This window comes from Arcicella gelida (assembly GCF_034931025.1).
Classification (GTDB): Bacteria; Bacteroidota; Bacteroidia; order Cytophagales; family Spirosomataceae; genus Arcicella; species Arcicella gelida.
Window position 1 is genome coordinate 115344 of sequence record NZ_JAYGIL010000009.1, and the last position, 57671, is coordinate 173014.

Consider the following 57671-nt stretch of genomic DNA (forward strand, 5'->3'; position numbering starts at 1 on the left):
TAAGAAAAAATCAAAGGTTACAAGTAACCTAACTTGTAGCCTTTTTTGTATCATCGTTTATCAAAGAGCTTCTTCATTAATAATTCCTTACCTTTGTCAATAAAAAAATACAATTTTGGCAACATTCAAACAATTAGGCGTATCAGAGCATTTCATCCAAGCATTGACTGAACTGAATATCAATAAGCCTTCTGAAATACAGGAAAAAGCTATTCCTTACTTATTAAAAAATCAAAACGATTTTATTGGACAAGCACAAACAGGAACAGGTAAAACTGCTGCTTTCGGTTTACCGCTTTTGATGAAAGTAAATCCTAAATCAAAAGAAGTTCAAGCGTTAATCTTAGCCCCAACTCGTGAACTTTGTCAACAAATAGCCAAGCATTTGTTCAAATTGACAAAGTATGCACCAGAAAAAATATTTGTAGAAGCAGTTTATGGAGGCGAAAAAATAGATATTCAATTAAGAGCTTTATCGAAACCAACTCAGATTATTGTAGCCACACCGGGCAGACTCATTGATTTATTGGCTAGAAAAGCTGTGAATTTGAGTGCTGTTAAAACCTTGATTTTGGATGAAGCCGACGAAATGTTGAGCATGGGTTTTAAAGATGAGTTAGATAATATTCTCAGACAAACGCCTCATGATGCTTCAAAATGGTTGTTTTCGGCTACTTTACCAACTGCTTTGCAGAAATTGGTGGATACTTATATGTCTAAAAACACACATACCGTTCAAGTAAGTAAAAGCGAAGTGGTGAATAATTTAATTGAACATCAGTTTTTTGTGTGTGAGGAAAAAGAAAAGTTTGATTTTGTAATGCAATTTTTGAAAACGATGGGTGCTTCTACAGGAATTATATTTTGCAGAACAAAAGCGGCTGTTCAAACATTGACCAAACAACTTATTAGTAAAAATATAGCAGTAGATGCTATTCATGGAGATTTACAGCAAAGTGAAAGAGATAAAGTAATGCGTGCTTTCAAGAATCACAAATTGAAAATATTGGTCGCTACGGATATTTCTGCAAGAGGTATTGATGTGGACGATTTGGCTTATGTAATTCACTACCAATTGCCAGACCAACCCGAATATTATACCCACAGAAGTGGTAGAACTGCCAGAGCTGGAAAAAGAGGTATTTCAATCTGTTTTGTAAGTCAGAATGAAGTAAAAAGGATTTCAGAGTTTTCTAAATTATTAAATATTTCATTTAGAAAATTATAAGATTATTACATAAAGGAGTACAATAAATGATACTTTTTTCGCTTATTAATTATAAGTAATTATTTGATTTTTAGTGTTTTGTATGCCCGTTTTGCATATTAAAACCTTTTTCGTTTTTAACAATATCATCATGTCATTTCAAACATTAAATTTAATTGAGCCTATCCAAAAAGCATTAGTTGAGGAAGGTTACAGTAATCCAACACCTATTCAAGCCCAAGCGATTCCAACAATACTTCAAGGAAAAGATTTGCTAGGAGTAGCCCAAACAGGTACAGGCAAAACGGCTGCTTTTGCTATTCCAACGATTCAATTGTTGTGTCAAAACCCTGTTCAACATCGTGGGAAAAGAAGTATTAAAGCCTTAATCGTTACGCCAACTCGTGAATTGGCGATTCAAATAGACGAAAGTTTTAAAGCTTATGGACGATTTACTGGACTAAAACATACTGTTATTTTTGGTGGAGTAAAACAAGGACGTCAAACAGATGTTTTACAAGATGGCGTAGATATTTTGGTTGCCACACCGGGTAGATTGTTAGATTTAATCAATCAGCGATTTATTTCATTAAAAGATATTCAAATCTTTATTTTGGATGAAGCCGACCGTATGTTAGATATGGGTTTTGTGCATGACATCAAGAAAATTCTTACTTTTCTTCCTGCCAAACGTCAGTCTTTGTTTTTCTCGGCAACGATGCCTCCTGAAATTCAGAAATTAGCGGATAATATTTTATACAAACCTGTTAAAGTAGAAGTAACACCAGTTTCGTCAACCGCTGATACAATCAAACAAGCAGTATATTTTGTAGAAAAAGACCAAAAAAACGCTTTATTGATGGATATTTTGAAAGATAAATCTATCGAAACCGTTTTAGTATTTACTCGTACTAAACACGGGGCTGATAAAGTGGTGAAAGTTTTGGCGAAAAATGACATCAAAGCTGAGGCAATTCATGGAAATAAAGCACAGAATGCTCGTCAGCGAGCTTTAGATAATTTCAAGAGTAAAACAACTAGAGTATTGGTCGCTACTGACATTGCCGCTAGAGGAATTGATGTGGATAATTTAGCTTATGTAATCAATTTCGATATTCCGAATATTCCTGAAACTTACGTGCATAGAATTGGTCGTACAGGTAGAGCAGGAGCAAACGGAACGGCATTTTCTTTCTGTGATTCGGAGGAGAAGAATTATTTAAGAGATATTCAAAAATTGATTGCCAAGAATATTCCTGTAATTGAAGACCATGCCTTTAAAAACAGTAATTCTGTGGCACCAACACCAATTCAAGCAAAACCACAGTCTTCACAAAAAGTACAACCAAAATCAGGTGAGGTAAGTAACAAAAGTAAAAAGGTGTGGTTCAAGAAAAAGACAGAAGCAAGATAGATGAGTGATGAATATCATCCATTGTAAAATGACTAATATCATTTTAGTATTGAATCGTAATTTTTGGACTTCCATTCGCTAAAATTTGTTGAATTTAGTATTTAGCTTTATTTTTATGGGATTTATCCAAAAAACATGGAAATAGTACAAAAAATTACAGGACTTTATTAAGTAAAAATTGTTTATTTCTAATAAATTGTTGTACTATGAAAAAACATTGAGTTCCTTTGTATTAGATTTAGACCCAAAATTTAATTTTTTGTGGTCGTCAATGAAATCGGAATACTCATAAAGTTATACCAAGTTCATTGTCAGGAGATTACGTTGACATTTACAAGAAAAGACCAAAATAACCCAAATGTTTATAAACGCTATAGCAAGTTATTTGCCCGAACAAATTATTACCAATGCTTATTTTGAAGAATTAAATGGATTAACTGACGACTGGATTACCGAACGTACTGGCATTCGCCAACGTCGTAAAGCTTCAGCCGAAGAGAATACACACACAATGGCGATAGCCGCTGTTGATAAAATTAAAGAAAGCTTACCTTATGATATTTCAGAAGTTGATTTAATTGTTGGTGCAACTTATACACCTTATGACAGTATTTTTACATTAGCTCATGCAATTCAACATCATATTAATGTTAGCGAAATACCAGTAGTTACTATTTCATCTGCTTGTTCATCTTTGTTAAATGCCATTGAAATTGTTCAAGGATATTTTGCCCTAGGTAAAGCCACCAAAGCGTTGGTAGTTGCGTCAGAACATAATACAGCTTATAATAACGAAGAAGATACTAAAGCTGGACACCTTTGGGGAGATGGTTCTGTGGTAGTTTCTATTTCTAAAGAAAGTACAGGCGAAGGAAACTGGGAGATTAAAGATTTATTAACTGGCGGTGCCGCCAATGTAGGTAAAGCATCTGAAAGTGTAACGTTGAAGTTAAACGAAAAAGGACTAGTTATGCCTTTTGGTAGAGATGTATTTATCAATGCTTGTACTTATATGCCAAAGGCAAGCTTACAAATATTAGAAAGAAACAATCTTAGCATTAATGATGTAGCCTATATTGCACCACATCAGGCAAACCTTAGAATTTCTAAGAATGTAGCTGGTACTTTAGGTGTTTCAGAAGATATTATGCTTTCTAATATTCAGTACTTAGGTAATACAGGTTGTGCTGGTTGTGCCATTGTGTTGGATGAACATAAAACAGAATTTAAAAAAGGAGAAAATATCATTGTAACAGTATTCGGTGGTGGATATTCTTATGGAGCAATGTTGATTACGATTTAGCTTTCTGTTGAATAATCCTAAAAGAAAACCTCATGTTTAGTTTATCTAAACTTGAGGTTTTTTTATAATCTAAAAATTATTTTAATAAGTTTTTAAGTTTATTTTAATAAGTTTTTAAGTATTCGCAATACTTGATAGATTGTTGGCGTTTTATTGTAAACTAAAACCTTTACAAGCAATGAAAACTTACCAATTCTCTCTTTCTGTCATTGTAATTTATGCAATGCTTATGTTTACTAGTTGTTCTGAACAAAAAGTTGAAACGACTGACTCAACAGAAATGTCTGATTCTTTAGCAGTTAATGGTCCTACAACTAGCTTGGAACCCTTTGAAAAAAGGAAATTTATTAAAACTGCTGATTTGAGGTTTAAAGTAAAAAATGTACAAGATGCCACCAACAAGATTGAAGACATTATAGAAAAGTATAATGGTTTTGTGACGGAGGCAGAACTCTTAACGAATGTAATTAAAACCAATGAAGTGGAAATAAGTGAAGATTCTATTTTGCACAACAAAGCATACGAAGTTACAAACCAAATTACGATGAGAATCCCGAATCAATACTTTGATAAAGTACTGAGGGAAATACAACCAGTAATGACATTTGTAGAGCGTAAAAGAATTGCTGCGGATGATGTGAGTTTTTCATTAATCGCAAGCGATTTACGGAAAAAACGCTTCTCAAAATTTGAAAATCGTTTTGAAAAAGAGATAAATGAGAAGGGTAAAAAATTAGTAGAAACTACAGCGTCAGAAGAGAAATTACTGGATTATCAAACCCAAGCCGATAATAACAAAGTACAAACAATGAGTTTGAACGACCAAGTAAATTACAGTACACTCACTGTTGAATTGTATCAACCTGTTACTAATACTGTAGAAATGCTTCCTAATATGGAAAACCCTTTTGCTTATCAACCTAATCTCTTTCTTAGAATCTGGCAAAGTGTGCGAACAGGATGGTTTCTTTTTGAAGAAGTATTAATATTTGTTACAAAACTTTGGATGTTTATGTTGCTCGCTTTGGGCGGATATTGGCTTTACAAAGTGTATTTCAAAACTTCAAAAGTTTAAGATAAAAAAGCCTTCTCGGAATTTCCAAGAAGGCTTTTTTATCTTAAACAAGAAAACAGTAAACTACAAAGTAATTCTATAACCTACTCTTTTGTAATTAGCATTTGGGCTAATATCTGTTCCGTTTCCTTCTAAAACAAAAACTACAGTAGCTGTTTGATTAGCCTGTGCAGGTGCTTTTAGGATATTTACTTTTAATTCACCAAAGCTAGATTTTGCTGGAATTGTAATGGTAGTAGCACCTGCTAAATCGTAGTGAGTACCCGCAATTGCAGTAGTTTCAGTTGGATCAACCGAAAATTTGATTACTGATTCTGTCTCACGTTGTGCACCCACTAAGTTAATTCTTAATGTTTTTGTTTGCACAGCATTAGTAGAAGCTAATAAAGGAAATGTTTTTCCTAAAGCTGGAGAACCCACGACAGCGTCTTGAAATTCTACAAGTGTTAGTTTGTCGAAAACTGGTTTATTTTCATCAAAACATGAAAATAAAGAAGTCATGACAAGTAAAAGCAATGATATATTGATTATTCTTTTCATCTGAAATTTCTTTAAATATTGAAAATATTAGTATCCGACGTTTTGTTTCAAGTTAGAATTCGCTTGAATTTCACGATTTGGGATAAATGATAAAATACGGAAATCTGTATAAGCAAGATTTTGAGCTGGGGCATCTTTGATAATATCTTGTCCACGACGTTTCAAATCAAAGAAACGATGTCCTTCAAATGCTAATTCGATACGTCTTTGATTGGCAATTTCATTAATTAAAGCTTGTCCAGTTAAACCTGTTTTTGCCTCTAAACCAGCACGAGTACGAATTGTGTTCACATCAGCTAATGCTTCAGTTTCTTTTCCAGAAAGTGCATAAGCTTCGGCACGGTTCAAATACATTTCAGAAATACGAATTACAGGGATGTTATCTAAGTTAACAACACCATTTCTTCCAAAGAATTTAGTACATTCAATTTCAGCCGTTCCTCTACCAGCCGTTCCTCTTTCGTATAAATTGCGTCTTACATCACCTGGCTCAAAAGTGGCTAATAAAGCAGCGGTTGGAACTAAGTCACCGAAACCACCAGTAGTAGCAGTATTTCCTAATTGTACCAAAGTTGTATAAGTTGTTTGTAATGAAAGGTTAACACCAATGTTTTCATTCGTTTGATATACAATTTCAAACATCGATTCTGGGTGATTTGCTACACGCCAAGCACCAACATAAGCATCCTTTGTTTGGAATTTACCAATACCCGAAGCCAATGCAGCATTTGCATATTTGATAGCATTTTCATAATCACCACGATACAAGGCTACTCTTGAGAAAAGAGCATTAGCAGCACCTTTGTTAGCATAAGCTGTTGAAAGTGTTACTGTAGATAATTTAGCTACTGCGTTTGTCAAATCTGAATAAATGAAATCATATGTTTCTGCAATCGTTGCACGAGGTAATCTTTCAATTTGTGCAAGATCTAAAACACCTTTTTTATGAAGAGGTACAGTTCCTCTATCAGATTGTGTAACTACTACTTTTGGTTCGTAACCATAACAACGAGCTAGTTCAAAGTAAAGTAAAGCTCTTAACATAGAAGCTTGTCCTTCAAAAGAATCTCTAGTAGCTACCGGAACAGCTGTAGCTTTAGGAAGTGCTTCTAAAATCAAGTTTAATTGATTGATAGCATTGTATGCTCTTTCCCAAATTTGGAAGTGTGCGTTGGTAGCTTGGTTTTGGTATTCAGCCACTAAACGACCAGACTTATTGGTAGCACGTCCATTATCTGCCAGTGCTTCTGGAATAGCAATCAAATCACGACCATAAAGGAATGTTGATTGCAAGACATCATATACACCATTAACGGCAGCACGAATAGCATCTTCGCTAGTAAGGGCTGTAGCAGAATCAATTGATTGACGTGGTTGTACGTCCAAAAGATCACTACATGAACTTGCAGTGAGTACTAGACCAAGTGCAAGGGGTTTAAATATATTTTTTAATTTCATTTGATTTTCTCTTTAAATGTTTCTAAAAACGTTTATTTTCTAAACTTAGAACCCTAATCTAACACCCGCAGTTACAACACGTGGTTGTGGAACAATACCACTGTTACCACTTCCTAAGTTTGTCCATTCTGCATCAAAGCCAGACCATTTAGTCCAAGTATATAAGTTATACGCTTGTAAGTAAACTCTAGCAGACGCTAACCCAAATTTACTTAAAGCTGTTTTAGGAATATTATACCCTAATGAAATAGTTTTTAAGCGAATATAAGAAGCATCTTCATATACTCTTGACCCAAGATTGGTAGTAATACTCGAACCAAGTACTTCAGTGTTATTATTGAATGGTCTTGGTGTACTTGTTATCTGTCCTGGGGTTGTCCAACGGCTTTCATAAACTGAACGTAAAGTATTGAATGCACGTCCACCGTTTTCAAACATAAATGCAGATTGGTTGTTGTATGCTGTACGACCATATTCATAAGTAAATAATACATTTAAGTCAAATCCTTTATAAGAGAAGTCATTGGTAAAACCACCATATAAATTTGGAATTTGACTACCGATAATTTTTGAATATGAATCAACATTACCAGCGATACGATAAATGATGTTACCAGCATTATCATACCACATTGCACGACCAGTTGCTGGATTTACCCCTGCATATTCTGCTACATAAATAGAGTTCAAAGGATGGCCGATTTTAATTTGCTCATCTACTGTACGACCTGGCAAAGTCGTTAAAGTATCATAAAGTGTTGTGATTTTGTTATCAATTTTGGTGATGTTAAAATCAGTTGTCCATCTAAAACCTCCTTTATCAATATTTGTAGTTTTGATACTAAATTCAAGACCTTTATTCTGCATACCACCCAAGTTGTTAGATATAGTACCAAAACCACTAGTTTGAGGAACAGGTTGGTCTAACAATAAATCGCTACTTGTACGCACAAAGTATTCAATTGAACCTTGAACACGACTGTTAAAGAAACCATAGTCTAATGCAAAGTTGGTAGTCGTGTTTTTTTCCCATCTCAAAGAAGCATTACTCAAACTTGCTGGAGAAATACCTGAAAGTCCGTTATAATTAGCACCACCACCATATAAACCTCTTGAATCAAAGTTTCCGATTTGGTCGTTACCTAAAGTACCATAACTAGCTCTTAGTTTCAATTGGGAGATAGAAGGATTGTTTTTCAAGAAATCTTCTCCAGAAATATCCCAACCAGCTGAAACACCTGGGAAGAAACCGTACTGGTTTTCAGCACCGAATCTTGAAGAACCGTCATAACGAGCAGTAAGTCCTAAGAAATACTTATTTTTGAAGTCATAGCTAAAACGAGTGAAAACACCTGCCTTCTTGAAACCAGTCCAAGAACTAAATATTGAAATAGGATTTGCTGCCGAAGATTGAGTCGTAAACTGTGGAGTAGGAATACCTTCAGCAGTTGTTTGATAGTTTTCTTGAGTATTTTGGCGATATTCAACCCCAGCTAAAGCACTGATTTTGTGGTCAGTTTTAATCGCTTTGTCATACATGAAAGTAGCATTCGTCAAGAAGTTGATTAACTCAAATTGTTGGGCAGAAATACGACCTTTTACGTTGAAAGCATCAGCAGTACGAGGGTCTTGGAAGTTATAACCGTTGATTGTACGGTAATCCAAACTAGCGTAAGGTCTGAAAGATAAGCCTTCAATAATTTTGAAAGTTAAACCTAATGAACTGATAACTTGGTTTGTTCTTGAATTAATTTTATTCAAATCACTTACCATCAGAACGTTTTGATTCAAAATACCAGCTAGACCACCTTCAGCAGGAGTACCAAAATAAGAACCATCGTCATTGTAGATACGGTTCATTGGTAAAATTAATGGAGAAGAGAATGAAGGAGAACCCAAGAAACTACCACCATTTGGTCCACCGAAAGTACCTCTTTGAATAAATGAACTCAAGTTGATTGCAGCATCAACATTTAAACGAGAACTTACTTTGTTGTTGATTTTAGCACTAAAGTTTCCTCCTTTGTAATCTACGTTTCTAACGTTTGCATCAGATTGATTATATGCACCTGATAAATAGAAAGTAGTTTTCTCGTTACCACCATTCATTGAGAAATTATAATTGTTAGTAGTACCGCTTTGATAAGCCTCTTTTTGCCAATCATAAGTAGGCAATGCCGCAATTTCAGCATCTGTCAATGTACCACTTAATCTTACCCCCGTCAAAGCACCTGATCTTGCAGTCGCCTCATTTCCAGTTTGGTTGAACAAAGCTTCTCTTCTTAATTGAATCCACTCTTGTGTATTTAATACATCTAAATATTTGGTTGGTTCAACATAACCAGTGTTATAATCTAAAGAGATGTTTGTTTTTCCTGCTTTCCCTTTTTTAGTAGTAACTAACACAACACCGTTTGCCGCCGCAGCACCATAAATAGCAGCAGAAGCAGCATCTTTCAGGATTTCGATGTTTTCAATATCGTTAGGGTTTAGGTACGATAATGGGTTTGTTGAAGCAAAAGCAGAGTTACTTGAAGTGTTAAGTTGTACTCCATCAACTACATACAAAGGGTCATTTCCTCCTTTGATAGAGCCTACTCCACGTACACGTACTTGTACTTGACCACCCGGCACACCGTTAGAACCTGAAATCTGAACCCCAGCCGCACGACCTTGTAAAGCACGGTCAAAAGTTTGTACAGGAATGTTAGCAATGTCCGAACCTTTAACAGATGCTTGAGAACCTGTTAATGTACGACGTGCCTGACCACCTCCATAACCAACGACAACAACTTCTTCAAGGTCTGAAATCTCAGAAACTAAAGAAACGTTAACAATTGATTTTGAACCCGCAGGAACTTCAGTTTTTTTAAAGCCCACAAACGAGAATACCAATGTTGATGAACTAGAAGCATTGATTTTGTAAGAACCATCAGAAGCGGTAACTGTACCTTTGGTTGAACCTTTTACTCCAACACTTACTCCAGGAAGTGCTGAGCCGTCTTCGGAAGATGTAACTTTCCCTGTGATAGTTCTGTCTTGAGCAGCTACTCGAAATACGAGCGCAAGCAAAAACACAAAACTAAATAGTAGTTTTTTGTTCATTTGATTTTAGTTTGAATTGATGATTTAAAATATTATGCAAAAATAACAGGAATTTAATTGCTGATGCAAATTTTATTTGTTGAAACACTAATTAATAGCGCAACAATTGCATGTAAGCAGTATTTTCTTAGGTGAAACTAGAAAATTGAAGATGAAAATTTGGGAAATTTTACAAATTGCATTTTGACACAAGATTCGATTCCCATCTTTTATGTAACTATTTCATGATAAAAATGTTTGAATGAAATAGTTGGAAAATTTGCCAGTGTTGAGCATTATCTATCATAAATGTTATCAAATACAATATTTAATAGGGTATAAATCTTCAAAGTGATTATAAAAATTTGGGAGATGACGATTAAAATGTTAGCTTTAAATCATCATCATTTCATCTTAAATCAAACTTTTCATGAAAAAGATTATTCTGCCTGTGGCATTGTTGATGTTTTCTCTTTCCACTTCATTTGGGCAAAACACTTCTCTATTAAAATCTAAAATCGCACAGAAAGCTGAAGGTCTTGAAGCAAAAGTGGTAGCTTGGCGAAGAGATTTTCACCAAAATCCAGAACTAGGTAACCGTGAATTTAAAACAGCTGAAAAAGTAGCTGCTCATTTACGTGTGTTAGGAATTGAAGTAAAAACGAGTGTAGGGAAAACGGGCGTTGTTGGTATTTTGAAAGGTGGAAAACCTGGTCCAGTAGTTGCTTTACGTGCTGATATGGATGGACTTCCAGTGAAAGAACGGGTAAATATTCCTTTTGCTTCTAAAGCAACGGGCGAGTACAACGGACAACCTGTAAGTATTATGCACGCCTGCGGACACGATACACACGTGGCAATTCTGATGGGTACTGCTGAAATTTTAGCTTCCATGAAAAGTGAATTAAAAGGAACGGTAAAATTTATTTTTCAACCTGCTGAAGAAGGAGCGCCAGAAGGAGAAGAGGGTGGAGCAGCTTTAATGATTAAAGAAGGCGTTCTTGAAAATCCGAAAGTGGATGCCATTTTTGGTTTGCATATTAATGCTCAAACGGAAATTGGCAAAATAAAATACCGTCCGGGTGGTACAATGGCGAGTTCCGATTGGTTTAAAATCAAAATCAAAGGTAAGCAATCGCATGGAGCTTATCCTTGGTCAAGTATCGACCCAATTGTTACGGCTTCACAAGTAATTATGGGTTTGCAGACCATTGTGAGTAGAAATGCCCCTGTAACAGAATCGGCTGCGGTTGTTACTGTTGGACAAATTAATGGTGGTGTAAGAAGTAACATTATTCCAGAAGAAGTAAATATGAATGGAACAATTCGTGCTTTGGATACTGGTGTGCAAGATATGATTCATGCTAGAATCTCTCAAATTGCTACCAATATTGCTGAAAGTGCAGGGGCAACAGCAGAAGTAAGTATTACTAGAATGTGTCCTGTTACTTATAATGACATTCCTTTGACGGAAAAAATGGTTCCTACTTTAGAAGGAGTAGCAGGTAAGGAAAATGTTTCAATCACAGCAGCCGTAACAGGAGCAGAAGATTTTGCATTCTATCAGCAAAAAGTACCGGGAGTTTTCTTCTTCTTGGGTGGAGCTCCCAAAGGTAAACCCATTTCAGAAACAGCACCACACCACACTCCTGACTTTTATATCGACGAAGGTGGTTTTGTATTGGGTATGAAATCAATGGCAAGCTTGGTAGTTGATTATATGGAAATGAATACTGTTAAGAGTAGTGTGGGAAAATAATTTTGATGTCGGATGTCGGGTTTCAAATGTCGGATTTATAAAATCTATTTGCAGAAAGCTGACATCCGAAATCTGACATCCACAATCCCAAATTATGTTGAAGCATTTACTTTCTGAACCAATTTATAAACCACAGCAGGTAAATAGCGTTTTAGATATACACCCATTACTTCGTACCAACCTCCGATATATACTTCTTTTTTATTCGATTTTACAGCTTTTACAATCCTTTCTGCACAGCGTTCGGCAGTCATACCTCGGCTTTGGTTTTTATCCATTTTTCCGTGAATATTTCCTTTACCATCTAAGGCATTTAGTGAAATAGAAGTATTGATATAACCCGGACAAATGACAGTTACTTGTATATTTTCTTGCCAAACTTCTGCTCGTAATGAATCAAAAAAAGCAATCAAAGCATGTTTTGCGGCACAGTAACCACTTCTTAAAGGTGTTCCGATTTTTCCAGCTACGCTACTAATCGCTACAAAATGTCCTGTTTTTCTTTCGCTAAAATGGGGAAGAATTGCCTGTGTAAATGCCACAGTACTAAAAAAATCCAGTTCCATAATGTCTCGATAAACCTTAAAATCTGTGTCTTTTACCAATGAACGTTGCGTAATACCAGCATTCTGAACTACCACATCAATTTGATCGAAGTGTTCCAAAACTGTTTTTACCTTTTCTGGAAAAACATCAAAATTCAACATATCCATTGGTAAAACCAGTACTTTTTCGGGACTTAATCCTGTGGCATCAGCCACTCTTTGTAATTCCTTTTCACGCCTTGCCGAAAGTACCAGTTTTGCTCCTTCTTTAGCAAATTGATAAGCCAGTGCTTCGCCAATTCCCGACGAAGCTCCTGTAATCCAGACTATTTTGCTTTGGAAATTATTCATGGTAAAGCATTAAGCTTTTAATAATCAATCTCTACTCCTCTATGCCTAAATTAGATTAGTCAAATTTTAAAAGTTAAAAATACTCCTCATTCCGCATTCAAAACTCTAAACTCACTCATTAATTTCCATCAAATTCAACATAAAAGCATACTCCAAAGCGACATCATGGAAACGTTTGAATCTGCCCGATGCTCCGCCGTGACCAGCTTCCATATCTGTATGGAAAAGTAAAAGATTATTATTGGTTTTCAAGGCACGCAATTTGGCTACCCATTTAGCAGGTTCAAAATACTGTACTTGCGAATCGTGCAAACCTGTGGTGACTAACATATTCGGATAGTCTTTGGCTTCAACATTATCGACAGGCGAGTACGATTTCATGTATTCGTAATATTCTTTTTGTTTCGGATTTCCCCATTCTTCCCATTCTCCTGTGGTCAAAGGAATACTTTCGTCGAGCATCGTTGTTACCACATCTACAAATGGTACTGCCGCCAAAATACCTTTGTACAAATCTGGTCGCATATTGGTTACTGTACCCATCAATAAGCCACCTGCCGAACCACCATTGGCGAAAAGTGTATCTTTTGAAGTCCATTTTTCTTGAATCAAGTATTCTGAAACATCAATAAAATCATGGAAAGTATTCAACTTTTTTAGCAATTTACCATCTTCGTACCATTGTCTGCCCATTTCTTGTCCGCCACGAATATGGGCAATCGCAAAAGCAAAACCACGATTTAATAAACTTAATCTTGCTGCTGAAAAGTATGGGTCAATCGAATAACCATAAGAACCATAAGCATATTGAAGTAATGGTTGCGAGCCATCTTTTTTGAAACCTTTTTTGTAAACAATTGAAATCGGTACTTTTACGCCATCACGAGCGGTAGCAAAAAGGCGTTCGCTGATATAATCTTCTTTGTTGAATTCGCCCAAAACTGTTTGCTCTTTCATAAGCGTTTTGTCTTGCCTATCCATATTATAATCAAATACTGAACTTGGCGTAGAAAGTGAAGTATAAGAGTAACGAAGAATGTTGGTATCAAAATCAGGATTTGAAGATACGCCAGTATCATAAGCCGTTTCGTCAAACTGAATATAATGTTCCGCTTTTGTACTTTGATTAATAATGCGGATGTGCATCAAAGCCTTACTTCTTTCTTGCAACACCAAATGGTTTTTAAAAACCTCCATGCCATCCAAATAAGTATCCTCACGATGTGGAATTACTTCTTTCCATTTTGTCATGTCAGTACTTTCGGCTTCATTTACTTCCATCAATTTAAAATTGGTAGCATCTTGAGCGTTGGTTCTGATATAAAATTTATCCTCAAAATGTTCGATGGCATATTCCAAACCTTCTTCACGTGGATAAAAAGGAGTAAATTCACCAGTAGGATTTGAAGCTTCCAACAAACGATATTCTGTAGAAACGCCATTTTGTTCAGACACTGAAATGATGTATTTTTTAGACTTCATCCTGCCCAAACCCATATAAAATTGTGGGTCTTCTTCTGTATAAACTAATACATCTTCAGCAGTATCTGTACCGATTACATGGCGAAATACTTTTGATGCCAACAAAGTTTGTTGGTCACGCACCATGTAGAAAATCGTTTTATTATCAGTCGCCCAAGCGTAAGCACCGCCTTCTGTATTCTCAATTTCGTCGGGTAGAATTTCACCAGTACTGAGGTTGATGAATTTCAAAGTATAATTTCTTCGACTGACTGTATCTACTCCATAAGCCAAAATCTGTTCATTGTCGGAAACCTCATAGCCCCCAATGCTAAAATAAGCATGATTTTTTGCCATTTCGTTTCCATCCAACATAATCTCTTCTTCGGCTTCCAAAGTACCTTTTTTACGACAGTACAAAGGATATTCTCCTCCTTCAATATACCTTGAATAGTAATAATAATTACCATCTTTTACTGGAACAGACTCATCGTTTTCTTTGATTCTGCCTTTCATTTCATGGAAAAGAGCTTCCTGCAAAGCCTTTGTTGGTGCCATTACGGCATCTGTGTAAGCATTTTCAGCTTCGAGATATTGTATTACTTCTGGATTTTCAGGGTCGTTTAACCAATAATAATTATCTTGACGAGTATCGCCGTGGAGTGTCATTGGATGTGGCTTTATCGCCGCCACGGGAGCTTGCATAACATCTGGGTTCATACTATTCATTTGATAAGGGCATTAGATTGTCTTTTGGAAGGCTATATCAATCTTCAAAGTTAAGTTTTTCAAAGAGAAAAGCATTTTAAAAACCTGCATTTTGCCTTTTTAATTCAATATTAGGGTTTTTTCTGATGGATTACCGCCACAAAACAGGACGATAATTTAGTATATTGTGGCTATATTTTCGTCGTGTACCATTTTGTTGGACATCCTAAAACAGACAAACGATAATGAAAAAAATATTTTATCTAATTGCTATCTTCATAAACTTTATTAGTTGTATCAATGCACAGGACAACAAAAGAATGGCTAACATAAATTCTATATTCGATAAAATGGAACTTCAGGGTGTGGACACTAGAAAGCCTTTACTGTTCGGTTACTTTTTTTATGACAAGGATAAATCAAAACTTGAAAGTCTAAAAAATGAATTACTTAATGACAACTACCAATTAGTAAGACTTGAAATGAGTGAAAAGAATGAGTTTGCTTTACACGTTGAAAAAGTAGAAATTCATACAAGATCTTCACTTTTGGAGAGAGAAAATCAACTTGAAAAACTTTCCAAGAAATTCAAAGTTGAAACTTATGATGGTTGGGACGTTGGCAATGCAGATTCAACAATACCATTGATTTCAAAAAGTGACTTTGAAAAATCGCTTGAAACTAAAACAGACGAAGAACTTTACAAATTAGCAAGCGAACTTTATGATAATGAAACTAACGACAAAGCAATCATTGCATTTAATAAGTGCATAGAAAAAAATATCAAACTTGATACTTCAAACTATAAACTTGGAGTAAGCTATATTGGACTTGGTCAGATAAAAATAGGAGTTACAAAACTTGAACAAGCAGTAAGACTTAATCCAAATTATTTTAAGGCTTGCTTTAATCTTGGAGCAATCTATTATGACAATCAACAGTATCAAAAGTCCGTTTACTATTACCAAAAAGCAGCAAAAATAAATCCTAAAGACGACAAAGTATTATATGGTATTGCTGCATCTCAATTTGTTTTAGGACAATTCAAAGACTCTGAAACAAATTGTAAAATGGCTTTGAAACTTAACCCCAATAATACAAATGCAAGTTCACTTCTGGACGACATGAATAAAAAGAAATAATCAAACTGCTCTTAGGCTCTCCTAAGACCTAAAACAAAGAAGAGCGTCCCACTCGAATTTTATTAGAAAGGATGTCTTGCCTTTTAGTAAATCCCAAATACTTTCTAAACACACATTCCAATTATTTTTGAAAGAGATGTTTTCCTCCCGTGACTGGTCTCCCGAACTTAAATGGTCGAGAGACCAGTCACAGAATGAGCAACCCGACTGAGAGATTAAGCAACCCGATTTAGGGATTTTGCATCCCGACTGAGAAATTAAGCATCCCGACTAAGGGGTTTCGCAACTTGTCCGAGATATTAAGCTTCTTGATTTAGGGATTTTGCAACTTGTCCGAGATATTAAGCTTCTTGATTTAGGGATTTTGTAACTTGTCAGAGAGATTAAGCTTCCTGACTGAGGGATTTTGCAACTTATCCGAGAGATTAAGCTTCCTGATTTAGGGATTTTGTAATCCGTCCGAGAAATGTTCAATTCCCATTCTTCTAACTCGTTTGCTACCAGTCAGGGAATGAATAGTGATTCAAATATTTTCAACATAAATCCGAAATTTATAGTTGATAATAAAAACATTTAAAAGCTATCCACGAAATTTGTAGGAACGCATAAAAACTCTAACATGAAAAATATCGCATATATATTATTGGCTGTGGCAGGTTTGATGCTCTTGGCGGTTTTGGTTTGGGCTTTTACAAGTCTTGTAGATTTTGGGTTGAATGAAAAAACAATTATGATGCTTCTTTTTGGAGGAATCGCTGGGGTTGGTCTAATCAGCAGAGTAATTTATGTGGCAAAAGATTCTTTCGGCAAAGAAAAGAAAGCAAAAAATAGTAGAAAATAATGAACAGAGAAGTACTTGTGAAGGCTGCCAACTTTTGTGCTTATCAAGAACGCACGCAGCAAGAAGTACGAAAAAGACTTGTTGAATTGGAAGTTGAAGGCGATGAGGCGGAGGAGATGATTGTTTGGTTAATTGAGAATAATTACCTCAACGAAGAACGTTTTGCTAGAATTTTTGCAGGCAGTAAATTCCGTCAGAAACGTTGGGGAAGGTTAAAAATTCGTCAAGAATTAAAAATGCGTGGCGTGTCGGAATACTGTTTAAAAGCAGGAATGAGTGAAATTGACGACGAAGATTATCTCCAAACGTTAACAGAGCTTCTTGAAAAAAAAGCGAAAGAAATTAAAGAAAGTAATCCATTAAAACGCAAACAAAAACTATTAAGTTATGCCCTTAGCAAAGGTTTTGAATCGGATTTGGTGTTTGATTTGATCAAGGTGTTTGATTAGTATTTATTAATACCATATAAACGATTTCATAGTTTCCTAATATTTAAGGATATTGCATCAATTAAAATTATACATACAAATATTTTAAATCTATAGTTTACATGAGTAATAGTTCAAAGAAGAAAGTAGATGTAAGCGTATGCTTATATGGTAAGCCTTATCACACGATTTTAGCTATTAAAAGTTTGCTCAAATACAGTAGAGAGCACATCAATAAAATCTATGTTACGGTAGAAAAGAATCAACCACAAAAGGATTCTAATGGAATGTACCTATTGAAGCAAGTGCTAAAAGATGAGCCAATCGTATATTTCAAACCTAAGTATTTTTATAATTTGGGAGAGCTAGATTTTGAAAGAACTCGCAATGATGCAAAGTATCGCTACCAAATCCCTTATCAATATGCTTTTGAACAATCAGATCAAGAATATGTATTAGTGATTCATAACGATTGCCTTTTTCATGACGATACTGTGGGTAAAATGTTAGAGACTTTTGCAAAAGGATCTGAGAAATTGGCTGGAACAGGAGCGATTGGTCAATGTTGGGTATGTCCAGCTGCTTTTGAGAACAAGTGCAAGTCTAGTACTTTTGACCAATACAAACCTACAAAGAGTGAATTAATTGAAATGATGAATCGTCATGATATTCCAAGAAGGGAAGTAACAATGCGGTTAATCAATGAAGGTAAAATTCATCCACTTCCAGAATGTCGTTTAAATGAACATGCCGCTCTAATTAGCACATCCATTTATCGTGAAAGCTCATTGCCAAAAGGTAATAATGTTACGTTCGCCGCAGGCTGGGGCGGAAATGATTGGGGTACAGTTTGGTTTCATCAGATGGTAAATCAAGGTTATATTTTTAAACATCATAGGTTGGAAGATTTTGCAACACATTCGCCTTTTAACTCATTAGGGAATGGCATCAGTGCGTATTCTAACTCAGATATTTATTGGAATTCAGAAGATTTAGCCAAAAAACATTTGTTAGAAAATTATAATATTTCTTTAGTGCCGAAGACTAAAACAAAAGTACTTTCAGCCATTAATACTGTTAAAGTGAGTACAAAAAGAGTATTGGTGAAGACGATTAATGGTTTTAGGAGGTGAATTAGTAGTAAAGCAGTTAAATAAAGTAAATATGGATTGGTTTATTTATTAGAAAAAGTCTATTATAATAAATTACTATCTTTGTTAAAATAACTTTAACTAAACAGCCATGTTAAAAAGTTTAAAGATAAAAAACTTTAAGAATATCAAAAACCTTGAAATAGTAAAACTCTCAAAAGTTAACTTAATCACGGGCAAAAATAATACTAGTAAGACTTCATTGCTTGAAGCTGTATTGTTATTGGCTTCAGATATGGATTTTAATTGGATTTATAGTTTAATAAGAGAAAGAGGTGAGTTATATTACACTGATAACAATAACAGTAGTATTCCTTCAAAATCAATTAATAATCTTTTATCACTGAAGTCCCTTTTTCACTCAAGATTGATAGATTTTGAAGGTGGAAACCCTATATTCATAAGTAGTGACAAAGATTTTGTTGGACTTGATTTTATTCATTTTATTGAAGAGACAGATAAAATCGATGATAATGGAAGGACAGTTGTTAGAAGTCGAACAAGAACAAGAGTAAATAATTTATTAGATTTTCCTGATAGCTTTATAGGATTGGAAGTAAAAACTTCAACCAATACAATCATAGTTCCAGAGGATAGGTATTCAAGATTTTCTCAATTTACATCCTCTCAGTTAAAAAAGAATATTCAGTTTGTGAAGCCAACTTTTCAAGATAACGAAAACAATGGTATTCTTTGGGATAAAATAGCCTTAACTGAAAAGGAGGATTTTGTAATTGAGGCTTTACAAATAATAGATAAAAATATAGAGAAAATAGCTTTTATCAAAGATGAAAATAATAGAAATAGTAGAGAAGAAAGACGTGTAACAGCAAAAGTTAGAGGAACTACTGATAGAATTCCATTGAAAAGCATGGGCGATGGAATAAATAGAGTTTTGTCAATAATATTAGGATTAGTAAATGCAGATAAAGGGTATTTCTTTGTAGATGAATTTGAAAATGGTTTACACTATTCTGTACAACAAGATTTATGGAAAATTATTTTTGAATTAGCTAATAAGTTAGATATACAGGTATTTGTTACTACTCATAGTGAAGATTGTATTAAAGCTTTTTCAGAAATAGTTAATCTCACTAAGTATAATAAACAAGGACAATTATTTCGCTTAGATAGAAAAAATGATGAAATACGAGTTGTTTCATACGAAAGTGATGAGCTTAAAATAGCATCTGAAAATGATATAGAAACACGTTAGCCTATGAAGAATAAAGAAAAATATAATCAAAAACTTTTGGTTGAAGGTAAAGATGATACGCATGTTATTTGGGCATTATGTGAAAATTTTGATGTTTACCAAAATTTTGATGTAGTTGATTGCGAGGGTATCAGTAACCTTTTCAATATAATACCTGTACGATTAAAGCAATCAGAATTAAAGTCTTTAGCGATAATTATTGATGCTGACTTGAATATTGAAGAAAGATGGAAAGAATTAAGGAATATTTTCGAGAATAGTCATTATACTCTTCCTTCAGTTCTTCCTGCAAGTGGCTTGATACATGAAGAAAATGATAGAAAAATAGGTGTTTGGTTAATGCCTAATAATGATATTAAGGGAATGTTAGAAGATTTTGTAAAGTTTTTAATTCCTGAAAACAATAACTTAAAAGAAATTACGGAAAGAACCTTAAACGAATTAGAAAAAAATCAGTACAATCTTTACAATAAAGACCTTCATAGAACGAAAGCATTTATTCATACATGGCTTGCATGGCAAGAAACACCTGGAACTCCGATGGGTTTAGCTATTACTAAAAAATATCTTTCGACAGAAGATAGTGAAATCTGTATTCGATTTATAGAGTGGTTGAAAATGACATTTAAAGATGATTAATAAGTATTATATTTCATTATAGGGTTTTGAAGAAGATAAATTCCCAAAACAAATTCTTGCCAAAATAAAAAAATCACATTACCTTTGAAGCCATGAATAATTCAGCGAACACATACCGTACTTATTATTACTACTACGCACAGTAGCAGTCGGTTGTGTTTTGACTAATCTTTTTGAAAATCAAAAAATACATATACACAAACCGACTTGAAAAAGTCGGTTTTTTTTGTGCCTTCTTCCAAGTACGAAAAGGCTTTTAACCAATGAATGTAAAACCAGCTTCCCGAATGGATTTGGTGCAGGAGTATTACTTCTCGACCAAGCTAAAACAAATCGCAGCGATGCGTGCTTCAGGTATTGATGTGTTGAATCTGGGTATCGGTAGTCCCGATTTACCGCCTTCTGCTGAAACTATTTCAGCTTTAGCAACAGCAGCAGAAAACCCTAAAAACCATGCCTATCAAAGCTATGTAGGTATTCCTGCCTTGCGTGAGGGTTTTGCTAATTTTTATCAAAATGCTTATAGAGTAAGCTTAAATCCTGTGGATGAAGTATTGCCTTTGATTGGTTCAAAAGAAGGAGTAATGCACATTTCGATGGCATATTTAGAAGCTGGTGACGAAGTTTTAGTACCAAATCCGGGTTATCCAACGTATCGTGCGGCTTCTTTATTGACGGGTGCAACGGTGATTGATTATGACCTTTCGAAAGAAAATGGTTGGTTACCCGATTTGAAAAAATTGGCTGAAAAAGATTTATCTAAAGTAAAATTGATGTGGGTAAATTATCCACACATGCCAACGGGAGCGAAAGCCAATAAAGCCTTTTTTGAAGAATTAAGAGATTTTGCTTTAGCCAATAATATCTTGATTGTAAATGACAATCCTTATAGTTTTATTTTGAACGACGACCCCGAAAGTGCTTTAGCCGTAGAAGGAATGAAAGAAGTAGCTTTAGAACTGAATTCATTGTCGAAATCGCATAACATGGCGGGCTGGCGTTTGGGTGTTTTGGTTGGAAAAGCCGAGTTTATTAATCCTGTTTTACGTTTTAAATCAAACATGGATTCAGGGATGTTTTTGCCGTTACAAATGGCAGCGGTGAGGGCTTTAGAAAATCCTTCGTCTTGGTTTGATGAATTGAATGCTATTTATCGTGAACGTCAGCAGAAGGTTTTTGAAATGATGGATTTGTTGAATTGTCAGTACGATAAAAACCAATCTGGAATGTTTGTTTGGGCAAAAATTCCAGCAAATTATCAAACTGGATTTGAATTATCGGATGAGATTCTTGAAAAATCGGGTGTTTTCATTACTCCTGGTGGAATCTTTGGTTCGGCAGGAGATGGCTACATTCGTACTTCTTTGTGTGCTGAAGTTTCAGTTTTTGAGCAGGCGATTGGGAGGATTAAGGATCATAAGACTTTAGGACTTTAAGATTAAAGATACAAGAAGCAAGACACAAGACTTGAGACTTCAGGATTTTGAGATTAAAGACGCAAGACAAAAGAAACAAGGTTGGAATTAAGGTTTTTAGGAATTAGATAAAGAACAAAAATATTAAAGAGCTTAAAGCCTACCGCCTAAAGCTTATAGCAAACGCACAAAATTATGATTATTTCAGTAGTTGGACTTGGGCTTATTGGTGGTTCGATGGCTTTGAGTTTAAAGGAAAATGGTTTTGCTGATACGGTGATTGGCGTCGATAACAAAACCGAACATATTATTAAGGCTTTAGAATTAAAGCTTATCGACCGTGTGGCACTTTTGCAAGATGCCGTAAAACAATCGGACATTATTATTTTGGCTGTGCCAGTAGATGCTTTGTTGACTTTATTGCCAGAAGTATTGAATCAGATTACAGAAAACCAAGTAGTAATTGAAGTGGGTTCTACCAAAAAAGCAGTTGTGGAAGCAGTGAAAAATCATCCGAACAGAGGTAATTTTGTAGCGACTCACCCAATGGCTGGAACAGAATTTTCAGGCCCAGAAGCTGCGATTAGACATCTTTTTGATGGTAAAAATTGTGTGCTTTGTGACATTGAAGATTCAAAACCTGAATTGGTAGAATTAATTAAGAAAATGTATATCGAGGGTTTGAAGATGAGAATTACTTATTTGGATTCTGTGGCTCACGATATTCATACGGCTTATATTTCTCATATTTCACATATTTGTTCGTTTGCTTTGGCTTCAACGGTTTTGGCGAAAGAAAAAGATGAAGAAAGTATTTTCAATTTGGCAAGTACTGGTTTTGAATCAACGGTTCGTTTGGCAAAGTCGAGTCCAGAAACTTGGATTCCGATTTTCCGACAAAATCAAGAAAATATTATCGACGTACTTGATTCTTATATTACTACTTTGTTGACTTTCAAAGGATTAATGATTTCTGGGAGTTATGATAAATTTGGAGAGTATCTAACCCAAGCCAATGATATTAAGCGTATTTTGAATAAGTAAGTATTCGTCAATTATAAAAAAGACTTTCCAAACTTCAATTCGGAAAGTCTTTTTTGTTTTAGAAAGAAAATAATCTTGCGTCGCTTCCGATTTCAATCTTTGTTTTATTCTTTTTCTTATTCCACGGAGCAGTCGTACTCATGCCCATTTGTATGGCTAAACCTGCCATCAACAAAGTGAAAATGATAAAAACCCAGCGAAATATTTTTTGATTCTTGTTCATGATTCGTTAAAATTAATTCAAAATAGAATGATGACACAAAGATAATAACATATTGATAAAGGATAAGTTTAGACGAATGATGGATTCTAAGACAAAACTGATTATTTTGCAAGTGTTTTAAATAACTAAGCTTAAATCAAGCTTTTAACTGCCTTTATTACACATCATAACCCGAAAAACCATGAAAAATAAGTTGAAATATTTTTTGTTTATTATTACAAGTATTATCTTTTTTTGCTGTTCTAGTCCCGCTACCAAATACGAAAATGCCGTTGATGAAAGTAAAACTTGTTCGATGATTTTCATTGATAAATCTGTCAGTGTTGACCCAAACAAACAATTTATCTATGAAAAATACAACAAAATAATTAATCAACTAATCGACGAAAATATCAAAACCAAAGGAGATAGAGTTGAAGTATTTTTTATCCATGAAAATACAGCAAAGGCTAAAGTTGCTGAATTGATTGCTCGTTCTGAAATGGAAATTGCTGAGGGTGCAAGTGCTACTGATGCCGAAGCACAGAAGACAGAATTTGAAATGGACATCAGTAAAGAGCGTAGTATTTTCAAAAAAGTCGTTATTAATCATTTAACTTCTACTAATCCTTCAGCGAGTAAAAATAGCACAGATATTTTAGCCGCTTTACCTTTAATTGATCATGAAATTGGTAAAGGGTTTACGGTAAAAGCTTATTTCCTTTCAGATATGGTTGAAAGTATGAAAGGAGCAAATCGTCGTGATTTTCATCAAACACCGCCTGTTGATGATGCTTCGGCAGTAGGTTGGGCAAGAGAAGATGCTGCAAGTCTGCAAGCAACTTTGCCTAATATCGGCGTAGCTCAAATTATTATTGCCAAACCTTTTGAACCAACGGCTTCCAGAAAAATCAATAATCCAGCCATTTCAACGTATTGGCAACGTCTCTTTTCAGAATTAGGCGTGTCTGGAGAAGTAACGGAATTGTAGAAGGCTTTAGGCTTGTTCTTTTAAATTTTTTGTTCCTAATTCTTTCATCAATTATATAAAACATAAATAAGCTTAAAGCCTATTGCTTACCGCTTATAGCTCGATTATGCTCATTGCCAAAATACCCAATACAGCCCAAGAATGGGAAAAATATTATGATTTACGCTTTACAATCTTGCGTGAACCATGGCATCAAAAAAAAGGAAGCGAAGTATTGTCCGACGAAGACCAAGCACATCATGTAATGGCGATTGATGCCGAAACAGATGAATTGTTAGGTGTGGCTCGTTTACAAATGAATTCTGCTACACAAGGACAAGTTCGCTGTGTGGCAGTAGCGAACAATGCACAAGGCAAAGGAGTAGGGAAGTTTTTGATGAAGTATTTAGAAGATTTAGGGAAAGAAAAAGGCTTAACAGAAATCATCTTGGATGCCCGTATCAATGCCCTTGAATTTTATAAAGCGATAGGCTATGAAATCTATGCAGAATCCTATTTGCTTTTCGGCGAAATTCCTCATTGGAAAATGAAAAAACAATTGTAAAACGGGATGAAATCCCGTTTTTTTATTTAGTACGTAAAGTAACGATACCTTATGAACGCTTAGTTTTGTATAGTTTATAGTTGAGTTGAATTCAAAGAAATGAATTCAGTTTTAATCAAATGTAATTGTTCAGAAATATCGTAGATAGATTTATCAATACTCTCTGCACTGGTATGTAAGGTATTTGAAAGCCATTGGAGGTCTCCAATTTCTATCATATCTTTTTCTTTCGAAATATTCAAAATACTTAATATCTTGCTGTGTTCGTGTCTAAGTTCATGAGAAAGCTTGAAAGATACTTTTTCTATGTTATAAATTTGGTTAAATAGTTTCTGTCTAGTTTCTACTTGAGCAGTAATATCAAATGCTATTCCTAGTACAGTCAATGGAACTCCTGATTTTTCTCTTTCTAAAATAATAATACAGTTTTTAAACCACTTAAATGTTCCATTTTTGCATAAACATCTGTTAATATGAACAAAAAAGTCGGTATCAGAATTATAAGCTAGCTCTTTGTAGAATCTTTTAAGTCCTCCGAAATCATCAGGATGAATAAGTTTTTTTAAACAATCTTTTTCAAGTGCATCAAACTCTTCGGTGGTATAACCAATCACTTTATGGTACTGCTCATTAGTAAAGAGATTTCTTCTTTGATGTATATCAAATAGATAGATTACCATCGGCATGTTATACAACACATGTTTCATTATTTTACTTTTAATGTTGGTATCTAGATTAAAGAACTTAGTGTTTTCCATATTAAAATATAGCTTGTTTAATGAAGGTTTGGATATATTAATAGCCTTACGAATGGCTTCAAATACGTTACCAATGAGGTTTTAAAACTTAATAATCAACAATTCAGAGTAGCCATTGGCTACTCTATAATTGTTAACGAGTTGGCGGGAATAAAAAAGAATATTTGGATGAAGTAAAATCTCCAAATTGTCAAAATGCGTAAATGTATTTATAGTTGCTTTGTGTTTCTGTAACTATACAGAAAGCTCTTTTTTTAGATTAATCCTATTTCAACAATCATTTTCATGAATAGTTAGAAGGAATAAAAAGAAGAATTTGATCTACTTCTAAAAGTAAATAATTGGTAAAAAATAGGTTATACATTTTTGGTGTGTTATTGATAATTAGAGAAGCGGCTAACATTTCTCTAATTAAGTTAAATAAAACGAAAAAACTTATAAAAAATATTGATACACTTTCCTTTACAGGCTTTACAATCAATTAGATAGCAGTTAAGATAGAGCTTTAAATCAATGGTGTTAGTAAGTAAGGGGGTGTATTTTATGTAAATTGTTTATTATGCCTCTAAATTATATAAAATAAATATAAATACAACGAATACGTTGTATAATTTTCTTGTTTTCTCCCATTCCTTTACTCATAAATGAAAAAAGAGGATTTTTTAAATAAACTTGGTGTTAGAATTAGGGAGATTAGAAAGGAAAAGTCAATCACCCAGACACAGCTTGCCCATTCAATTGGGAAAGACCAGCAATCTATCCAGCGGCTCGAGGCTGGTAAAATCAATCCAACATTATATTACCTTTTTGAAATATCTGAAGGCTTAGGAATTTCTTTAGAAAGAATCATCATAAATATGGATAAGTAATATCTTACAGATAAGATTACACAACTTGCAAAGATTTCTAAAAAACTACAGCTTTAATTGATGATTATTTCAAACAAATATTTGAAAAAGGTATATAATCCAGATCCATTTTGATAAACAGTAGCCTAACTAACGGGACTTAGTCCCGTTTTTTATTTTAATTAAAAATAGTCACGACGTAAAATTGGATAAGATTAAAGAGGAATAAAACCTTGCAGAGAGTAAAAAGAGATGATATAAGAAATGGATATTAAATTCTGGAATAATGCTAACTGAAAAAGATTTACTATTTGATATAATCAACAATACTTCCGAAAATTTTGTGTGGAATATTTTTATAGTTTTAATTTTAAATTGTTTACTTAAATTTCACTAGGAATGGGTTTTAACCCGTTCCTAGTGTATAGAAGATTACGCTACACCTTCTCCCGAATCTGATAATCTGTCGTTTTCTCTGAATTTCTGGTCATTAATTCACCAATAAATCCTGCTACAAATAATTGTACGCCGATAATAATGGAAACCAAAGCCATAAAGAAAAGTGGATTGTCGGTTACGTTTCTGAATTTTATATGGTTGGCAATGGCGTAAATTTTATCACCAATTAAGTAAATCGTAATAAAGCTTCCAATCAAGAAAAACAAAATACCAAAACCACCGAAAAGGTGCATCGGTCTTTTACCAAATTTTTGTACGAAAGTAATCGAAAGTAAATCTAAGAAACCGTACAAAAAGCGTTCAATACCAAACTTGGTTGTTCCATACTTTCTGGCTTGATGTTGTACTACTTTCTCGCCAATTTTATCGTAGCCGTTCCATTTTGCTTGCACAGGAATATAGCGGTGCATTTCGCCATAAAGTGTGATGGATTTTATGACTTCGTTTTTATAAGCTTTCAGTCCGCAGTTAAAATCATTCAAATGCACGCCTGACATCGAGCGAGTTGCTGCATTGTATAATTTGGTAGGAATGGTTTTAGTTATTGGGTCGAAGCGTTTTTGTTTCCAGCCTGATACCAAATCGTAATTATCTTCCGTAATCATACGGTATAATTCTGGAATTTCTTCTGGACTATCCTGCAAATCAGCGTCCATCGTAATGACTACTTTGCCTCTTGCTTCTTTGAAACCTACGTGCAGTGCCGCAGATTTTCCGTAATTTCTGCTAAAAGAAATACCTTTTACAAAAGTATTTTTGCTGGATAAATCCTTTACCACTTGCCAAGAATTATCTCGGCTACCGTCGTTTACAAAGATTACTTCGTAGCTGTAATGATGCGTTTTCATTACTTTTTCTATCCAAGAGCAAAGTTCGGGCAATGATTCTTCTTCGTTGTAAAGGGGAATGATAACAGAAATATCTAACATGTTGTGATGATATATTTACGGGATGGAATCCCGTTGTACGGCTTAAAAAATTAAATAATACTCTTTTAAAAGAGTTGAAAATTGTGCTGTATAGCTTTCGTCAAGATTTCGGATGATTAATTCTTCTTGAAGAAGCTCTTTTTCAGCAAACCCAAAGGTCGTAATAATTCTTAATATTTTCGAGCCATCTCGGTGTCTTATCAGTAATTTTTTGTTGGGATAAAGTCCTTTTTGCAAGGCTGAATTTTCTAATTCTGTACTTTCATAAGCTGGAAGTAAAACTACAAAACGACCGTCGGTCGATAATAGTGCCATCACCGAAGCCAACAAGTCTTCAAACGAAAGTGTATCTGTGTGTAATGCCTTATTTCTATTTTCTTGAACTGATTTTAAATGATTCTGAAAAAAAGGCGGATTGCTGACGATTAAGTCGAATGATAAATCTTTATTGTTTTCGGCAAAATTCTGAATACTTTGATGAAAAATCGTGATTTGTTCTTTGAAAATACTGTTTCGAACATTTTCTGCCGCTTGTTGATAAGCCTTGTCGTCTAATTCAACGGCAGTGATTTTTGCCTCAGAACGTTGTGCCAACATAAGTGCTATCAGCCCAGTGCCAGTGCCGATGTCCAATACTTTTGTAGCATTTTCAAGTGAAGTATAAGCTCCCAAAATACAAGCGTCGGTACTTACTTTCATCGCCGTTTGGTCTTGATGAATCATAAATTGCTTGAATTGAAAACCGTTTATACTTTTTGACATTAGATTTTGTGGATAATTTGCATCTTTGAATAGCATTCAAAATTACGACAATTTATTTTTGAAATGTTGTAATGGCTTGTCAAGAATGCTTTATCACCCAAAAAACTAACACAATGAAAACCACGCTGTTTATTTTCCTTTCTTTTTGCTCTTTGTTGAATCCGATTTTTGCCCAAATTCATGAAGAAAATGTAGTACTCAAACAAAGCAAAGGTGTTTTGGATGGCACTTTGTTAATGCCCAACAGTACTAAAAAAGTACCAGTTGTGTTAATCGTGGCAGGTTCGGGGCCGACAGACCGCAATGGAAACAGTTCATTGAATGTAACAGCAAAACCTTATCAACTTTTGGCAGAAGGTTTGGCAAATAATGGTATTGCTTCTTTGCGTTACGACAAAAGAGGCGTTGGTAAAAGTGCCTCTTCGATGATGAAAGAAAGTGATTTGACCTTTGAAACTTATATTCAAGACGTTCAGCAGTGGATTGATACCTTGAAAAAGACAAATCGTTTTTCAAAAATTATCGTTTTGGGGCATTCCGAAGGTTCGTTGTTAAGTATGGTCGCTGTTCAAAAATCACCTGTGAATGGCTATATTTCTTTGGCTGGACCAGCTCGTGGCATTGATGAAATTACTATTGAACAAATGGCTCAACAACCTTTGCCAGATTCGGTGAAGAGTGAAGTAAAACGCAATTTTGATAAACTTAAAAAAGGTGAAACATTACCGAAATTGATGCAAAACATGGCGATTATTATGCTTTTCCGTCCAAGTATTCAACCTTACATGATTTCTTGGTTGAAATATGTACCTGCTGAGGAAATCAAAAAAGTAAAAGCAAAAACACTTATTATTCAAGGAACTACAGATATTCAAGTGAATGAAAACGAAGGTAAACTGTTAGCTAAAGCACAACCAAAAGCAAAATTAATCTTAATTAATGGCATGAATCATGTGTTGAAAGATGCACCAATCGACAGAGCTGAAAATATCAAGACTTATACTAATCCTGATTTACCATTATCAAAAGGCATGATAGAGGCGGTTGTGAAATTTGTGGATAGATTGTAGATTTAAGCTATGAGCTGTGAGCTTTGAGTTTTTTTCTAAAAAAGTCTTGAATCTGACATCCGAAGGCTGAAAGCTCATAGCTCACAGCTAAAATCTAATAAAAATGAAACAACGCTTACTTTCTTTAGATGTATTTCGTGGTATGACGGTCGCCATGATGATTTTAGTCAATAATCCTGGCGATTGGGGACATATTTACGCTCCACTCGAACACGCCGAATGGAATGGTTGTACGCCAACCGACTTAGTTTTTCCCTTTTTTCTTTTTATCGTAGGCGTTTCGATTGCTTTCGCTTTTCAAGGAAAAGTAGCAGACCGTAAAACGATTTTAAAGATTATTGAGCGAAGTATCAAACTCTTTGCTTTAGGACTTTTCTTATCACTTTTTCCCAAATTTGATTTTTCCATCGTAAGAATTCCGGGCGTTTTGCAAAGAATTGCCATTGTTTTTTTAGTAAGTGCCATCGTTTTCTTGACGACAACCAAGCGTACACAACAAATCATTTTTGCTTCATTACTTATTGGCTATTGGTTACTGATGACTTTTGTTCCTGTTCCAGATGCAGGAGCTGCCAATCTTGAACCTGAGCATAATTTGGGTGCATACTTGGATAGATTAATTTTGGGCGTGCCACATTTATACAAAGCCGTAAAAGTTTGGGATCCAGAAGGAATACTAAGTACCATTCCAGCCATTGCAAATGGTTTAGCAGGAGTGTTGGTAGGAACGTGGTTGCAACGAGACGACAAAAGTATTACGGAAAGGTTGATGTACATTTATTTTTACGGAAGTATTGCTTTAGTATTAGCTTGGGTTTGGGATGCAGCAGGTTTCCCGATTAATAAATCTTTGTGGACGAGTTCTTATGCTCTTTGGACGATTGGCTTGGCGATGTTTTTCTTAGCAGGATTTTATTGGTTGGTAGATGTAAAAGGCTATAAATTTTGGACAAAACCCTTTGTCGTTTATGGCGTAAATGCCATTACAGTTTTCTTTTTGTCAGGCTTAATTCCAAGAATTATGAATATGATAAAAGTAGAAATGCCCGATGGCGAAAAAGTAAGCTCTATTACTTGGATGTATCAATCTTTTATAGTGCCATTCTTTAGCGAGCCAAAGAACGCTTCTTTGGCAGGAGCAATCACTTTTGTACTGATTTGGTTAGGAATTTTGTGGATAATGTACGAGAAGAAAATAATTGTAAAAGTATAATAGAAGCGGCGGATGGGAAATGAATTCAGGCTTTGGATTACATTAATCAACTTTCCTAATTTCAGTACAAAAGTGTTTGATAATATCAGAAAAGGCGATTGAAAAAAGTTTAGCTTTCTTCAATCGCCTTTTAAATTAAAGTACTACAACAGAGTTTTCATCGTAAGAAACACCGTTTGGAACAAATTTATCTGCTTCTTCATCATTCAACCAAATATCGTTATCAACTAAATAACGGAAAGCAAATTCTTTTCCAACTTCTAATTCAACAGATGCTTTGAAAGTACCATCTTTTTGTTTTTTCAAAGCTGTAGGATTCCATTCGTTAAAATCGCCTAATAAACTTACTTTTTTTGCACCATTTACTGTTTCAGCAGGAAGTGCAAAAGTTACTTTACATACTGGTTTACTTTTTGAATACTGTTTCGTTAAAGCCATAATCGTAATTGGGTTTTAAGATTAATATTTTTATTTTACAAATAATTCTAGTTAATGTTTTTGATTACTCTTTTAACCAAAGTTAACACAAATATTCAAAAAAATATTTTATAATATCCTAACAACCAAATGATTAAATTAAAATAAAATTGAAATAATTATATTTTAACAGTACTTTTTACTAAAATATATTTTATTTCATTATACTTAATAAGTATTTGCACTTAGTTTATTGGTCGAGTTGAAAAACGATTGGTAAAGTAAATTTTACTGATACATTTCTACCAGACTGTTTGCCAGGATTCCAGCGTGGCATTAACTTAATTACTCTTTGTGCTTCTTCGTCGCAACCAAAACCCAAACCTTTCAAAATATCAATACTTGAAATATTTCCATCTTTGCCAACTACAAATTGTACATATACTTTTCCACCAATTCCAACTTCTGACGCATTGCGTGGATAACGTAAGTTTTTTTGTAGAAATTTAGCCAAAGCTGCATTACCACCAGCAAATTCAGGCATTGTTTCAACTGATAGGAATGTTGTCTCTTCTTCAACTTTTACTTCAACTGGTGCAGAGCCTTCAGCTGTTTTAAATCTATCAGGGTCATCCACTGGAATTTCACCAAGTTCTCCTTCTTGGGTTACCGAGCTAATCTGAGCATCTGTATTGTTCAATACATCTTGGTCGGGTGGTAATTCAGTTGCTTTATCGTCCTCTACAATTTCTGGTTCGTTAAAAGCAATTGTTTTATGTACTTTAACTTCCTCTTGTGGTGGTGGAGGCGTTACTTCTGGTTCTACAGGTATATCTTTTGGTGGCTCTGGAATTTTATAGTCTTCTAAATTTATCGTTACTCCAATTTTATCCTCTTGCTTAATATTAGCCAAAATCATAGGTGTGCCAACTGCCAAGCAAAATAAACCAATGCCTCCTAATAAGGCGATTTTGATTACTCTTTGATAATCAGTCCGCAAAATATAAGCACCATAGGATTTGTTGCGGTTTTGGAAAACAATATCTTCTAAAGTATCGTCTTCGTGTACTATTGTTTGATTTTCCATGTTATTGATTGTTTAAATTGAAACTAATTCTTTAGTTGATTTGATTTTTTAAAAACCTCAATGTTACTTGAGGCTTTTTACAGTATTTACTTTTTCTTAGAAGTAATAATGATAACACCATTTTTAGCTTTCTCGCCGTATCTCATTATCGCTTTTTCATCTTTTAGGACGTCAATTTTTTCAATAGTATTTGGGTCGATTTTCTCTAATTTGAGCGATGAGGTTTCTACTCCATCTAAAATGTACATGGGTTGTGGTTTATTCTTCCATTCTTCTTGTTTTTTGTCTGTCCAAATGGTTGTCTTGCTAAAACTTCTTTCTATTACTTCATTATCACCAGTTTGTATATTATTCAAGACAAAGTTGATAGGCACAGTAAAACGACTGTTAACTTTTTGACCTTTATGTACTCCTGCTGTCCATTGAGGAATAGTTTTTAAAACCCTAACAGCCTCTTCGTCCATACCATAGCCAGCACCTTTGAGAACACTGAAATCGGCTGTTCTTCCTTCTCTTGTTACGGTAAATTGTATGTAAACTTTACCTGAGGCTTTTGCATTTTGAGCTTCCAAAGGATATCTTAGATTACTCTGAAGGTACTTGGCAAAAGCATCCATTCCTCCCGGAAATTCAGCCTGTTGGTCAACCGCTTTAAATACTTCAATAGTGTCTTTTTGAATTGACCTAGCTTCTGAGTTAGAATAGCCCATGACAATTATTTCATCTAATTTCTTCCATCCTTTAAACTCTTTGCTTGGTTCGTTAAGCAATAATTCTTGCGTAACATTGTCTTTTTTTACTTCTAATCCGAAGTTTACAGCCAACATTAGATTCTCTGATTGACCACTTTCTTTTAATTTTTTGATGGAATTTAAAGAACGGATTACTTCTTCTGCTAAAATAGAGCGCTCTTCTTTGGCATCTAAAATTTTAATATTTTCTATATTTCCAGACGGAGAAACCGTAAAACCAACCTGTACTTTACCAACAATTAAGTTTCTAATTGCAATTGAAGGGTAAAGTAAAACACGTTGAAGAGATTTCTTTAATACTTGTTCATTTGTAGAACCTTCGGATAATTCTTTTGCCAAAGCGGGACTAATAATGAGTGCGTCAGAAAGGTCGATTCCATTTTCTGATAAAACTTGGCGTGCAGATTTTGTTGATGAGATTCTTACCGCAGAAATATCTGTTTGGCTTACTTCAGAGATATTATCCTCAATCTTAGCAATTGATTTACTCGCTAATGTAGCCGAGGAAACCACAATCATAATCATAAAAAGTGGTGCTGTCAAACCATATTTTAATAATGCGGTTCGGGTTGAACGTTGTTTTTGTAACATGTCTATTCTTAATTTTAAGAGTGATTTATTGAAAAAATTATTCGTTAACGGAATCGCTTGTACGCCAAATTGTTCTTGAAAAAGTAACATGGCATAGTCGGCTTTTGATGCTTCGTGACGGCTTGCTACTTCATCGGCAATGAATTCATGAATTTGTTTGATGGAACTTTTGTAGAGATAAACGATAGGATTAAACCAATTGAAAATGGCAATTAATTCAAAAAGCATAATATCGGCAGAATGTAATTGACGAATGTGTACAAATTCATGTTTCATAATTGTTGAACGATTTTTCAACTCTTTACTAACAAAAACCATGTTGAAAAATGAAAAAGCTCTTTGATTTTTTTCTCCCGAAACTTTTTTCTTCATCATTTTGCCCAAGTAAGCTAAATTTCCTCCAAAACGACAAACTCCCAGAATAATCCCAACGATATATGCAAAGGCAAACATATCGCCTACCGTTAAGCTTCCTTTTGTGGCACTTTGGGCTGTCACATAAAAAGTTGTAGGTGAATAGAAAGTACTAAACGTTTGGGATACTTGTTCGGTAACAAACCAACTTCTTACCCATTCTGATTGCATCAATGGCACAAAAAAAGCCAAAGCAGCCGATGCTACCAAGTAGCCTCGATTGAGGTTGAAAAAAGTTTCTGTTCGCAATAACAGTCGATAGAAACCATAAAAAAGTATCAAATACAGATTTACTTGGAGGAGGTAGCTTAGCCAATTCATAGTAACGTAAATTTGGTTTTCGGATAGCTTAATAGAAAAAGAAATACACTTATTTATTTAATACTCAGTAGTTTTTCGTCATCAGGTGTAATGTTAACGATAGCATAACGTTTGTTATTAGTGATTTTCATTTCATCTAATAAATCAATCATGTTTCTATATTTTGCCTTATCTGTAGATTTAATGACCACCGTAAAATTGTCGCCAATTCTACGTTTATAGTCAAACAATACTTTTCTGATGCCATTATCAGAGAAATCTGTACTGCTCACTTTCGGATTACATTCCAATCCTTGGTAGTAGAAAATCTTATTTTGGTCATCCAATACAACGTTTAATGATTCTGAACAGCGAACAGGAGAACTTTTGATTCCATCTTTGTCAGGCATATTCAATTGCATAATGACAGGTTTTGCTAGGGTAGTGGTAAGCATGAAAAAAGTAATGAGTAGAAAACCTAAATCTACCATTGGTGTCATATCTATCTTGGTTGATAATTTATGACTTCTCTTTTTTGAACCATTGCTTTTATCGGATGCAGATATTTCAGCCATCGTATTTAATTTAAGTATAAGTTGTGAATTATGAATTGTACACTACCACGGTTTAAAATATTGATTAACAGTATTTTAATTTGAGAATTTAAAAAATAGGTTTTAAGGTGTGGAAAATTACTTCATCAACAGTAATAGAACATTGTTAAATGTTATGTCTTAATAGGATAGTTTTCTATGTAATATTTTTACTTAAATTGAAGCTAATTTTTGCAAAATAAATGAGATTGTAAATGAATTAAAGTGTTGTATATCAAATGTTTAAAATTCATAACTCATATTTATTTTACTGCCCTTCTTCTTTCATTTTATTAATCATGTTCAAAATCTCATCTGCATCTTTTACGTCAATTTTCCCTTTTTTAGAGAAGAATGAGAAAAGACTAGAGAATGAATTTTCAAAGTAACCTTCGACCAATTTTTCAGTAGCGAAAGAACTATAACTTTCTTTACTGATAATTGGGAAGTATTCATGCGATTTTCCATAAGAATTGTGACTAACAAATCCTTTTTCCTGTAAAATTCTGATAATAGTCGAAACCGTATTATATGCTGGTTTGGGTTCAGGCAGTTCGTCCAAAACGTCCTTGACAAAGCCCTTTTCTATTTGCCAAAGTACTTGCATAATTTGTTCTTCAGCTTTGGTTAGTTCTCTTTCTACTGCTTGCATTTTTCTTTAACTTTTATTTAAGTTTGATACCCTTTTGAATTCTTGGTTAAATATAAAACTAATATTTTAGTTTACAAACTATTTTCTTAGTTTTTGAAATTATTTTATGAATAAACATAAAAAAAGCGATGTTTCCACCGCTTTAAACGAATAATTTTTCGCCTACTTTCAAGATTTTTAGTGTTTGATTGATTTTCCCGTCTTTTTCTAATTGTTTTAAAATTTGTTCAGGTTCAGAAAGGGGTTCATCAGCTTGATCGAAAGTTCCGTAATGAAAAGGAATCATTATTTTAGCTTTGGTTTCGTTGAAAGCCTGTACAGCGTGTTCGGGGTCTTGATGGTTTGGCGACATAAACCAGCGTGGAGAGTAAGCTCCAGCACCAATCATGGCTACATCAATATTGGGAAATAAAGTAGCTACTTCTTTAAAATGATTTCCATAGCCCGAATCTCCACCAAAGTAAATGGTTTTGTCTTTACTTTTTAAAACAAATGCTCCCCAAAGTCTTTCGTTGGCATCGCCTAAAGAACGATTTGACCAATGTCTGGAAGGTAAAAAGTAAATAGATAAATCGTCTTTGGTTTGATATTGCTGATACCAACCTGCTTCTTGAATTTCGTTATTGGGAATCCATTTGTGAAGTAAAGTCTTCATTTTCAAACCTGTCAGAAAAATAGCCTTTGGGTTTTGACTTTGTAATAATTTCAGACTGTCTTTATCGCAATGATCGTAATGAGCGTGAGAAACCAAAATATAATCAAGATTTTGGAGTTTTTCAGGCGAAATCGGTAATTCAGAATGGCGTTTTGTGGCAGGAATTTTTCCTAAAACAGGGTCAATCAAAATTTGTTTTCCATTCAAACGAATAAAAAATGAAGCATGACCAAGCCAAACAATCATATCTTTGGTTTCAGTCAAGAAAGCATCATTTTTAATTACTTCCAACTGCCAAGTATCTTCTTTTTTGAATTGTTTCTGAGGATTTTTGGTTGTCATCCATTTAAAAACAGTGCCAAATTTATGGATAAAAGGAAATTCATGATTCATAAAACGACCGTCTTGGTCAACAGGTGTACCTTCCCAAGTAGCCAGAATGGTTTTTAAATCGGGATTATTCGTGCGAGTTTTAATCATTTGTGTTTTTTCAGCTTGAGTAAAAAGAATACCCCCGCTAGCTTTTGAAACCGTAGCGAGGGTAAGTATTTTATGAATGAATTTCCTTCTTTTCATTGAATAAAGAATTTTTCAAACTTGGATATATGTGAAAACAAGCGTGGCTCAAATGATAGTAACTCGGTTGCTTGTGAAAACACAAGTAACGGCTCAAATTGTTTCTGAGTATTCATAATTTAAAAGCCTAGAGCTTTATCAATAATCATAATCCAAACCCAATACATTTCTCAATTCATTCATAGCAGGGTTTTTCTCTGCCAAAAAACGAAACTTATCAGCCTGCGTATAAATCAGCGTTTTATTTTCTACTTCTGCTACAACAACTTCAAGATGGATTGTTGAGTTTTGTAAAACTTGTCTGAGATGAGTAAGAATTTCTGTTCTTAACGTAGTAGTCAATAAATCTACTTGAATATCATTATCTACTTCTAAATGAATTGTCGTTCCTTTCAACGTAAAAGGTCTATTCAAAATAACATATTCACTGAAACGCTGTTTTTCTTCTAAATGTTGTACCAAATCGTCCCAAGCTTTCTGGAATTCCTCTTGGCTAAAAACTCTATTTTGTTGAACTGTAGCTTTTGGAGTAACGATATGCTGCGGTTCTTGGGCTTGAGTAACAGGTTTTCCAAGTGTTGCAGTACTTCTTAATTTGCCAATTTGTGGATTGCTGATTGGGATTTGGGGAATATTCACCGAAGTAGTATCCGAACTTACATTCGTAGTTTCGTGTACTTTCGTTTCGTTTTCCTTAGTCCCTAAATCCTTTCCCAAGCCATCGCCCTCCGTTGCTGGTAAATTGGCTAAATTCAATACTTTAGAAATATTTGCTAGTTTCAATAAGCAAATTTCTACGTGTAATTTCTGATTTTTGGCTGCTTTATAATTCAAATCACAAGTTGAACCAATACTTAAAGCAGAAGCTAAAAATGAATAAAGAGCATTAGCAGATTGCGTTAAATATTTTGCCTGAACAGTTTCAGAAACTTGTAATAACCTGACCGTGACGGGGTCTTTACAAACCAAAAGATTTCGGAAATGTTCCAATAAGCCAACAATAAATTGATGTCCATCGAAACCTTTTTTCAAGATTTCATCAAACAATAAAAGCGATTCTGAAATGTTTGCATTTACCAAAGCATCTGTCATTTTGAAGTAATAATCATAATCCAAAATGTGTAAATTATCTAATACTTCAGCATAACGGAGAACATTATCTTTAGAAAAAGTAACGTTCAAATCAAACATTGAAAGAGCGTCTCTTAAACCACCATCGGCTTTTTGGGCGATTAATTCCAGTGCATCATTATCAGCTTCAATGCCTTCTTGCAATGCAATTTTTGACAAATGCTGAGTCATGTCATTAATTTGAATTCTATTGAAATCAAAAATCTGACAGCGAGAAAGAATCGTTGGAAGAATTTTATGCTTTTCGGTAGTGGCTAAAATGAAAATTGCATACGAAGGTGGTTCTTCTAAAGTTTTCAAAAAGGCATTGAAAGCACTTGTTGAAAGCATGTGAACCTCATCAATGATATAAATTTTATATTTTCCTGACTGCGGAGGATAACGCACTTGGTCTATCAAACTACGAATGTCATCAACCGAATTGTTTGAAGCAGCATCCAATTCGTGAATATTAAACGAAGCATTATTCTGAAAAGAACGACAAGATTCGCATTCTCCACAAGCTTCGGCTTCTTCGCTAAGATTCTGACAGTTAATAGTTTTTGCTAAAATTCTGGCACAAGTAGTTTTTCCAACACCACGAGGACCACAAAACAAAAAAGCTTGTGCCAAATGATTGGTACGGATAGCATTTTTGAGCGTAGTAGTGATATGCGACTGACCAACGACGGAATCAAATAATTGCGGGCGATATTTTCGGGCTGAAACGACAAAGTTTTCCATACACAAATGTAGGTACAAGTGTACGATTTGGCAAATGTGAATCAGAGGATGTTACTTTTGTAGATTTAGTTTTTGGATAACTATTGATACGTTGATTTTAAGCTAAGTATTCTTGGAAATCTTGTAGAAAGGATATTTTTTGTAATTTAGCGTTCTTGAATTATCTACAAATTTTCTGATTTTACTGCTAGACCCTCATTTATAGTGGTGTTTTGACTAAGCCAATCGAGAGGTCGAGCAATGTTACATTGCAAAAATGGAACGCATTTTATAATTATTCACCAAAATCAGATTAATCTGTACTTCGTCTTAGTTAGTCCCATTTAGTCAAAAGATTAAATTCTTTGTCAATATACAATTTCAGGCAACTTCCTTTGTCTATACGTAGTAATTTCAATTCAACAGTATTGTTGTGTTTTTTTGTTTTCAATGTTAGCGTTACAGGTTCAACTTCAGGGTACCTGTCTGTACCTCGCCCGTTCACATATTTTGGATAGTAATAAAAAACCTTTGATTCTGAACGCTCTAATTCACCAATGACTTTTTCAAAGTAGTTACTTTTTAATTTTAGTTCGGCTAAATCATCTACTTCGTTTTTGTTATAGATTTTTATGTATGCCCTCTTTTCAAGGTCAGCCTGTTTTACTAAAACCAAATAAGCTGCTGGAATATTTGCCAAAATAAGACTAAGTCCAAAGATTGATTGTCGAATGAAGTTGGGATAGTTTCTGATTGCAAAAATTATTACCAAAAGAAGTCCGATAGTTGCGATTGGAATTGAAATTAGTGTCCATAACAAACCATACCCTTCAAAGCTATTTAAGTCAATTGCGAAAAACGCTCTTGCTGTCCACCAAGTAAAGAAAATAAAAAGACCAACAGTCAATGGAATAAGTCCACATAGAAGTCCGATTTTGTATAGAATTTTATTTTTCATGTTTAATTTTTTGTTTTTGTGTCGTCCGCTACAATTGCACCTAACGAACATATAACCGCCACAAGCCCTCGATTGGCATAGAGTTTTCACTACGCTATAGTGTAAAGTAATGTGTTACATTGCAAAAATGACACGTATTTTATTATTATTCCCAAGTTGTATATCATATATATACTTCTAGCCTTCAGCTTCTAGGAACACGGAATAATTCTAAGTTTGAAAACACTATGCCAAACTTGGGTTTGATTTATCCTAGTGCTAATTTTTAAATGACCTTTTTACTTCCTTCTGGAGTAAACCTTATCCATATTGTATCACCAGCGGAATAATCATATTGGCTTTTAATATTAACTATCCCTTTTTTTAATTTGTGTGTTCCCCACCCCAGTTTTTGGGAAGTGAGGCATATTATATAGTAGCTGATGAGTCTATTTCGCCAGTTATAAATACTGATACATTGTTGTGTTGTATGCCAGTATGAGCTGAGATAGAGTCAATGAAATAATGTTTTTTTGATAAATCTGTTATTTTAAATTCTGCAAATTTACGTTCGTAACTACTTAGAAAAATAAATGTGCTAATTAGTAATACTAATAATCGCTTCATTGCTTGGATGTGAGTAGCGTTAAAATTTTGAGGGTTAGTTATTATTATTTTTTTATGAAAAATAATCTTATTGTAACTGTTGACTAAGTTGAAATAAAATTTATCTTTCACCAACTAATTTAGTCAATGAAAAGCCCCAAACTTTGTTGCTTAGTTTCGTATAAGAATTATCTAATGTATTGGCTGTTCCAAGCGTGTAATTGATACTTATTCTCAAGCCTTCTACGACTTCATAACCAGCGATTAGATTTACACCCATATCAAAACGATTCGCTTTTCCCGCACCGAAATCATAGTCGCTACTTTTTCCTTGAATGACTACTTTGCCATTAATAGCATGAGCGGCATAAATTCCACCACCAATTGTAAAATCATTAGTTACTTCATAAAGTAAATTGATGGGTATTTCGATGTAGTTGACTGTGGACTTACTACTTGGTGTTTGGCTCACATAGCCTTTTTGAGAGAAAAGTAAATTGGGTTGAAGTAGCGTTCTTTCTGTTAATCTGGTTTCTAATAATATGCCAGCATGAAAAGAAGTAAGTGCATCTTGGGCAACTGTTACTCCACCTGAAGTAATGGAAACATTAGCTAGATTCACTCCGCCTTTTAGACCAAAGCGTGTTTGTGCTTTTGAAGAGAAAGTGAAAAATAATAAAACTAAAGCTAGTAGGGTTTTATTAGTCATACTTTTGGTCGATTAAATAGAAATTTTGTGTGAATAATTTTTTAAATCAAAAAGCCCAGCAGTTTATTTGCTGAGCTTTCGATTTATGTTGTAATAACAATAGATTATCTATCTTTCCCCAAAAAACTTTGTAAGTGAAATACCAATTACATTATTTTTTATACTTGAAGAACCGCCATTATCAATGTTGACAAGACCTAATGAATAATTAGCACTTATTCTTAAGCCATCAATTACTTCATAACCAACAGTAAAATTTAAACCGTAATCTAAGCGTTTCATCCCACCCTCACCAAATTCTATATCTTGCGATTCTGATTTGTTAGTACTTTTATCAGTTACAATACTTTGACCACCTAATGCATACCCTAAATATGGGCCACCACCAATCGTTAAATAATCTACAACTTCATATACTACATTTACAGGAAGTTCAATGTAACTATACGTAGATTTTAGAGATATTACTCCAAGTACATTTACATCTTTAAAGCCTTTTTGAGAAAATAACAATTTAGGTTCAAGATATAATCTATCAGCCAATTGAGCTTCAACAACAGCTCCAACATGAAAAGATGTGATTGGCTTTGAATCAAAGGAAACACCACCAGCAGAAACAGAAGCATTAGCAAGATTACCTCCAGCTTTAATCCCGAAACGAGTTTGAGCTTTAGAGGCGAAAGAGAACGCAATTAAGCTAAGAATTAGTAGAAGTTTTTTGTTCATTTTGTGTATAGTTTAAGTGTTTATTTATTGAGTGTAAAGGTAATATATGAAGAAATACTATCAAATTTTAATATTTATTGTTATTTTGTAATGTATTGATTTTTAAGTTGTTATAAAGATTATTTTTTATTAAACGGTAATCTACTCAAAAAACTTCTTTACCAAAATATCAAAAACTTCTATCAAAATCAGAATAATGACTACCCATTCCAGACGTGTACTCTCTCGGTTTTGAAGTAAATCTGTAAAAAGTTTAAGGTTTTCTTGAACGATTTTTAATTTATAGTCAATGTCTTGATAACGCATTTTTAAATCAAGGTTTCGTTTCAAACCTTTGTCGATGCGTTCTAAATGTTCGTTTTCCCATACAACATCTGGAGCATCAAAAATGTAAAGATTATCAATAATGGAGTTTTTGATGTTGAGGGTTCTACCGATAAATTTTAGTAAATCTTTTTTAGAATGACTAAAAGTACCTGTTTGTTCGAGTTCGTCAGTGAATTTTTGGGAATCTTGAAAAATCTCTAAAGTCAGGAATTCATAATAGTCTAAAGAAACAGATTGACCGATATTCAACATCACAATTCTGATAGAATCTTCAGTGATTTCGGGAATGGTAATAGAATTATAGCGAAGAATAAGTGCCGTTTGTGCGTCTGTTTGAAGGTCAAAATTTTCTTCAAATTTGGTCGTTACAAGATCTTCGGCAAATGTTTTTACGAATTTCAGAAAAGCACTTTTTTCTAAATCATTAAATCCTCCAAAAACTACTACGCCATAACTCAACAAATAGCAGTATTTGTTTTCTTCTTGTTTGTAAAAAAGTTCAGAGTTATTGAAAAGCAACGGTTCGTTGGTGTACTCGTTTCTGAACTTTTTAAGGTTGATGACTTCTGATACTTGGTAGGCTTCAATTTTCATAATCATAGCGGGACGAATCGCTTCGTCCCTTTATTTTTTCTTTGAAATACCACTTTTGGAATATTATCTAATCTGTCCGTCGCCCGTAATTAGCCACTTTTCAGTTACTAATTTTTCTAAAGCAAAAGGTCCACGAGCGTGAAGTTTTTGAGTAGAAATTCCGATTTCAGCTCCCAAACCAAACTGTCCACCATCCGTAAATCTCGTAGAAGCATTAGTATAAACTGCTGCCGCATCTACTTCAGTAATGAACTTTTCAGCTAATTTATCATTAGTCGTAATGATGGCTTCCGAGTGACGAGTAGAATGTTTACGAATATGTTCCAAAGCTTCATCCGTGTTCTTTACTGTTTTGATAGAACATTTAAAGTCAGTAAATTCTTTTCCAAAATCACTTTCCTGAGCTTTTTGTAAGTAAGGATATTGATGCTGAGATAGTACTTCAAAAGATATTTCATCGGCAAAAATCTCTACTTCCGCTTTTGCAAAATCTTCGATGATTAAAGGTAAAAATGTTTCAGCGATGGCTTCATCAACGATAATGGTTTCTAAAGAATTACAAACTGATGGTCTTGAAATTTTGGCATTAGCAACAATCGCTTTTGCTTTTTGTAAATCTGCCGAAGTTTCTACGTAAGTATGACAAACGCCTGCACCAGTTTCAATGGTTGGCACTAAAGAATGAGTACGCACAAATTGAATCAAAGAAGCCGAACCACGAGGAATAATTAAATCGACAAAACGTGTTGCCGTCAATAATTCTTTCACCAGTTCACGGTCGGTTGGTAGTAAAGTAATACAAGCAGTACTTACACCAAACTCTTTTAACACTTGGTGAATCAAACTGACTAAATAAGAATTCGTGTCAAAAGCATCCGAACCACCACGCAAAACCACAGCGTTTCCAGAACGAATACACAAAGCCGTAACATCAACAGTTACATTTGGGCGAGCTTCATAAATAACGCCGATAACGCCCATAGGAACGGCTACTTTTTTGATTTTTAAACCGTTATCTAAAGTTTTTTCTAATAAAGTTGCTCCAGAAGGGTCGGGGAGTACCGCTATTTCTCTAATACTTTCTGCTAAAGCTTCAATACGATTTTCGTTTAAAACTAAACGGTCGTACTTGGGGTCAGATAAATCCATGCGGACTAAATCTTTCAAGTTTTCAGCGATGATTTGAGTTTTGTTTTCCAACAAAACTACTGCCAAACGTTCTAGGACGGCTTTTTTCTTTTCGTCCGTCAAACGTCTCATTGCTGCCGATGCTGCGTGCGTTTCCTCTAAAAGTGGAATGATTGTTTTTGGAAGTGTTAAAGTTTCAAGTTCCATTGTTGTTCTGATTAACAAAATACAGTGTAAAGTTCGGAAACATTTATTAGAATGTATTCAGATTTTTTGTAATATCGTTTGAACAAAGCTCAATAAATTCATGGAAATTAAAAAGAAATATAGCAACGGAGAAGTAACTGTGGTTTGGCAACCTTCAAAATGTATTCATTCTGCCATTTGTTTTAAAAATCTTCCAACTGTTTTTGACCCTAAAAAACGCCCTTGGATAACCTTGGAACAAGAGGAAACAAAAAACATTGTGGAACAAATAAAAGCTTGTCCCTCAGGAGCATTAAGCTATTTTATGAATGATGAAAACAATCAAGAAAGCCAAGTTTTAGAAAATACGATAGTGGAAGTACTGGCAAATGGACCGTTGTTGATTTATGGAAATTTGAAAGTAAAAGACAAAGACGGCAACGAAACGATGAAAAGTCAGACGACGGCTTTTTGTAGATGTGGTGCTTCAAAAAATAAACCATATTGCGATGGTTCACATGTGAAAATCGCTTTTGAAGGGTAGCTTTTGCTACCTTTTTTATTTGCTGGAGAAAGCAACAAAGCAATACATTTTTCAAAATCATTGTATTCTACATAAATAGACAAAATCATCAGGAATCATGCTAGAACAAAATGAAGCTAGAATCTATCTTGCCGAAAAGAGAGGAATTACTGCTGGGAAAACATTTAAAAGACTTCATACTTTCAATGATGAACAATATTTTGAAGAAAGTAGAGTTCCTTTTGGTGCTTTGAAAGTATTAAATGAAGAAGTATTATCAGCAGGCGAGCATTTAACGTTGACGCTGAAAGAAAAAACAACATTAATATTGTTACCAATTGTAGGTGGATTAGCAGTTAGTTTTGATAAAAGTGAAGCTGAGTATGTTGTTGCTGGTCAGGTAATTACTTTTTCAGGGGAAACTGGAAACACTTATGAAATCATCAATCCTTATAGTGAAGAAACTATCAGTTTTTTGCAGATACAACTAAAAGAGGAGGGAAGTAAAGCTGGAAGTTTTAGTATTAATGAGTTGAATCTTGAAAAAAAGAATCAGCTAATCTCATTTGATTCAAATGAAAATAACTTTTTCATTGGGCAATATGAAGGCAGAGCAGAAGGTTTTTATGAATTGAAAAATCCTAAAAATGGCTTATTTACATTTATCATTGAAGGTGCATTTGAAGTTCAGAACAGGCTTTTAGAAAGTAAAGATGCTTTAGCTTTATGGAATTTCACTGACGATTCGAAGGTAGAATTTGAAGCACTTTCTAGTGGAGCAATCATATTATTAGCTGAAATTAAAATTTAATGTTTCAATATTTTATTCATTGAGGCAATACACGCTTAACTAGACGTGTATTCTTGTAGGAACTCCCTAAATTCCTCAATGAAATGAAAAGAATTGATTTTTTAAGAAAAAGCTTTGGCTCACTTGGAGCATTGGCTGTCGCCACTCCCTTGTTGGCTTCATGTAAAGAAGATGAAGTAATAGCTGATGCTACCACGACCACACCAACCACAGGAGGGGTTGATACTTCTGTTACTCCATCAAGTTGTTCGGTAACAAATACTGAAACTGCTGGTCCTTTTCCCACAAAAGAACCTGCCACTTTAGTTAAAAAAGACATTACTTCTGATAGAAAAGGTACGCCACTGACGGTCAATATTGTAATTAGAAATGTCAATAATAGTTGTAATATTTTAGCCAATGCCATTGTGGATATTTGGCATTGCGATGCCGCTGGCGAGTATTCAGAGTACGGTGGTACTGGTATGCAAAGTACGAATTATACTTCTGTTCATTTTTTAAGAGGCAGACAAACGACAGATAGTACTGGAGTAGCTGCTTTTACCAGTATTTATCCGGGTTGGTATTCTGGCAGAGCACCTCATATTCACGTTCATATTTATAATGCTTCTGGTACTTCTTTGTTGGTAACACAAATTGCTTTTCCAGAAGATGTTAGTGCGGTTGTATATGCACAAGGCGTTTATGCTAGTCATGGACAAGCGGATACTAAAAATGCGAATGATAATGTTTTCAGTGATGGAGTATCGACAGAAATGTCAACAGTAACAGGAAGTCCAACAGCTGGTTACGTACTGACGCATACTATTTACGTAAAAGGTTAGTCTATAAACTATCAAAAAGAGGTTTGAGAAAATCGTGTTCTTAAACCTCTTTTGAATTATTTCAAGAAAATGCCACAAGGACAAGTACGATTCGCATTTAGGATTGTTATCAATCAACATTCTCGCACTGATTGGGAAAAGTATATTTGGGAAAGTACTTATCAAGAATTCTTGATGCAATCTCAGCTTTTCTACGAAAAAGCAGCTCCATTATTTACTTTTAAAGAAATACTTAGTAAAAATGAAAAAGCTGAACAATTACATTTTTTAGTAAGTATGGCGGCACATCCCTATATTTTACAATGGAAAGGGAAAATATATCATTTGGGTGATAATCTTGGCAATAATTTTATGCCATTTAATCAGTACAAGATGGATATTATAGATTCCAATATAAAAGATAAAAATGCACACGAAATCGGTATTACTTTTTTTACACCCTTAATCACTTTAATTGATATTTGGGAAGGACATTATTTGATTTCTCTGGATGAAAATCTGGATAAACCCTCGGAGGGAATTGAAACATTGATGTTTAAATTACAGCCAAGATTGTCGGTCGCTTTCTATCAACCCAAAACTATTTTTTGAATAATTTAACTCTTTCAATAGGAATTCCATCTAATTGATAATTTATAATATAACTGCCAGTATTGAGGTTCCCTAAGTTTAATGGAATTTGATAAGTATCAGTATTTTGAAATTCATCAACCAAAGTTTTGATGGCTTTTCCATTTATATCGTGTAAAATAATGGAGACATTCCCTTTTTTAAATACTTGATATTCAAGAGTTGTTTCACTTTCTACAGGATTTGGAAATACTTTGATAGGCTTTTCTTTTTCTAAAAAATCTTCATTGCCTAATGTAAGTGCAAATGTTTGGAATTGACTATCTAACCATAAAGTACGGGTTCTAATCCATTCTTTCAGCCAATTGGTTTCATCTTGAAAAGTACTTCCTACATAATAATTTGGCCACACATATTTTCCTAAAACTGACCATTTGGTGAAATTCCTTTTCATAGCGGGTTCTAAAACCGTAGCCGTTGAATCTATCCATTTATTGATATTATCAGGATTGAAAGTCGTTTTGCGGAGTACTTCCCAGCGTTTAACAGTTTTAGTTTTAAAGATGGAATCTTGAGCTAGTTGTTGCCACCAAAATGGTGCTGGATAAATATCGCCTTTGGGCAAAGCAATGTCGTTGATTTTATATTGCCAACCTGTAGATTTATAACCATCATAATAATCAGCATTGCCAAAAGCTAAGTTATAGTCCCAAGCGGGACCCATTTTTAGTTTTCCGCCTTTGCTACTTTTTTCCTTGTAAAAAAAAGTACTCAATCTATAACCATCAACATTTTTTACAAATTCTGTAATCAGGAAATAATCAATAAAAGTATCCAAATCGCACATTTCACGCCATTTTGCTTGTGGACTTTGGAAATCTGGCGAAAGTAAAGCCACTTCAAAATCATTTACATATTTTTGGATGTATTCAAATTGAGATTGTGTAATATCTGTAATTTTGGGATATTCTACTTGAAACAAGGTTTTGTAATTACCAAAAGGAGTGTTGGTATTATTCGTCCAGTTTTTTGAAGGAGAGCCAGATGTTTTGTCAATTTTAAGAATATAGCCACCTGTTACATCTTCTCCAGTATTGTCAGTGGTTTTTAGGCTTGAAATATCTACTCGATTTTTATCTCGTTTAATTTTTTCCATCAGGATATACAATCCTTGATAGTCGTTATTCAAAACCATTTCGCAATAGCGAGTGCGAGTTGCATAACGCCCCATTTTATTGACTAAGTCATAAGTGAGTACATCACGCATTAACGTCTTGTCATTATAAGTAGCATTTAGCACCCAGTCGGCTTCTGCTGGCATATCTAAAAGACTTACTTTTTGGTCGTTGCCAAGGCTATCTTTCCAAGTTTCAAAACCGTAAGGTTTTTTAGGGAATAAATCTTTAGAAGAAGAGCCTCTTAGTTCAATGCCAACAAAACCTTTGTAAATGTTTGCAGGGTCATTAATATTATTGAGCAAGCCATTTCCTTTATGAATCAATTCAAGTGTTGATAAAATTTTAGGTTCATCAACAATACTTTTTCCTTGAGTATTGACTTTCAAGATAGGCAGATTTGAAGTTGTTAAGCTTTGGCTATTTACTGAATAAATACCAAACCCTAACAGTAATATCAAGACATAAATTGTTTTATTCATATAAACTTTTGGATAATTTAAAAATCATATCCTAAAGTTATATAAGAAATTGGACTTTTTATCTCATTATTATCTAAGCCCCAGCCCAAGTCATACTTTACAAAATATCCTAATATGGTGGTTCTTGCACCAACACCATAGCCTATCAAGAATGGATTTCTGAAATCTGTTACTGTAGCTTGGAATGGATTCGTTGAAGGACCTTTTACCACTGTATTAAAACCATTTCTTCTTGAGAACGGACTTGCACCAGTCCACGCTGACCCCACATCAGTAAAGGCAGTTAATTGAAGGTTTTTGAAAAAATTATTGTAAATAGGTCCATTGTACAAATACTTAGCAATAGGAAATCTTACTTCTACATTCAAAAGTAAATGACTTGTTCCTGATAATCTATTTGCATTAAAACCACGCAAAGGAGTAGCAAAATCTAGTAAGAATAAATCTTTATTATCTGCAATAGGAACTTTGGTATCGGCAGTTGTTGGATTAAAAGGGTTATTGGTATCGCCAGTTCTATCTTGATATTGAATTCCCAACCAATTATCCATACCACCCATTACGGTTGCTTTTGGGGCATTTCCAAAAGAATGTCCACCAGAGAACCTTCCCGCAATGATTGTCCCTCGTCCTAGTTTTAAATAATGACGAAGGTCGATAAATACACGATTGAAGCCATCAATTGAATTTGATAAACCAGAGTAATGTTCTATTCTAGCTCTGAATCTTGTGCCTTCTAGCATATTGATACCATGACTGATAGTATTATCGTAAACGAATTCAACTTTTCCTCCTAAGTATGTCGAGACACCATCTGGAGCGGCTAGACTTCTTAAATCCAAAAATCTATTTGCCGTAAACGAAGGCGTTGCAATAACACGAGTATTGGTATTGATTGGATATGAAGCCGAAACAGAAAGTCTGTTAAAATGATATTTTTTGATGGTCGATTCCGTTTCTTCAGAAAGTGATCTGCGGTCGAATCTTATACTATAGTCAACTCTATTCGCTAAATAAGAATACTCTCCCCACAAATCAGCATTTTTTAAGTTTGGAGTGAGAAATATGCCTCCTTGAAGATGATGATTTTCAAGTAAGTCGTTCATATTTATCGTTCCTTTCAAGCCAAAACCTCTTTGTGGAAGTGGGTCAACCATAAAATCAAGGTCGGTATTATTAACTACGAAAGGATTGTTGTAGTCTGTCGGAGCTTTAATTTTAATGTTTTCCTTACGATTTTGCTTCGCTAAAATGATTTTTTCTACTTTATTTCTCTTGTCATTTTTAGGTACTTCTGTGCCGCTTTGACCAGCATTTTTAGAAACCGTTGTAATATCAAAAGTATAATCGTTGGTATCAATTTCTCCTTTTTCAAGTACTAATTTTGGCGTTTTTACCACAGCCGTTGCTGATTCTGGGATAGTTTTTGGCGTTTCTGTTTTGGTCTGAATTGGATTATTGTTTGTTTGCGTCATTCCATAAAGTCTTACATTTCTAAGTGTGTATGGAACATTGTTTTTTGTTTCAAAATCTGCTTGAGCTTGATAAGCAATAATTTCCTGACTTTTTTCTAAAAACTTATAAACCAAACTGTTCGTACTTCCTGCAAAATCAAAATCTTCAACATCGTTTTTGAAATTACTCACTTGTGTAACCACAGAATCGCCAGCTACAAGTCTATAAATGTTTTTAATGCCACGTTCGTCACTTAAAAAATAAACAGTACTTCCATCCGAAACGATAGGTCTTGAAATCGTTCCTAAAGAATCTACCAAACGTTTTACTGCTAATTCTTTGGCTTTTCCTTCGTGTAAAAATAAATTGAAACGACTGTTTACGTTTTTGTAAGTTCCCTTATCGACTTCTAAAGAATCTTTTAATCTATTTGATGTAAAGATGATTTTTCCTGCATTTCCGACAAATTGCGGACTCAAATCATCATATAAATCATTGGTTAATTGTTGTACTCTTCCTCTTGCAATCTCGTACAAAAACAAATCGTTTTGACCTTTACTGATAGCACTAAGTACAACTGTTGTTCCGTTATCAGAAATATCAAAATCTTGAATTTGGTCGAAATTGCTCAAGATTTTTCTCGCTGAAAATTTACCTGTCAAATCTTTTTCGGTAATATCCGTAAATACAGAAAGTACCATATCGCCTTGGTTTTCATAAATTACGGCTAGTGTTCCGCCTTTTGTCCAAGAAAGTAAAGGCGTGTTATAATCAACAGATTGCTTGAGTGTTTTATACCCAGAAGTAAGTAATAACGCTTTCTTTTTAGTTTTTACATCTAAAATTTCTATACTCGATTTTCCCAATTCGTTTCTAGAATAAGCAATAAAAGCTCCATCAGGGCTGATTTTGAACTTACTGATTTTATCAAAACTATTGAATTTATTTTCGTCTATTTTAAAATCATACTTTGGAGCTTGGTAATTACTATTGTTGATAGCATCATTCATAACAGAATAATATTCTCTCCAATCTTTCAAAAACCTTGTAAATGGCATACCAATAGTACTTGAAATAGACGTTTGCTCATTTCTGATAATTCTGGTGAGGTTCAGAATATTCGCAATATTGTCTTTTCCGTATTTTTCAGCGATATAATTCCAGATAGATTGCCCAACTAATTCTGCTTCTTTTCCATTGGCAAGATTAGGTCTTTTTAAATACTTATTACTTATGGCATCACGCATGTAGGTGTCCATTTCTGTGTTCCAGCCTTCAGAAATATAGGCTGTGATTCCAGTCATGTACCATTCAGGGACGCTCAAGAGTAATGAATTTTGTAAGGATTCCTTGATACTTCCACCGTAAAGCATATCATGCACAAATACATGTGAAACTTCTTTTGTAATCTGTTTTTTGAAACTTTCAGCATTGCCAGAATAGGCAATTTCAATGCGTGATTTGGCTAAATTTTCTTCTCTGATTTCCCTTTCGCTAGAAAGATGCAAGCCTACATTACTTTGGTTGAGGTCTTGTGTAGCATTATATACAAAAATCTTAGTTTTTGTAAATGGAGAATAGCCTAATATTTCAGTAATTCTATCGAATTCTGATTCTGCTAATTGTGCAGCCAGCGTAGCGGTTTGTTGTCCGCCTTCGTAGAAGTAAATTTCAAAGTTTTGTGAAGCCAATACTTTCCATTTGAACGGACGGTATTGAATACGGTTTTTACCGAATGGTTCTTGTGTAGGTAAATAATTCTGAGCTAATGTGCAAAATGTAGTCAGAATAAATATTATTGGTAAAAATTTTCTCATTGTTTTAGGACGAAGTTAAAAGGCATTTCTTCGTAAATTAATCATTACTCATAAAGGAAACGAAAGGCATTTTTAATTGAATTTCCCAAAAGCAATGAAATCAGCAATCACGAATTCTCAGCCCCTAAATATAACGAAGCAAAACGATTTATATTGACTTCCGAAGAAAGTTCTTTTCCAGTTACTAAAAAATCAACAAATTGATTAGCAAAATAAGGTGCTAATGATACTCCTTTTGAGCCTAAACCATTAAAAATGCCGATTTGTTGTAAATCAGGGTGCATTCCAACAAATGGGCGACGGTCTTTACTTGCAGGACGTACACCTGCTAAATGACTCACTACTTTCAAATCGGGTTTCATTAATTTATGATATTTATCCAATAATTCTTTTTCTCCTTGTGGAGTAGTCTTAAAATCTAATTCATGCCAAGTATAAGTGGCTCCTAATCTGAAAGTATTTTTCGACAAAGGAACGACAAATGCACCTTGACTGATGATTTCATCCAAATTAATTCCTTCAATGGTAATATCTAATACTTCACCTTTTACAGGATTAAAGGGTAAATAGTTGAAAAAAGGATTAAATTTTCCCTGAAAACCTTCACAGAAAATAGTTTTATAAGATTTAGAAAGGGCTTCTTCTGGATTTAATTTCTTCTCGATAAGGATGCCTTTTTCTTTAAAATATAACCTGAACGTATCTAACAGTATCTTTAAATCAACCCAACCCGATTGTTTGGTTGTAGCACCACCCCATTCGCTATTTACTAAGTTTTTGTACTTGATATTTTCAAATTCAAGGCTTGCAAAATCATCAAAATTTTCAGGAAGATTATCGCTTTTGAAATATTCTTGTACTTGTTGATTGGGAAATGGACGATAAATTAAAACTTGATGAAAAAACTTTGCTTGTAAATCTTTTTCTAATGCTACATAAAACTGTTCAAGAAATGGGAATAATTCATCTGCCATCCAAGTTTTAATCAGTTTTCTACCTGTAACAGGATTGAAAATACCTGCGGCTACTTTTGATGAAGAAGGTATTTCTGGAGCATCATAAATCTGTACTTTTTTCCCTTTTTGAAGAAGTAAATAAGCCAACAAAGAACCTGCCAGCCCTTGCCCAACAATTACAAAATCTATTTCACTTGATTCTTTATTCATCATTTATTGAGGTGTTTTTCACTATTTAATAAAATACTAACGTTATAATCTTTCCAATACACTTTTATGCAATTCAATCACAAAATTTACTTGTTCTTCTAAAGTCATGAATGAAGTATCCATCAAAACAGCATCTTCTGCTTGAATAAGTGGCCCTTCAGCACGGGTTGAATCAAGAATGTCTCTTTTCTTTAAATTCTCAATAATTTCTTCCAAATCAACTAATTCGCCTTTATCTAGTAATTCTTTTTGTCTTCTTTCAGCACGAATTACTGGGTCGGCAGTCATGAATATTTTTACTTCGGCATCTGGAAAAACTTTTGTACCGATGTCTCTTCCATCCATAATTACACCACCATGCTTTGCCATTTGCTGTTGTTGTGCCACCATTGCTTTTCTAACAGCGGTAATTGCACTTACTTCAGATACCATTTCTGAAACATACATTTTTCTGATTTCACTTTCAACATTCAAGCCATTCAAATACACATCACTTGCACCACGTTGCTCGTTGAATTGAAAGCTAATGTGAATTTCGTTAAGGGCTTTTTCTACTTCTTTAGGGTTTGTAGCAGTAACATGATTTTCATGAAAGTAAAGACTCACAGCACGATACATCGCTCCAGTATCAATAAAAGCATAACCTAATTTAGCAGCAACACGTTTTGCAGTAGTACTTTTTCCGCAACTCGAATGCCCGTCAAGAGCAATAATGACTTTTCTCATTGAAAGATAATTTTCGAGGATAAAATGATAGAATGATAAGATAAATTGCTTTATTCGTCCGATAAAAATCAAACCAGCAATATTTAAAGATAAACAAAGATACTGAAATGGGCAGTATTGAAGCCTACAGAATGTTTAAATATACAGATTAAAATTTCAGTTTGAACACATTTCAGGTTAAATAATTGACTTTCAAAAAATAAAAATTATGCAAGTAACAGGGAATATCATCAACATTTTTGAAAAAACAATCAAGTATGGCATTCTTGAAATTCAAGATGGAAAAATCGTATTTATAAAAATATTAGCCGAAGAAGCTGCAAGCAATACTCCTTATATTTTACCCGGTTTTGTAGATGCCCATGTACATGTAGAAAGCTCAATGCTTACTCCCGCACAATTTGCACGTTTGGCAGTTGTGCATGGAACGGTTTCAACAGTTTCTGATCCACATGAAATTGGCAATGTTTTGGGAAAAGCAGGAGTAGAGTATATGATTCATAATGCCAGACAAACGCCATTTAAGTTTTGTTTTGGAGCTCCGTCATGTGTTCCAGCCACTACTTTTGAAACCGCAGGAGCGATTATTACGCCAAAAGATATTGAAGAATTATTTCAACAATATGATGAAATAGGTTATTTGGCAGAAGTTATGAATTTCCCTGGAGTATTGAACGGAGATGGAGACATGTTGGCGAAAATAGCTTTGGCGAAATCATATAATAAACCTGTTGACGGACATGCACCTGGATTAAGGGGAGACGCTGCCAGAAAGTACATAGAAGCAGGTTGCCAAACCGACCATGAATGTTTTACTGAAGAAGAGGCATTAGATAAATTAAAGTATGGCATGAAAATCTTGATTAGGGAAGGTTCTGCTGCTAAAAACTTTGAAGCGCTGATTGGGCTGTTACCTGAATATTATAATGAATTGATGTTTTGTTCGGATGATAAGCATCCAGATAATTTGGTGGAAGGTCATATTAATTTATTAGTAAAAAGAGCTTTGGCGAAATATCCTTCACATTTATTTGAGATTCTAAAAGTAGCATGTGTAAATCCAGTTTTGCATTATCGTCTTCCAGTAGGGTTATTGCGTGAAGGAGATAGTGCAGATTTTATTTTGATAGAAAATATCCAAAATTTTGAAGCACTCCAGACGTATATTTCAGGCGAAATGGTTGCAGAAAAAGGTATTTCAAAAATTCCTAATTTAGCAAGCGAAATAGTTAATCATTTTGAATGTAGTTTTAAAACAGTTGAACAATTTCAAGTAAAGGCAGAAGGAGAAAGAATTCAAGTCATAGAAGTGCTGGATGGACAACTTATTACTTTGAAACTAGAATGCCCAGCATTGATAGAAGAAGGCTTGGTTGTATCAGATTTAACAAATGATATTTTAAAAATAGCAGTTGTAAATCGTTATCATGATGCTCCACCAGCGATTGGATTTATTAAAAATTTTGGATTAAAACAAGGTGCTATCGGGTCTTCTGTAGCACATGATTCCCATAATATTATCGTAGTTGGGGTAGATGACGAGTCTATTACTGAGGTGGTAAATATGATTATAAAAGCAAGAGGTGGAGTTGCTACAATTTCAGAAAAAGGCGTAAAAAACCTATTAGAATTACCAATTGCAGGCATTATGTCGGGTGAAGATGGCTATTCGGTAGCCAAAGAATATTCTGCGATTGATAGATTTGCCAAAGATTTAGGATGTACATTGAATTCTCCCTTTATGAGTCTATCGTTTATGGCACTTTTGGTGATTCCCAATCTTAAATTATCCGACTTTGGATTATTCGATGGAGAAAAATTTTCGTTCACTAGCTTGTTTGTTGAAAAAATTAACTAATTTTAACATTGTGATAATAGAAATTCTGTTGTCCATCATCGACCAAAACTAAAAAAACTATTTCCATTGCTCCTTTTCAGGAACAAAGTCTCTTTTATTGAAGAGGCTTGTTTTTGTGCATTCCCCTGTTTTTTTAGAATTCAATTACACAAACCCTAATTTGGGTTTACTGAAGTTTGATTACATTCTTTTGTAATATTTCTATTTTTAATCAACCAAAACTAATCAACGAAATGAGAAAATTTCTACTCATTACCTCCGTGTTTCTGTTGGCTTTAATCGGGCAAACTTATGCACAAGACAGGATTGTCACAGGTAAAGTGACAGCCACTGAAGACGGCTCAGTACTCCCTGGAGTAAGTATTTCTGTAAAAGGAACTTCAAGAGGAACTTCAACAGGATCTGATGGTACATTTAAACTTAGTGTAGGAAACGGTGCTTCTCTTACGTTTTCCTTTGTAGGCTTTGAGTCTAAAACAGTAGCAGTGGGTAGCCAAACAGTTATAAATGTTTCGTTAACATCTAATGTATCCCAGTTAAGTGAAGTGGTAGTAACAGCACTAGGTGCATCTCGTGAAAAGAAATCATTAACTTATTCGGTACAAGAACTTAAATCTGATAAAATTACGGCTGCTCGTGATGCAAACGTAGGTAACGCACTAGCTGGTAAAATTGCAGGTGTTCAAGTACTTGGTCAATCGGGAGCAAAATTTGGTTCTCCTAACATTCGTGTTCGTGGTGTAAATTCATTAACTGGAGGAGATCCTCTATACGTTGTTGATGGTACTCCTGTAGGAAGTATTGGAGATGTAAACATGGATGATGTTGAGAATTTGTCTGTACTTAAAGGACCATCTGCGACAGCACTATATGGAAACAGAGCTTCAGGTGGTGTAATTTTGATTACAACTAAAAGAGCAAAATCGGGAGAAACTTCATTTAATATTAATCATAGTACAACTTTAGATATGGTAGGTCTTTTACCTGAATATCAAAATGAGTATGGTGGAGGTTATTCACAGGATTGGGATACATTTGCATACAATCCCGCCATCCATCCAGCAAGCTGGAGTTCTTTTAATGGTCAAAAGATTTTAGATTACTCCGCTGATGAAAGCTGGGGTCCTAAAATGGATGGAACTCCTCACCGCTCAGCTTTTTCTTGGCAACCAGGTGCTGAATTTGGTCAATTAACGCCTTTCTCTCCTAGTCCAAATAACGTTAGAGATTTCTTTGAAAAACCTATCAGTAATAACACGAACTTTTCTTTTGCAAAAGGTGGCGAAAACTTTCAGTCAAGAATTTCTTATACGCACATTCAAACAAACGGTATCGTTCCGAACAGTCAGCAAATTAAGGATTACGTAAGCTCAAAAAATACTTATAACTTTAGTTCTAAGTTTTCTTCAACTTTAGATATTACTTACTCTGCAACAAGAGCAAAGAATGTTCCTGCTGATAACTATGGGTCTTCTGGTAGTACTAACAATCCATCAGGTGCTGGCGTTGCCCTTTCAGGTTACAATCAAACGGTAGGTTCCTTCAACCAATGGTTTCAGAGACAATTAAAAATTGAAGATTTAAGAAATTATAAAAATCCAGATGGTACATACCGTAGCTGGAATATCGGTGGTCCGCTTGATGCTAAACCTAAATATTGGGATAGTCCATATACTCAAGTATATGAAAGTACAAACTATAATAACAATGACCGTATCTATGGTAGCCTAGGACTTAAGTATCAAATCACTGACTATCTTGCTGCTTCTATTACTAGTCGTCGTGACTGGAGATCTTACTACGGAGAAGGTAGAATCGCTTATGGAACACTAAATGCAGGTGGACTTGGAGCTTATTCTAACTACGCTACAACAAGTGTAGAAAATAACAATGAGGTTTTATTAGCATTTAACAAAACTTTCAAAAAGATTTCTGTACTAGCTAACGCTGGTGGGAATATTCGTTACTCAAAAACTAACGTATTACTTATGTCAACTGTAGGAGGTTTAACAACTCCTGGGTTCTATAATATTGCGGCTTCAAAAGACAGACCAGCAGTAGGAAGTCAATTATTTGAAAGACAAGTAAACAGTGTTTATGGAAACGTAAGTGTAGGTTATGATAACTTTGCTTTTATCGAAGCTACTTTACGTAATGACTGGTCATCTACTTTACCAGATGCTAATAATGCCTACTTATATCCATCAATAGGTGGTAGCTTAGTGTTATCTGAATTATTACCTAAAAATGATATTGTATCGTTCGTGAAATTAAGAGGTAGCTTTGCTAAAGTAGGTACAGATGTTGGTCCTTATGCAACTGGGTTTACCTATTCTACAGGTAATGCATTTGGGTCTAATGCAACACAGTATTTACCAGCAAGATTACCAAATCAGCAATTGAAGCCAGGTCTTTCTTCTGCTTATGAAGGAGGTATTGATTTTAAATTCTTCAAGAATAAATTAAGCGTAGAAGTTACAGCATATCACAATGATAACAAAGATCAAATTATTTCATTGCCTGTAGCTTCAACTAGTGGTTATTCAAGTGCATTAGTAAATGCTGGTTTAATTCAAACTCAAGGTTTTGAGGTGCATATTGGAGGTACTCCCGTATCTACATTG

At 34.4% G+C, this 57671-nt stretch carries 49 protein-coding genes (1 of these 49 only partly in view); 24 read left to right on the forward strand and 25 right to left on the reverse strand.

Going from position 1 to position 57671, the window contains the following annotated elements:
* Positions 1 to 115 precede the first annotated feature (115 nt).
* The 4 genes from VB776_RS09335 to VB776_RS09350 all read left to right on the forward strand — a co-directional run bounded on the left by VB776_RS09335 (position 116) and on the right by VB776_RS09350 (position 4999).
* Positions 116 to 1228, forward strand: a complete 1113-nt coding sequence (locus VB776_RS09335) for a DEAD/DEAH box helicase (protein ID WP_323328319.1) — start codon at positions 116 to 118, stop codon at positions 1226 to 1228.
* Between the two features lie 130 nt (positions 1229 to 1358).
* Positions 1359 to 2621, forward strand: a complete 1263-nt coding sequence (locus VB776_RS09340; protein WP_323328321.1) for a DEAD/DEAH box helicase — start codon at positions 1359 to 1361, stop codon at positions 2619 to 2621.
* Positions 2622 to 2979: 358 nt separating this feature from the next.
* Positions 2980 to 3924, forward strand: coding sequence for a 3-oxoacyl-ACP synthase III family protein (locus VB776_RS09345; protein ID WP_323328323.1), 945 nt, complete (start codon positions 2980 to 2982; stop codon positions 3922 to 3924).
* A gap of 178 nt (positions 3925 to 4102) precedes the next feature.
* Positions 4103 to 4999 (forward strand): DUF4349 domain-containing protein, encoded by an 897-nt coding sequence (locus VB776_RS09350; RefSeq protein WP_323328325.1) that lies wholly within the window; start codon positions 4103 to 4105, stop codon positions 4997 to 4999.
* Positions 5000 to 5062: 63 nt separating this feature from the next.
* Here the strand turns inward: VB776_RS09350 and VB776_RS09355 are convergent, their stop codons facing one another.
* The 3 genes from VB776_RS09355 to VB776_RS09365 are packed head-to-tail and all read right to left on the reverse strand — an operon-like array spanning position 5063 to position 10102.
* Positions 5063 to 5539, reverse strand: coding sequence for a DUF4843 domain-containing protein (locus tag VB776_RS09355; RefSeq protein ID WP_323328327.1), 477 nt, complete (start codon positions 5537 to 5539; stop codon positions 5063 to 5065).
* Between the two features lie 27 nt (positions 5540 to 5566).
* On the reverse strand, positions 5567 to 6997 hold the full coding sequence (locus VB776_RS09360) for a RagB/SusD family nutrient uptake outer membrane protein (protein WP_323328328.1): 1431 nt from the start codon (positions 6995 to 6997) through the stop codon (positions 5567 to 5569).
* 45 nt (positions 6998 to 7042) lie between these two features.
* The gene (locus VB776_RS09365; protein ID WP_323328330.1) at positions 7043 to 10102 is read right to left on the reverse strand and encodes a SusC/RagA family TonB-linked outer membrane protein; all 3060 of its coding nucleotides are present in this window, start codon (positions 10100 to 10102) and stop codon (positions 7043 to 7045) included.
* A 409-nt stretch (positions 10103 to 10511) separates the two neighbouring features.
* Here VB776_RS09365 and VB776_RS09370 point away from each other — a divergent pair, with 409 nt between their 5' ends.
* Positions 10512 to 11840, forward strand: a complete 1329-nt coding sequence (locus tag VB776_RS09370; RefSeq protein WP_323328332.1) for an amidohydrolase — start codon at positions 10512 to 10514, stop codon at positions 11838 to 11840.
* A gap of 92 nt (positions 11841 to 11932) precedes the next feature.
* Here VB776_RS09370 and VB776_RS09375 read toward each other — a convergent pair whose 3' ends face one another.
* Complete coding sequence (locus VB776_RS09375) at positions 11933 to 12736, reverse strand: SDR family oxidoreductase (RefSeq protein ID WP_323328334.1); 804 nt, start codon at positions 12734 to 12736, stop codon at positions 11933 to 11935.
* 111 nt (positions 12737 to 12847) lie between these two features.
* Positions 12848 to 14926 (reverse strand): S9 family peptidase, encoded by a 2079-nt coding sequence (locus VB776_RS09380; protein WP_407653809.1) that lies wholly within the window; start codon positions 14924 to 14926, stop codon positions 12848 to 12850.
* A gap of 224 nt (positions 14927 to 15150) precedes the next feature.
* Between VB776_RS09380 and VB776_RS09385 the strand changes: the two genes are divergently transcribed.
* The 8 genes from VB776_RS09385 (at position 15151) to VB776_RS09420 (ending at position 22781) form a co-directional block, all read left to right on the forward strand.
* Positions 15151 to 16047 (forward strand): tetratricopeptide repeat protein, encoded by an 897-nt coding sequence (locus tag VB776_RS09385; RefSeq protein WP_323328336.1) that lies wholly within the window; start codon positions 15151 to 15153, stop codon positions 16045 to 16047.
* A gap of 619 nt (positions 16048 to 16666) precedes the next feature.
* Positions 16667 to 16888 (forward strand): hypothetical protein, encoded by a 222-nt coding sequence (locus tag VB776_RS09390; RefSeq protein WP_323328338.1) that lies wholly within the window; start codon positions 16667 to 16669, stop codon positions 16886 to 16888.
* Positions 16888 to 17337: a regulatory protein RecX gene (locus VB776_RS09395; protein WP_323328340.1), complete on the forward strand. Its 450-nt coding sequence runs from the start codon at positions 16888 to 16890 to the stop codon at positions 17335 to 17337. Before VB776_RS09390 ends, VB776_RS09395 begins: the two co-directional genes overlap by 1 nt.
* Positions 17338 to 17438: 101 nt before the next feature.
* Positions 17439 to 18449 carry a glycosyltransferase family 2 protein gene (locus tag VB776_RS09400; protein WP_323328342.1) on the forward strand — a complete coding sequence of 337 codons (1011 nt, stop codon included), beginning with the start codon at positions 17439 to 17441 and terminating at the stop codon, positions 18447 to 18449.
* A 109-nt stretch (positions 18450 to 18558) separates the two neighbouring features.
* Positions 18559 to 19683 (forward strand): AAA family ATPase, encoded by a 1125-nt coding sequence (locus tag VB776_RS09405; RefSeq protein ID WP_323328344.1) that lies wholly within the window; start codon positions 18559 to 18561, stop codon positions 19681 to 19683.
* Between the two features lie 3 nt (positions 19684 to 19686).
* Entirely contained in the window at positions 19687 to 20322 is a 636-nt protein-coding gene (locus VB776_RS09410) for a DUF3226 domain-containing protein (RefSeq protein ID WP_323328346.1), read from the forward strand.
* A 263-nt stretch (positions 20323 to 20585) separates the two neighbouring features.
* Positions 20586 to 21758 (forward strand): pyridoxal phosphate-dependent aminotransferase, encoded by a 1173-nt coding sequence (locus VB776_RS09415; protein ID WP_323328348.1) that lies wholly within the window; start codon positions 20586 to 20588, stop codon positions 21756 to 21758.
* A 174-nt stretch (positions 21759 to 21932) separates the two neighbouring features.
* Positions 21933 to 22781 (forward strand): prephenate dehydrogenase, encoded by an 849-nt coding sequence (locus VB776_RS09420; RefSeq protein ID WP_323328350.1) that lies wholly within the window; start codon positions 21933 to 21935, stop codon positions 22779 to 22781.
* A gap of 58 nt (positions 22782 to 22839) precedes the next feature.
* Here VB776_RS09420 and VB776_RS09425 read toward each other — a convergent pair whose 3' ends face one another.
* The gene (locus VB776_RS09425; protein WP_323254649.1) at positions 22840 to 23004 is read right to left on the reverse strand and encodes a hypothetical protein; all 165 of its coding nucleotides are present in this window, start codon (positions 23002 to 23004) and stop codon (positions 22840 to 22842) included.
* Between the two features lie 181 nt (positions 23005 to 23185).
* Here VB776_RS09425 and VB776_RS09430 point away from each other — a divergent pair, with 181 nt between their 5' ends.
* Together VB776_RS09430 and VB776_RS09435 are read left to right on the forward strand one after the other, a co-directional pair.
* Entirely contained in the window at positions 23186 to 23974 is a 789-nt protein-coding gene (locus VB776_RS09430) for a hypothetical protein (RefSeq protein WP_323328352.1), read from the forward strand.
* Between the two features lie 106 nt (positions 23975 to 24080).
* Positions 24081 to 24518 (forward strand): GNAT family N-acetyltransferase, encoded by a 438-nt coding sequence (locus tag VB776_RS09435; protein ID WP_323328354.1) that lies wholly within the window; start codon positions 24081 to 24083, stop codon positions 24516 to 24518.
* Positions 24519 to 24592: 74 nt separating this feature from the next.
* Here VB776_RS09435 and VB776_RS09440 read toward each other — a convergent pair whose 3' ends face one another.
* A complete protein-coding gene (locus VB776_RS09440) occupies positions 24593 to 25276 on the reverse strand; it encodes a PAS domain-containing protein (RefSeq protein ID WP_323328356.1) in 684 nt (227 codons plus the stop codon).
* A gap of 644 nt (positions 25277 to 25920) precedes the next feature.
* Between VB776_RS09440 and VB776_RS09445 the strand changes: the two genes are divergently transcribed.
* Entirely contained in the window at positions 25921 to 26145 is a 225-nt protein-coding gene (locus VB776_RS09445; RefSeq protein ID WP_323328358.1) for a helix-turn-helix transcriptional regulator, read from the forward strand.
* 416 nt (positions 26146 to 26561) lie between these two features.
* Here VB776_RS09445 and VB776_RS09450 read toward each other — a convergent pair whose 3' ends face one another.
* Positions 26562 to 27512, reverse strand: coding sequence for a glycosyltransferase family 2 protein (locus VB776_RS09450; RefSeq protein WP_323328360.1), 951 nt, complete (start codon positions 27510 to 27512; stop codon positions 26562 to 26564).
* 42 nt (positions 27513 to 27554) lie between these two features.
* Entirely contained in the window at positions 27555 to 28274 is a 720-nt protein-coding gene (locus tag VB776_RS09455) for a tRNA1(Val) (adenine(37)-N6)-methyltransferase (RefSeq protein ID WP_323328361.1), read from the reverse strand.
* Positions 28275 to 28387: 113 nt separating this feature from the next.
* Between VB776_RS09455 and VB776_RS09460 the strand changes: the two genes are divergently transcribed.
* Both VB776_RS09460 and VB776_RS09465 read left to right on the forward strand, forming a co-directional pair.
* Positions 28388 to 29344 (forward strand): alpha/beta hydrolase, encoded by a 957-nt coding sequence (locus VB776_RS09460; protein ID WP_323328363.1) that lies wholly within the window; start codon positions 28388 to 28390, stop codon positions 29342 to 29344.
* A 103-nt stretch (positions 29345 to 29447) separates the two neighbouring features.
* Positions 29448 to 30557: an acyltransferase family protein gene (locus tag VB776_RS09465; RefSeq protein ID WP_323328364.1), complete on the forward strand. Its 1110-nt coding sequence runs from the start codon at positions 29448 to 29450 to the stop codon at positions 30555 to 30557.
* A 135-nt stretch (positions 30558 to 30692) separates the two neighbouring features.
* Here VB776_RS09465 and VB776_RS09470 read toward each other — a convergent pair whose 3' ends face one another.
* From VB776_RS09470 to VB776_RS09525, 12 genes are all read right to left on the reverse strand, one after another.
* On the reverse strand, positions 30693 to 30995 hold the full coding sequence (locus tag VB776_RS09470) for an isoamylase early set domain-containing protein (protein ID WP_323254669.1): 303 nt from the start codon (positions 30993 to 30995) through the stop codon (positions 30693 to 30695).
* Between the two features lie 229 nt (positions 30996 to 31224).
* Positions 31225 to 32061 (reverse strand): energy transducer TonB, encoded by an 837-nt coding sequence (locus VB776_RS09475; RefSeq protein ID WP_323328366.1) that lies wholly within the window; start codon positions 32059 to 32061, stop codon positions 31225 to 31227.
* 86 nt (positions 32062 to 32147) lie between these two features.
* Entirely contained in the window at positions 32148 to 34139 is a 1992-nt protein-coding gene (locus tag VB776_RS09480; RefSeq protein ID WP_323328368.1) for a TonB family protein, read from the reverse strand.
* Positions 34140 to 34192: 53 nt separating this feature from the next.
* On the reverse strand, positions 34193 to 34693 hold the full coding sequence (locus VB776_RS09485; protein WP_323328371.1) for an ExbD/TolR family protein: 501 nt from the start codon (positions 34691 to 34693) through the stop codon (positions 34193 to 34195).
* A 286-nt stretch (positions 34694 to 34979) separates the two neighbouring features.
* Complete coding sequence (locus tag VB776_RS09490) at positions 34980 to 35363, reverse strand: BlaI/MecI/CopY family transcriptional regulator (protein WP_323328373.1); 384 nt, start codon at positions 35361 to 35363, stop codon at positions 34980 to 34982.
* 142 nt (positions 35364 to 35505) lie between these two features.
* Positions 35506 to 36594 (reverse strand): MBL fold metallo-hydrolase, encoded by a 1089-nt coding sequence (locus VB776_RS09495; RefSeq protein WP_323328375.1) that lies wholly within the window; start codon positions 36592 to 36594, stop codon positions 35506 to 35508.
* A 138-nt stretch (positions 36595 to 36732) separates the two neighbouring features.
* Positions 36733 to 38448, reverse strand: a complete 1716-nt coding sequence (locus tag VB776_RS09500) for a DNA polymerase III subunit gamma/tau (RefSeq protein ID WP_323328377.1) — start codon at positions 38446 to 38448, stop codon at positions 36733 to 36735.
* A 313-nt stretch (positions 38449 to 38761) separates the two neighbouring features.
* A complete protein-coding gene (locus VB776_RS09505) occupies positions 38762 to 39385 on the reverse strand; it encodes a hypothetical protein (RefSeq protein WP_323328379.1) in 624 nt (207 codons plus the stop codon).
* Positions 39386 to 40091: 706 nt separating this feature from the next.
* Positions 40092 to 40679 (reverse strand): outer membrane beta-barrel protein, encoded by a 588-nt coding sequence (locus VB776_RS09510; RefSeq protein ID WP_323328381.1) that lies wholly within the window; start codon positions 40677 to 40679, stop codon positions 40092 to 40094.
* A gap of 108 nt (positions 40680 to 40787) precedes the next feature.
* Complete coding sequence (locus tag VB776_RS09515; protein WP_323328383.1) at positions 40788 to 41405, reverse strand: porin family protein; 618 nt, start codon at positions 41403 to 41405, stop codon at positions 40788 to 40790.
* Positions 41406 to 41546: 141 nt separating this feature from the next.
* The gene (locus VB776_RS09520; RefSeq protein WP_323328385.1) at positions 41547 to 42326 is read right to left on the reverse strand and encodes an RMD1 family protein; all 780 of its coding nucleotides are present in this window, start codon (positions 42324 to 42326) and stop codon (positions 41547 to 41549) included.
* Between the two features lie 63 nt (positions 42327 to 42389).
* Entirely contained in the window at positions 42390 to 43661 is a 1272-nt protein-coding gene (locus VB776_RS09525) for a glutamate-5-semialdehyde dehydrogenase (protein ID WP_323328387.1), read from the reverse strand.
* Positions 43662 to 43761: 100 nt separating this feature from the next.
* Here VB776_RS09525 and VB776_RS09530 point away from each other — a divergent pair, with 100 nt between their 5' ends.
* The 4 genes from VB776_RS09530 (at position 43762) to VB776_RS09545 (ending at position 46389) form a co-directional block, all read left to right on the forward strand.
* Complete coding sequence (locus VB776_RS09530) at positions 43762 to 44184, forward strand: (4Fe-4S)-binding protein (RefSeq protein ID WP_323328389.1); 423 nt, start codon at positions 43762 to 43764, stop codon at positions 44182 to 44184.
* 97 nt (positions 44185 to 44281) lie between these two features.
* A complete protein-coding gene (locus VB776_RS09535; RefSeq protein ID WP_323328391.1) occupies positions 44282 to 44974 on the forward strand; it encodes a pirin family protein in 693 nt (230 codons plus the stop codon).
* A gap of 83 nt (positions 44975 to 45057) precedes the next feature.
* Positions 45058 to 45798 (forward strand): dioxygenase family protein, encoded by a 741-nt coding sequence (locus tag VB776_RS09540; protein WP_323328393.1) that lies wholly within the window; start codon positions 45058 to 45060, stop codon positions 45796 to 45798.
* Between the two features lie 69 nt (positions 45799 to 45867).
* Positions 45868 to 46389 carry a hypothetical protein gene (locus VB776_RS09545; protein ID WP_323328396.1) on the forward strand — a complete coding sequence of 174 codons (522 nt, stop codon included), beginning with the start codon at positions 45868 to 45870 and terminating at the stop codon, positions 46387 to 46389.
* Here the strand turns inward: VB776_RS09545 and VB776_RS09550 are convergent.
* From VB776_RS09550 to cmk, 4 genes are all read right to left on the reverse strand, one after another.
* Positions 46379 to 48025: a CotH kinase family protein gene (locus VB776_RS09550; protein ID WP_323328397.1), complete on the reverse strand. Its 1647-nt coding sequence runs from the start codon at positions 48023 to 48025 to the stop codon at positions 46379 to 46381. The genes VB776_RS09545 and VB776_RS09550 overlap by 11 nt on opposite strands.
* 17 nt (positions 48026 to 48042) lie before the next feature.
* Positions 48043 to 51297: a BamA/TamA family outer membrane protein gene (locus VB776_RS09555; RefSeq protein ID WP_323328399.1), complete on the reverse strand. Its 3255-nt coding sequence runs from the start codon at positions 51295 to 51297 to the stop codon at positions 48043 to 48045.
* Positions 51298 to 51404: 107 nt separating this feature from the next.
* Positions 51405 to 52466, reverse strand: a complete 1062-nt coding sequence (locus VB776_RS09560) for an NAD(P)/FAD-dependent oxidoreductase (protein WP_323328401.1) — start codon at positions 52464 to 52466, stop codon at positions 51405 to 51407.
* A 39-nt stretch (positions 52467 to 52505) separates the two neighbouring features.
* Entirely contained in the window at positions 52506 to 53189 is a 684-nt protein-coding gene (cmk, locus tag VB776_RS09565) for a (d)CMP kinase (RefSeq protein ID WP_323328403.1), read from the reverse strand.
* Positions 53190 to 53397: 208 nt separating this feature from the next.
* On the opposite strand from cmk, the gene ade reads away from it, so the two are divergent.
* The gene (gene ade, locus VB776_RS09570) at positions 53398 to 55047 is read left to right on the forward strand and encodes an adenine deaminase (RefSeq protein ID WP_323328405.1); all 1650 of its coding nucleotides are present in this window, start codon (positions 53398 to 53400) and stop codon (positions 55045 to 55047) included.
* Positions 55048 to 55280: 233 nt separating this feature from the next.
* Positions 55281 to 57671 carry the 5' portion of a SusC/RagA family TonB-linked outer membrane protein gene (locus tag VB776_RS09575; protein ID WP_323328407.1) on the forward strand. 795 nt of this gene lie beyond the right edge of the window, so 2391 of the gene's 3186 nt are visible here — the first part of the coding sequence; its start codon is at positions 55281 to 55283; its stop codon lies off the right edge, out of view.

Bases quoted from the DNA above. Each gene is read 5' to 3' on its own strand.
- VB776_RS09340 (WP_323328321.1), top strand. From the start codon at position 1,359: ATGTCATTTCAAACATTAAATTTAATTGAGCCTATCCAAAAAGCATTA.
- VB776_RS09345 (WP_323328323.1), top strand. From the start codon at position 2,980: ATGTTTATAAACGCTATAGCAAGTTATTTGCCCGAACAAATTATTACC.
- VB776_RS09350 (WP_323328325.1), top strand. From the start codon at position 4,103: ATGAAAACTTACCAATTCTCTCTTTCTGTCATTGTAATTTATGCAATG.
- VB776_RS09355 (WP_323328327.1), bottom strand. From the start codon at position 5,539: ATGAAAAGAATAATCAATATATCATTGCTTTTACTTGTCATGACTTCT.
- VB776_RS09360 (WP_323328328.1), bottom strand. From the start codon at position 6,997: ATGAAATTAAAAAATATATTTAAACCCCTTGCACTTGGTCTAGTACTC.
- VB776_RS09365 (WP_323328330.1), bottom strand. From the start codon at position 10,102: ATGAACAAAAAACTACTATTTAGTTTTGTGTTTTTGCTTGCGCTCGTA.
- VB776_RS09370 (WP_323328332.1), top strand. From the start codon at position 10,512: ATGAAAAAGATTATTCTGCCTGTGGCATTGTTGATGTTTTCTCTTTCC.
- VB776_RS09375 (WP_323328334.1), bottom strand. From the start codon at position 12,736: ATGAATAATTTCCAAAGCAAAATAGTCTGGATTACAGGAGCTTCGTCG.
- VB776_RS09380 (WP_407653809.1), bottom strand. From the start codon at position 14,926: ATGAATAGTATGAACCCAGATGTTATGCAAGCTCCCGTGGCGGCGATA.
- VB776_RS09385 (WP_323328336.1), top strand. From the start codon at position 15,151: ATGAAAAAAATATTTTATCTAATTGCTATCTTCATAAACTTTATTAGT.
- VB776_RS09390 (WP_323328338.1), top strand. From the start codon at position 16,667: ATGAAAAATATCGCATATATATTATTGGCTGTGGCAGGTTTGATGCTC.
- VB776_RS09395 (WP_323328340.1), top strand. From the start codon at position 16,888: ATGAACAGAGAAGTACTTGTGAAGGCTGCCAACTTTTGTGCTTATCAA.
- VB776_RS09400 (WP_323328342.1), top strand. From the start codon at position 17,439: ATGAGTAATAGTTCAAAGAAGAAAGTAGATGTAAGCGTATGCTTATAT.
- VB776_RS09405 (WP_323328344.1), top strand. From the start codon at position 18,559: ATGTTAAAAAGTTTAAAGATAAAAAACTTTAAGAATATCAAAAACCTT.
- VB776_RS09410 (WP_323328346.1), top strand. From the start codon at position 19,687: ATGAAGAATAAAGAAAAATATAATCAAAAACTTTTGGTTGAAGGTAAA.
- VB776_RS09415 (WP_323328348.1), top strand. From the start codon at position 20,586: ATGAATGTAAAACCAGCTTCCCGAATGGATTTGGTGCAGGAGTATTAC.
- VB776_RS09420 (WP_323328350.1), top strand. From the start codon at position 21,933: ATGATTATTTCAGTAGTTGGACTTGGGCTTATTGGTGGTTCGATGGCT.
- VB776_RS09425 (WP_323254649.1), bottom strand. From the start codon at position 23,004: ATGAACAAGAATCAAAAAATATTTCGCTGGGTTTTTATCATTTTCACT.
- VB776_RS09430 (WP_323328352.1), top strand. From the start codon at position 23,186: ATGAAAAATAAGTTGAAATATTTTTTGTTTATTATTACAAGTATTATC.
- VB776_RS09435 (WP_323328354.1), top strand. From the start codon at position 24,081: ATGCTCATTGCCAAAATACCCAATACAGCCCAAGAATGGGAAAAATAT.
- VB776_RS09440 (WP_323328356.1), bottom strand. From the start codon at position 25,276: ATGGAAAACACTAAGTTCTTTAATCTAGATACCAACATTAAAAGTAAA.
- VB776_RS09445 (WP_323328358.1), top strand. From the start codon at position 25,921: ATGAAAAAAGAGGATTTTTTAAATAAACTTGGTGTTAGAATTAGGGAG.
- VB776_RS09450 (WP_323328360.1), bottom strand. From the start codon at position 27,512: ATGTTAGATATTTCTGTTATCATTCCCCTTTACAACGAAGAAGAATCA.
- VB776_RS09455 (WP_323328361.1), bottom strand. From the start codon at position 28,274: ATGTCAAAAAGTATAAACGGTTTTCAATTCAAGCAATTTATGATTCAT.
- VB776_RS09460 (WP_323328363.1), top strand. From the start codon at position 28,388: ATGAAAACCACGCTGTTTATTTTCCTTTCTTTTTGCTCTTTGTTGAAT.
- VB776_RS09465 (WP_323328364.1), top strand. From the start codon at position 29,448: ATGAAACAACGCTTACTTTCTTTAGATGTATTTCGTGGTATGACGGTC.
- VB776_RS09470 (WP_323254669.1), bottom strand. From the start codon at position 30,995: ATGGCTTTAACGAAACAGTATTCAAAAAGTAAACCAGTATGTAAAGTA.
- VB776_RS09475 (WP_323328366.1), bottom strand. From the start codon at position 32,061: ATGGAAAATCAAACAATAGTACACGAAGACGATACTTTAGAAGATATT.
- VB776_RS09480 (WP_323328368.1), bottom strand. From the start codon at position 34,139: ATGAATTGGCTAAGCTACCTCCTCCAAGTAAATCTGTATTTGATACTT.
- VB776_RS09485 (WP_323328371.1), bottom strand. From the start codon at position 34,693: ATGGCTGAAATATCTGCATCCGATAAAAGCAATGGTTCAAAAAAGAGA.
- VB776_RS09490 (WP_323328373.1), bottom strand. From the start codon at position 35,363: ATGCAAGCAGTAGAAAGAGAACTAACCAAAGCTGAAGAACAAATTATG.
- VB776_RS09495 (WP_323328375.1), bottom strand. From the start codon at position 36,594: ATGAAAAGAAGGAAATTCATTCATAAAATACTTACCCTCGCTACGGTT.
- VB776_RS09500 (WP_323328377.1), bottom strand. From the start codon at position 38,448: ATGGAAAACTTTGTCGTTTCAGCCCGAAAATATCGCCCGCAATTATTT.
- VB776_RS09505 (WP_323328379.1), bottom strand. From the start codon at position 39,385: ATGAAAAATAAAATTCTATACAAAATCGGACTTCTATGTGGACTTATT.
- VB776_RS09510 (WP_323328381.1), bottom strand. From the start codon at position 40,679: ATGACTAATAAAACCCTACTAGCTTTAGTTTTATTATTTTTCACTTTC.
- VB776_RS09515 (WP_323328383.1), bottom strand. From the start codon at position 41,405: ATGAACAAAAAACTTCTACTAATTCTTAGCTTAATTGCGTTCTCTTTC.
- VB776_RS09520 (WP_323328385.1), bottom strand. From the start codon at position 42,326: ATGAAAATTGAAGCCTACCAAGTATCAGAAGTCATCAACCTTAAAAAG.
- VB776_RS09525 (WP_323328387.1), bottom strand. From the start codon at position 43,661: ATGGAACTTGAAACTTTAACACTTCCAAAAACAATCATTCCACTTTTA.
- VB776_RS09530 (WP_323328389.1), top strand. From the start codon at position 43,762: ATGGAAATTAAAAAGAAATATAGCAACGGAGAAGTAACTGTGGTTTGG.
- VB776_RS09535 (WP_323328391.1), top strand. From the start codon at position 44,282: ATGCTAGAACAAAATGAAGCTAGAATCTATCTTGCCGAAAAGAGAGGA.
- VB776_RS09540 (WP_323328393.1), top strand. From the start codon at position 45,058: ATGAAAAGAATTGATTTTTTAAGAAAAAGCTTTGGCTCACTTGGAGCA.
- VB776_RS09545 (WP_323328396.1), top strand. From the start codon at position 45,868: ATGCCACAAGGACAAGTACGATTCGCATTTAGGATTGTTATCAATCAA.
- VB776_RS09550 (WP_323328397.1), bottom strand. From the start codon at position 48,025: ATGAATAAAACAATTTATGTCTTGATATTACTGTTAGGGTTTGGTATT.
- VB776_RS09555 (WP_323328399.1), bottom strand. From the start codon at position 51,297: ATGAGAAAATTTTTACCAATAATATTTATTCTGACTACATTTTGCACA.
- VB776_RS09560 (WP_323328401.1), bottom strand. From the start codon at position 52,466: ATGATGAATAAAGAATCAAGTGAAATAGATTTTGTAATTGTTGGGCAA.
- cmk (WP_323328403.1), bottom strand. From the start codon at position 53,189: ATGAGAAAAGTCATTATTGCTCTTGACGGGCATTCGAGTTGCGGAAAA.
- ade (WP_323328405.1), top strand. From the start codon at position 53,398: ATGCAAGTAACAGGGAATATCATCAACATTTTTGAAAAAACAATCAAG.